We start from the raw sequence: 57,671 nt of genomic DNA on the forward strand, positions 1-57,671 counted from the left end.
CGCGACAACATCGGCCGCCTGCAATAATTGGCGACCACGGCCACGTCCGACCTATCCGTTTGCACACAACCAAGACCCGAAGCGGTCCTGCACGCGGATGGCGCGTCGTCGCGTGCGCCATCCGCTCCTGCAATCTATCGCTTGCTATCTCTTGCGAAGAAAAAGAGCCTCAGGCCTTCAGGTCCGTGATCCGCATGATCGCGACCACATTCCCATCATTGTACGCCTGCTCTTTTGTTTCCTTGTTACAGGTCCAGACAAAATTCTTCTTGCCCGTAAAGGTCTTTCCGTCCTGCTCAAGCCGAAGCTCCCCTTCGGTGATATGGCAGATCATGGCATTCATCATCGGGGGGCCCATGGTCTTCGATCCCGGCTGCATAATGACATCGCGCATTGAGACCGTCTTAAATCCTGGGATCAGGGATGGTGTCTCGCCTTCATATTCACGCACCACGACACCTGGCCAAGGTGCCGCATCCTTGTAGCCCGTGGCTTGAGCCTTGGCGGGCTTGATCATGGCAGTCGAAACCGCTGCCAACGCGATTCCCAGTGCGGACCTTCGATCGACCTTCCTCATCGCTTTTCTCCCGACGTTACCGAACGAGCGGCCGCAAATGCAGCGCGCAAAGTTCGTGGTGAACGGTGGTGTGAAACCGAAAAAAGAACGGCCTCTAGGAGAGCGTGTGCCTGCCGATAGCACCTGTGCTGCTCGTTTGCCCGGACGGTGATTTCGGCACGTCCCGCTTCAAGGGCCACGACATTCTACGTCACCTGACGCATCCGGGGAACAGGTGGCGTTGCACGAAGACACTGCAGCCTGTCGGGAAGGTCCGAAACTGGCCCCTTAGCCGGCATGACCGAGTGCGCCTCGCGAGTGCGCACCCGAGGCTGATGCGGACATTCGTCGGCAGGCGGATTGATGGCTACACGCCCCGGATCGAGGTGCGTGCCGAGCACCACTTTGCAAACAACAAAAAAGCCGGCGTTGCCGCCGGCTTTCGTGTCTGTTGGCTCGCTGCTGCGCGATCAGTGCGCGGCTTCGAGCGCGGCTTCCTGCCGGGCAATCGTGCCCTTCACGGCCGACTGCACCTTCTCGAACGCGCGGACCTCGATCTGCCGCACGCGCTCGCGCGACACGCCGAACTCGGCGGCGAGGTCTTCCAGCGTCATCGGCTCGTCCGCCAGACGCCGCGCCTCGAAGATGCGGCGTTCGCGCGGGTTGAGCACGCCGATCGCACCGTTCAGGGCCTGGCGGCGATGATCGAACTCCTCGCTCTCGGCCATCAGGGCTTCGGCGTTGGGCGAGTTGTCGACCAGCCAGTCCTGCCATTCGCCGGCTTCGCCGTCGTCGCGGATCGGGGCGTTGAGCGACGCGTCACCGCCGAGGCGGCGGTTCATGTCGATCACGTCCTGATCGGTCACGCCGAGGCGCTTGGCAATCAGCTTGACCTGGTCGGGGTGGAGATCACCCTCTTCCAGGGCGGAGATCTTGCTCTTCGCCTTGCGCAGGTTGAAGAAGAGCTTCTTCTGGTTCGCGGTGGTGCCCATCTTCACGAGCGACCAGGAACGCAGAATGTACTCTTGTATTGACGCCTTGATCCACCACATGGCGTAAGTGGCGAGACGGAAGCCCTTCTCGGGCTCGAATCGCTTCACCGCCTGCATCAGGCCGACATTGCCTTCCGAGACGACCTCGGAAATCGGCAAGCCGTAGCCGCGATAGCCCATGGCGATCTTGGCCACGAGCCTGAGATGGCTGGTGACGAGCTTATGCGCCGCGTCGCGATCGTCATGCTCGCGCCAACGCTTGGCGAGCATGTACTCCTGCTGGGGTTCCAGCATCGGGAACTTGCGGATCTCGGCGAGGTATCGAGAGAGGCCGGATTCTCCATTGAGGACCGGCAACGTAGCTGTACGGGCCATTTGAGCGCCCTCCAGTGGTTCAGGCCCCCGATAGCGGCGGGCCCGGCAGGTGGCCGCTGGGTTAAAGCCGGCCATGCTGCGATGTTCCGCGCTGGATATTCAGCGCAGGTGCAACATACACCAAACTGTCCGTGATAGGGAAGGATTGCTGACGTCACGTCCCCGTGTGGCAGGTATAACCTGTTGTCATAACGCGGCTTTTCCGGGAGAGGTGCGTCATACCGCCGCTTCCAGCGCCCGTTGCAGAAGAAGTAAATCCTCCGGCAAAGGCGCCTCCCAGTGCAAAAGTTCTCCGGTCCGGGGGTGCTCCAATGCCAGCAGATAGGCGTGCAGGGCCTGCCGGCCCAGCGCAGTGAGTGTGTCCTTACCTTCCGCGCCGAGCTGCCCGGCCTTGGTCTTGAAGTGGGCGCCGTAAACGCTGTCGCCGAGCAGCGGATGGCCGAGATGGGCGAGGTGCACGCGGATCTGATGGGTGCGTCCGGTCTCGAGCCGGCACGCCAGCAGCGAGGCGACCGGCTTGCCGTCGCGGCCGGCAAAGCTCGATAGCACCTCGAAATGGGTGATCGCCTCGCGGCCGCCCTGGCGCACCGCCATCTTCTCGCGGGCATGCGGGTGGCGGTCGATCGGCGCGTCGATGGTGCCGCGGGGCCGGTTCGGCACGCCCCAGACGAACGCCATGTAGCCGCGCTCCATCGGCCCGGTGCGGCCATGGTCGGCGAACTGCGCGGTCAGCGACTGGTGGGCGTGGTCGTTTTTGGCGACCACCATCAGCCCCGTGGTGTCCTTGTCGAGGCGGTGCACGATGCCCGGCCGCTTGACCCCGCCGATGCCGGACAGGCTCGAGCCGCAATGCGCGATCAGCGCGTTGACCAGCGTTCCGCTGGCGTGGCCGGCGGCGGGATGCACGACGAGGCCCCTCGGCTTGTCGATGACGATGATGTCGTCGTCCTCGAACACGATATCGAGCGCGATGTCCTCGCCCTGCGGCTCGGCGGGCGCCGCCTCCGGCACGTCGATTATGATCGTATCGCCTTTGGCGACATGATAAGCGGGGTCGCGGACGACGGCGTCCTTGACGGTCACGGAACCGGCGAGGATCAGCGCCTTCAGCCGGGACCGGGACAGCTCGGGACTGCGCTGCGCGAGCACGCGGTCGAGCCGGGCCGAGCCCTCGTCGCCGGCGACGACGACCTCCAGCTTCCGACCGCCATTCGAAGAGACTTGTTGCGAAGACACTTGCAAAGATAGAGCCTTGTGATGACCGACACCGCTGTGACCGAACCGACCCCCGACCAGGCCGCGCTGATCGCGCGGGTGCGGCGCATGATGCTGATCGCGGGCCTGACCTCGGCACTGGCCGTGGCCGTCGTATTGATTGCCATCGGCTACCGCCTTTATCGCAGCGAGGGAAGCCCCGTTTCCGTTTCCGACGTCACTGCTGCGCTGCCGAAAGGCGCGCGCATCGTCGCCACCGGTGTCGCCGGCGAACGATTGGTCCTCACGCTTGACGTGGGCGGTGCAACAGAGATTCGCACATTTGATGCAAAGACGCTGAAACCTGTCGGCAGGCTGAGCTTCGTCAACGAACCCTGATCGCAGCAGTCGCGAAGCCGCGCCGTCGATCAACCGAAAGCTGCAGCGTATTTTTTGCGCATGCGTTCTCGCATCGAGAAGGTGTGTCGCCATCTTTTCGGCCGAGTTGCACGTTCAGCTTGCGCCATGTCGCAAGCCAACTCCAGCGCTTCGATCGAACAGTCCGGTGAATCCGATGCGGCAGGGTCGTGCGCCGACCCGACGCGCCGCGGGGTGTTGACCGCGCTCGCAGGCTGCGCCTGTCTCGCCGCGATCGAGCCCGCCGCCGCCGATGATGAAGAACTGCCCGGTGCCAGCGAGCGGCCGCAAAAAGCCGATCGGCTCGTGCGCGCCGAAGGCGACAAGGCCGGCCAGGTCATCAAGTCGGACGATCTGACCCTGGGCGGCCCGCCCATTCGCGCCTGGCCGCAGGATCCGAAGACCTCCGTCATCCGCAAGGGCTCGCGGCTGAACGAGGTCGTGCTCGTCAAGCTCGATCCCGCCGAACTCGACGATGCCACGCGCGCCCGCGCCCCTGACGGCATCGTCTGCTACTCGGTCATCTGCACGCATGCCGGATGTCCGATCACTGCCTGGTTGAAGGAAGAGCAGGGCGACAAGAACGTCCTGAAATGCCTCTGTCACAACTCCGAATACGATCCGCGGCAGAATGCGCAGGTCGTGTTCGGGCCGGCGCCACGTCGCCTCGCGGCATTGCCGCTGACGGTTGCCGACGGCGCGATCACGGTCGCAGCGCCATTCGTCGGAAAGGTGGGTGCTCAGCAGGGAGGATGAGGCCACATCGGGATTTCTGCATGACCTAAACTGAAAAAATCAAAACAGAGCAGGGAGGTAGCATCTCATGACAAGCAAGCAGTGGTTACTGTCGAGTTGTGTCGCATTCACGTGCCTCATTTCGACCTATGCCGTCGCGGGGCCGATCGAAAACTACAGTTCGGTGACCTCGGCGCGTCTCGAAAATCCCGAACCCGGCAACTGGATGCTGTATCGCCGGACCTATGACGGAAAGTCGGAGGCCAAGCGGTCTTAGGAAGACAACTATAACACTCAACTCCTTGGCTCACAGAACGACATGGCTACGATCCGACTTGCCGATCGTCAACAACGGCGTGATGTTTGCCGCGACCCCGATGGGGCAGGTGATCGCGCTCAACGCCAAGACCGGCGAGGAGTACTGGCGCTACAAGCGGCAGCTTCCCGACGATCTGTTCCAGCTGCACCCGACCAGCCGTGGCGTCGGCCTGTGGCAGGACAAGGTCTACTTCGCCACCACCGACGACCATGTCGTCGCGCTCGATGCCAAGACCGGCAAGGTGGTCTGGGACACCAAGGTCCAGGACTACAAGAAGGGTCAGTATCTGACGCTGATGCCGCTGGTGGTCGACGGCAAGGTGATCGTCGGCGGCTCCGGCGGCGAGTTCGGCGTGCGCGGCTATGTCGTCGCCTACGATGCCGAGAGCGGCAAGGAGCTCTGGCGCACCTTCACCATCCCCGGCGAAGGCGAGCCCGGGCACGAGACCTGGAGTGGCGACGACTGGAAGTCGGGCGGTGGATCGGCCTGGATGACCGGCACCTACGACAAGGACAACAAGACGATCCTCTGGGGCGTCGGCAACGCTGCGCCGTGGCCGGGCTCGGCTCACGCCGGCGACAACCTCTACACCAGCTCGGTGATCGGTCTCGATCCCGAGACCGGCAAGATCAAGAAGCACTTCCAGTATCACCAGAACGATTCCTGGGACTGGGACGAGGTCGATGCGCCGATGCTGGTCGACCTGCAGCGTGACGGACGTTCGTTTAAGAGCTTGATCCACCCGGGACGCGACGCGATCTTCTGGGTGCTCGAGAACAAGCCCGACAAGATCAACTACGTGTCCGGCTGGCCGTTCGTGAAGACCAATGTCTGGAAGGGCATCGAGGCCGAGACCGGTCGGCCGATCGTCGATCCCGAGCACAAGCCGGTGATCGGCAAGCGGGTCGAGTTCTGCCCGTCGCTGTGGGGCGGCAAGGATTGGCCGTCGGCGGCGTACAGCCAGAGCACCAAGCTCGTCTACGTTCCCGCCAACGAGAACTTCTGCGGCGGCTTCACGGGCGAGAAGCAGCCGCTGGTACCCGGCCAGCTCTGGCTCGGCACCAAGCCGGAGGACATCGGACTGACGCCGGCACCGAACGCCGATCATTTCGGCGAGTTGCAGGCGTGGGATCCGGCCACCGGCAAGAAGGTCTGGCAGCACGACTTCAAGACCTCGCAGCTGTTCGGCTCGGTGACGGCGACCGCGGGCGATCTGGTTCTCGCCGGCGGCACCAACGACCGGATGTTCCGAATCTTCAACGCCAAGACCGGCGAGCTGTTGTGGGAGCAGAAGACCAACTCCGGCATCATGGCGATGCCGATGTCCTATGAGGTCGACGGAACGCAATACATCGCGGTCCAGTCAGGTTGGGGCGTCGACGCGCAACGCATCCAGGATGCTCTGGCCGGCAAGGTCAAGGGCTTCGAGAACAACGTCCCGCAAGGCGGCGTGATCTGGGTGTTCGCGCTCGACAAGAAGTAAGCCACGTGATCCGAGCTTCGGTCCTGATTGAATCAGGACCGAAGCGCCGGCTTGTTATGACGCGTTTTCTCCAAGCGAAACGGTGTTCGTTCCGTTCGAAAACGCTTCTCACCTATAGGGGGCGATGCGATCGGGAAGCGGCGGATGGGGAGACCGCCGCTTCCCGGTCCGCGCTTGCTTTATTTGCCCTTGGTATCGACCTTCCGCTTCTCGTCGTCGTTCATCTGCTTGATCGTGGGATCGCGGCTGGCCTCGCCAGTGGTCTGGCCGGTGGTCGCTGGCGGGCCGCTGCTCGGAACCGAGTTCTGGTCGGGCAGCACCTTGGCCGGGCGCGTCGCGGTCGCTTTCGGCGGCGAGTCCGTCTGTGCGAGCGCAGCCTGCGTCGCAAAAAGAAAGACGCCCGCGGACAAGGCTGCCGCGAGCGTCCCGAACGTCTGAGGCGGGGTTCTCATCGATCTGCTTCCTCTATAAAGCGCGATCGATGAGAACTGCCTATCTCGTCCGTCGTTCCATCCTGAAGGATAAGATGAGCACGACTCTGTCTAGGTCATTGCGAGCGAAGCGAAGCAATCCATAGCTCGGCAAAATGGAAGGATGGATTGCTTCGTCGCTGTCGCTCCTCGCAATGACGCAGTTGATAGATTCACGTTCCTCTCACGTTTCCAGCTGCTTGCCGATCGGAAGGGCGCGGATGCGCTTTCCGGTCGCGGCAAAGATCGCGTTGATCAACGCCGGCGCAAACGGCGGCACGCCGGGCTCGCCGACGCCGCTCGGCGGGGTGTCCGCGCCGGGCGGCACGATGTAGACGTTGGTGATCACAGGCGACTCGTCCATCCGGATCACCGGGAAGTCGTCGAAATTGCCCTGCTGCACCTTGCCGTCCTTGAAGCTGATCTCGCCGTATTTGGCCAGACTCAGCCCCATGATCGCGGCACCCTCGATCTGCGAGTGGATCCGTTCCGGATTGACATAGGTGCCGCAATCGATCGCGGTGTCGACCCGCGGCACCGAGAACTTGCCCTTGTCGTCGATCGCCACCTCGACGATGGTCGCGATGTAGCTGACGAAGGAGCGGTGCACCGCGATGCCGAGGCCGTGGCCCTTCGGCACCTTTCGGCCCCACTCGCCCTTCTCGGCGACCAGCTCGACCACCTTGCGCAAGCGCGCGGTGTCGATCGGGTAGCTGTCATAGGGCTCGCCGTAGTTCCAGGGATCCTTCACCGAGGACAGGTTGACGATCCGCGGGCTTCCGATCAGCTCCAGCAGCATCTTCTTCTGGTCGCGGCCCGTCGCATGCGCGATTTCCCCGACCATGGATTGCACCGCGAAGGCGCGCGGGATGTTGGAGACCGAGCGGAACCAGCCGATCCGCGTGAACGCGGCCGCTTCCGGATTCTCGCACTGCAGGTTGGCGATCTCGAACGGGTTGTCGATCAGGCCCATGCCGAGCTCGAACGGCGCCTCGTGATTGGCGCCGGCGGCGAAGGTCGAGGCGATCGTTGGCGCCACGCTGCGGTGCCGCCACGCAATCACCTTGCCGCTCTTGTCGAGACCGGCCTCGATCCGTTCCACCGAGACGGTGTGCAGGAAGTCGTGATGCACGTCGTCCTCACGGGTCCACTGCACCTTGACCGGCGCGCCGAGCTCCTTCGACAGCAATGCCGCCTCGAGCGCGAAGTCGCATTTCGACTTGCGGCCGAAGCCGCCGCCGAGCAGCGTCACGTTGACGGTGACATTGTCCTCGGGAATGCCGAGCGTCTTGGCGACGTCCTCGCGGGTGCCGCCGGGGCTCTGCACCGGCGCCCAGATCGTGGCCTTGTCACCCTTGACGTCGGCCACCGCGACCGGCGGCTCCATGCTGACATGGGCGAGATGCGGCAAATAGTACTCGCCCGTGATCACCTTGTCGGCGCCCTTCAGCGCCGCATCGACATCGCCTTCCTTGCGCACCACGAGGCCGGGCTTGCGCGCGGCTTCCTCGAGCGAGGCACGATAGGTGATGGAGTCGTATTTGGCGTTGGCGCCGTCGTCCCAGACGATCTTCAGCGCGTCGCGGCCCTTGATCGCGGCGCCCGTGTTGCGCGCGATCACGGCCACGCCGCCGAGCGGCTGGAACTTGGACGGCCAGGGCCAGCCCTTGACCTCCATCACCTTCTCGACGCCCGGCACCTTCTTGGCCGCGCTGTCGTCGAACGACTTGAGCTTGCCGCCGGTGACCGGCGGACGCGCGATGACGGCGTATTTCAGGCCGGGCAGCCGGACATCGGCGCCGTAATGCGCCTTGCCGGTGGTGATGTCGTGCAGGTCGACGATCGAGACCTGGCCCTTGCCGAGATAGCGGAAGTCCTTGGGGTCCTTCAGCTTGAGGCCCTCGACGCTCGGCACCGACTCCTTTGCGGCGTCGGCCGCGAGTTCGCCGAAGCCTGCCTTGCGGCCGCTCGCGCTGTGCACCACCTCGTGGTTCTGCGCCTTCACCTCGGTGACCGGCACGCCCCATTTCTTGGCGGCGGCGGCTTCCAGCATCGAGCGCGCCGAGGCGCCGATCTGGCGCATCGGGATCAGATAGTGCCGCGTGCTGCGCGAGCCGTCGGTGTCCTGGTTGCCGAACTTGACCTCGTCGCCATGCGCCTGTTGGACATGGACGCGCGACCAGTCGGCCTCCATTTCCTCGGCGACGATCAAGGGCAGGCTGGTGCGCACGCCGGTGCCCATCTCGGAGCGGTGCGCCAGGATGGTGACGATGCCGTCGGGGGCGATCGCGACGAACACGCGCGGGTCGACCACGACGCCGTGCGGCATCTTGCCGGCGCCGGTTTCATAGGCGAACGCCTGGCGCGTCATCACGGGCGCGGCGAGCACGAAAGAGCCGGCGATGCCGAGCCCCTTGAGGATGCTGCGGCGCGAAACGTTCTCGACCTTCACGTGCTTCTCGAAGCCGCGAAGCTTACTGGGATTGGTGCGGATATTCATGTCACACCCCCGTCGATGCGAGATGGACGGCATTCTCGATCCGCTGGTAGCAGCCGCAGCGGCAGATATTGCCCGCCATGGCTTCGCGGATCTGGTCGTGGCTGGGCTTCGGGTTCTGGTCCAGCAGCGCCGCGGCCTGCATGATCTGGCCGGCCTGGCAGTAGCCGCACTGCGGCACGTTGACCTGGCGCCAGGCCTTCTGCACCGGATGGTCGCCGGTCGGATGCAGCCCCTCGATGGTGGTGACCTCGCGGCCGACGACGTCGGACACCGAGGTGATGCAGGCGCGAACCGCCTCCTTGTCGACGATCACGGTGCAGGCGCCGCACAGCGCCTGGCCGCAGCCGAACTTGGTGCCCGTGAGGCCTGCTTCGTCACGGAGATACCAGAGCAGCGAAAGATCCGGGTCGCCGTCCCAATTCTGTTCCTGGCCGTTGATTTTTAGTTTGATCATGGTCTGTCCTCGCTCTGCTTAAGCTATTGACCTGTGCGGCGCGAGGTGCGGAACGTCTTCCATGGCCTGCGACCGCGCTGATGTTTGTTGTGCCAAGATATTCGTGAGCCAAATCTGCCGTGCGCCAAGGCCGTCAAGCGCTTGCGCTTTGTTCCAAGCACTCCTCTCGCTTGTCCGGCGCCGTGCGGGGCGCAGCATGGTGAAGGGCTGCGATGTTAGCAGAGACGGACGCCGGGTGACTTCACAGCCAAGTGTTTTGCATTGCCATTTGGCGAAAGCAGGGCCGTGCACGACGACGACATGACATCTCAGGGTGGCCATCATGCAATCGCGCGGGCGGTGCCACTGTAGCGTGCAGGTGCGACGCGCTCGGGCAAAGGCACGCGCGGCATCTCGCCCGGCACCGCCGTCCCCGGTGCGCGATTGCGCACCTGGGGGCATCGCGCGGCGATGAACCCGGAATCCAGCGCTATGGCGCCGGATGCCCCCGGCGGCGTTCGTAAAGCATGCGTGACAAAATCCCCGCCGCAATGCACAAGGCATCTTGCGGCGGCCGGATTTCAAGGCTATTGCCTTGCCTCTCAACGCTCCCTTCGTCTAGCGGTTAGGACGCGGCCCTCTCAAGGCTGAAACAGGGGTTCGATTCCCCTAGGGAGCGCCAGCCTGAGACCTTTCGACTTGATTTCCCTTTGGTTTTCGGCGTTTTCCCCAAACCTGCGGAAGCGGTTTGGGGAATCCTGTTCGCGTTGTGTCCTTCAAGCTTGATCACCGCGTCTTCCGCGAGGGCCGCCTGATCAGCCTCCTCCGTATAGCGCTCGGCTTCAGCTAGCGTCGTGTGTCCGAGGACAGACATGATCATCTTCGCCGTTGCGCCGGCTTCGGCGAGCAAACGTCCGGCGGCTTTCCGTAGACCATGCGGCTTGCAATCGAGAGGCAGTCCGGCCTTCGAGATAGCGTCACGCATCCATCCACTGAAACCATCAACGGTGAAGGACTTGCCATAAGCAGTCGTAATGATCACGACGCGTTGCATGTCATATGCGTTGAGCGCTTCGACGGTGTCCCGATGCAACGGGATGAGGAGCTCGCGCCCAGTCTTCTGTTGCTTTATCCTGATCTTGCGTTCTGGCGTGATGTGCGTCTGCGCCATCCTGACTACGTCGGAGCGACGCTGACCCAGATTGAGGAACAGGTGAAACGCAGTGCGCTGCTTGGTCCCGAGCGGCCAGCATTTTTTGAATTGCTCAATTTCGTCGTCGGTCCACGACCGAATTTTCTTGATCTTCGGCCGCTTGATACCCAATGACGGATCATGCTTCAGCCATCCGATGTTGATCGCGTGACGGATCAGTATCCGAAGCTTCTTCAGTGTATCGAGTGCCGCACCTGGGCGATTCGCATAGGGTTGAAGAATGCCAGTGATGATGCGCTCGCGCGAGAGCCCGGCGACTGTGCGATGACCGTGTTCGATCCGGAGCGTCTCAAGACGGCCAATGTAGCCCGTCTTGCTCGTGTCACGGAGGCCAACGTATTCGGCGCTCTTCATGTAGGAGGCGATGAGCGCCGCGATAGTGCCAGGCGCGGCCGGCACAAACCGATCTCGGACCGGTACGAATTGGCCGAGCAACGCGGCTTGGTATGCCACCATAAATTCTTCGCTCGTGGGGTCATTCGGCAGACGAGAGCGAGGTCCTTTCCCACGTCGAAAGGATAGATACGTATGGCCCTTGACGTGATTACGCTCGACGTGAAGCGGCAGCTTGCGGGGCATCGATATCCTTCCACGTGTCGTCAACGCGGGTATTATTGCCATCGGAAGGCAGTTCATCAATGGCGATGTCAAGTTGACGGACATCCCAAGCCCGACGCCGCTCCCCGAGCAATCGTGCTCGGGGCATTTGGCCGTTCTTCACCATCTCATCAAAGGTGTTGGGTGACACGCAGACGTACGCGGCGGCGGCCTCGCGACTGATGAGCCGTGGTGCCAGTGATGGCGGTAGCGCTGTTTGCCGTGGCATCGCGATGCCCTATGACAGGCGATCCATTCCGCCGATCTGTGCATCGCAACATGAAGGTGCTTGGCTCGTCCAAGCAAGGGCGCGCGGTCCGATTCGGAAGCCCATGCGTGCAGTGGCGCACAAATCGGATGGTAGCACGGGACAATGCGTGTTCAGCCTCAAAATTCTCGTCGATGAATGTCGGGCCGCTGTCAAGGAACAGAAGAGGCTCCCGCGAGCAGGTCGGTCAGGAAGGCATGGGTCGCAAGAGCTGATGTGACAATCAGGACCGAACGCTGCTGGTTGGTAGGGATGAATAACACGTACACACCAGATCGCCGATGAGGTCATCGACGGCAACACAAGACGGCAGGCGCTATGGCGCGGTCACCAATATTGAGCCTTTCGTTCCGCTCCGCCGACGGCGGCTTGCGTCAAAGCCCGCAGCACACATGTAGGAGATCAGCCCGATTCTAGATCCTGACCACTTTCCAAAGTCTTGCCGGCCTAACGCCTGAACTTGATGCCGCCCGGCTCTAGGTGCGGGGCTGCTGATTGCGCTTCGTACTTCGCGTAGGCTCGACGGATTTCCATCTGGCTCCCTCCTTGGACGACACGGACCTTGCGGGATCCATCTACCAACTGGGACGCGACATCTTGCGCGTGCACTGACCAACGACTGGTCACTAGACCAGGCATTGCAGAGCCTAGTGAAAATTGGAGGCCGCTCGAGGGTCGGCGCCGAAAAGCCGGCTACTTGGCCCAAGAAATGCTTCTTTGAAAGTCACCGCTTCTCCGAGGATCAATGAGATAAATTCGTTGGGATCGGCGAGAGCAATTGATCTTTGCGTAGTCAAAGGAATGACGCGATGGAAGAAACGGTTGATGATCGCCTATTGGCGGCAATTGATAGGCTAGCAAGATCCTCCAGCGAGGTTGCCGAAGCTTTGTCGACAATGCTTAGCAAGCAGGACATTGCAAATGAACACCTGCGCAAACTTGTAACTGCTGCGGAAATGTACGGGCTACCCAGAACAAACCATAGCTTGTTTCGTACTTTGTCTGTGATTACGCAGGAACAAGCCATTGAGATAATCCGTACAGAAATGGCCGATGCTGTTTTTTTGCCGATCATGATGAGTTCAGGTTTGATGCCTTGTCAAAGGCGGGTGCGGGTGTTGTCCTCGAGTTCGGCGTCTATAGCGGTTATACCATCAGCACCATGGCCGAGCGATTTCGAGAGCGGAAGTTTTATGGCTTTGATAGCTTTATTGGCCTCCCGGAGCGCTGGAACGGATACCTTCCAGTGGACTTCGATCGCGGAGGTAAGGCGCCTGACGTTCCGGAGAACGTAGAGCTTATTGTTGGTCTGTTTGATGAGACGATTCCGGCGTTTGCTCAGCGCGAGCTGGCCATTGCGTTCATCCACGTCGATTGCGACATATATTCAAGCACAAGAAGTATTTTTACGGGTCTCAAGTCTCAGATTCGTCCGGGATGCGTTATCGTGTTTGACGAATACTTCAACTACGTAGGGTTCGAGAAGCATGAAAGATTAGCGTTCGACGAATTCATCCGTGAGACCAACTATGGTGTTAATTGGATATCGTATTCGGGGCAACAGGCCGCTTGTGTACTGACGACGGGTCCGTAGTGGCTGCAAGCCGAATACGACCGCCTGACGCGACGCCTGCGCCATGCATGTCGACAAGCTCGACGGCCGGATCGACAATACAATCTATAACGTGATGTCAGAGGAATGGCGCAAAGAGCAAGATCGCTGCTCGCGGTAGATCGTCGGCACCAGGTGTCTCCGCGCGCGTGCGTGTGTCGTCTGGTGGGCCTGGCAGGACTCGAACCTGCAACCAGACCGTTATGAGCGGACGGCTCTAACCATTGAGCTACAGGCCCCGCTGCTGAGGCGACGGCGCAGCATCGTTTACAATTTGTCTGGCGCTCCGGCAAGATTGAGCCACGCTTCCGCGCCCGCGCTTCGGACTTTTCCGCAGGTTTTCCTTTCCGTTCTCTGAAGCTTGAATTCGACCTTCAAGCCTGCTTTGGCGCAGTTGTCATGCGTCATCCTGTAAGCGCGCGACGTGCGTAGAATTAGCAGGCCGCTCATTCTGCGGCAAAGTCACCGACTCACTTCAGTCAGCTAAAACGGACCGCGAGCTTTCTGTCTGGCAACGCCACAAGTCTCGCGCGGCAGCGATCAGAGTTCGTTTTGACAAACCTTAGTATAGGGTTTGCAGCCCATTCGATATCACTCGCTTACCTTTGTAGAGTTGTGCATCCGTCACATTGTTTCTAGTTTCGATGTTGAAGCTGGGCATTCGATTGAACGGGCGAAGCCTTTAAGCTGACTTGAGTCGCTGCCGGAAGCAGTTGAGTCCCATTCAGACCTAAGGACAAGATTAAATGGAAACACGTGAGCGCTCGTCCACATCTTGATGTGGACCTCAGGTGATTGTGCGCAAAAAGACATGGGTCTTAATCTTGCGAAGGTGCTTCTTGTTCGAGATCGCGATCTGCGATCCGAACGGCGGGGCTGAGTTAATCCAAGCAACCAGGATGCAAGAAGCGGAGGATTGAGCTCTCTGCTTGGGAAGCATGTGAGCCTTTTAGAGCACCCGTTTCCGCTTCCCTCATAATAGTGGCTTCGCCGCGGTCGCCTTTGATGACGATGGCCTAGCGCGACTTGGCCGCGAATTTGCGTCACCCTCTTTGAATGCGAGTCGAGATGGCATTTACCGAGCTTTTCATCAAACGTCCGGTGTTGTCTATCGTCGTCAGTCTCATGATCCTGCTGATCGGCCTTCGCGCTGCCGCCGTTTTACCGATCCGCCAGTATCCCAAGCTATCCAATACAGTCGTCAATATCACGACATCCTATCCTGGCGCATCCGCCGACATGATCCAGGGGTTCATCACCACTCCCCTGGAGCAGGCCGTCGCTTCGGCAGAGGGCGTCGACTACGTCACTTCCTCGTCGGTGCTCGGTACCTCAACGATCCAAGCCTACATCAAGCTCAATTTTGATCCCAATGAGGCACTCACCGAGGTGCTGTCTAAGGTCAACTCAGTCAAATATTTGATCCCGAAGGAATCAAACGATCCGGTTGTCACTAAATCAACCGGTCAGGCAACCGCTGTCATGTACATCGCCTTCTCCAGCGAGGAGCTGACGGCCAGCGCGATCTCCGATTATCTCTCGCGCGTCGTGCAACCGGTTATGTCTACGGTAGACGGCGTCGCGGCGGCAGACATCCTGGGCGGCCAAAGTTTTGCGATGCGGCTATGGCTCGATGCTGCGAAAATGGCGGGGCACGGCGTGTCGCCTGCTGATGTTTCGGCTGCAATCGCCGCCAACAACTTCCAGACCGCGGCCGGCCAGACCAAGGGCTATTTCACTGTCTCCGATGTCACGACAAACACCGACCTGCGGAGTGTCGATGACTTCAGGCGCATGATTGTCAAAGCTCAAGACCGCGGCTTCGTGCGCATGGAGGATATTGCGACAATCGAGCTTGCCGCGCAGACCGCAGACGTCAGCGTCTCCATGAACGGCGAGCACGCGGTCTTCATCGGCGTGCGGGCGAGCCCGCAAGGCAATCCGCTAAACATAGCGCGAGGCGTTCGGGCGATGTTTCCGGAAATGGAGCGTAACCTGCCGCCATCACTGAAGATGAAAGTGGCCTACGACTCGACCAAATTCATTCAATCGTCGATCGATGAAGTCGAGAAGACGCTCATTGAGGCGGTCGTGATAGTAGTGGTAGTGATCTTCCTTTTCCTGGCCTCGCTGCGGTCGGTCATCATTCCTGTCGTCACTATTCCGTTGTCGCTCGTCGGTGTCTGCAGCATGATGCTGGCGCTCGGGTTTTCGTTCAATCTGCTTACCCTCCTTGCGATGGTGCTCGCGATCGGTCTCGTGGTCGACGACGCGATCGTCGTGGTAGAGAACATTCATCGCCATCTAGAAGAAGGTGCGCCGCCCCCGCAGGCTGCTGCGAGAGGCGCGCGCGAGATCGTCGGCCCCGTAGTCTCCATGACGATTACGTTGGCCGCCGTATACGCCCCCATCGGCTTTCTTAGTGGCCTCACCGGTGCGCTGTTCCGCGAGTTCGCGTTTACACTGGCGGGGGCGGTGATCGTGTCGGGCGTGATCGCTTTGACGCTATCGCCCATGATGTGCTCGGTCTTCCTGAGGGGCGCTGAGGAGGGACGGTTTGCTAGATTTGTGAACCGTGTGTTCGGCGCCATGACACGCTGGTATGGCCGCAAGCTCGACCGCTCGCTCGACTATCGCCCAATTACCGGGCTGTTTGCCGTGACCATGCTGGGCCTCGTCGGCTTTCTCTGCGTGAACACTTCCAAGGAACTCGCGCCGGAGGAGGATCAAGGGATTGTATTCGCACTAACCAAGGCGCCGAAATACGCCAATATTGACTATCTCGACTATTACGGCGCCAAGCTCGAAAAGGCGATTCGGAAGTTTTCCGAGACCGATTTGAGCTTCGTGCTCAACGGTAGTGGCGGTTCGCAGGCGGGTATGGCCGGCATGTTGCTCAAGCCATGGGACGAGCGCAAGCGATCGTCGATAGTTCTTAAGTCCCTGCTCCAAGCCGAGCTGTCCAAAATCGAAGGTATCAACGCATTTGCTTTTAGCTTGCCGGCACTTCCGGGCGGATCGGACGGCCTGCCAGTGCAGATGGTGATCAATTCGACGCTCGGCTTCCAATCTGTCTACGAGCAGATGTCGAAACTGAAGGACGCCGCGCGCAAGAGCGGCCTGTTCATGATCAGCGACTCTGATCTCGAGTTCAACCAGCCGGTGGTACGAATCAAGGTCGATCGATCCAAGGCCAACGATCTTGGCATCACCATGCAGAATGTCGGTAACGCGCTCGCCATCCTACTTGGCGGAAACTATATCAATCGCTTCAATCTGCAGGGTCGCTCCTACGAGGTGATTCCGCAGGTGCCGCGTGAGAAACGCCTGGCCCCGGAAGCGATCGGGAACTATTATTTGAAGACTGCGACGGGCTCGATGCTTCCGCTGTCTACCGTCGTCTCGGTCGAGACTGCGACTGATCCGAACGCGCTCACCCACTACAACCAGCTCAACTGCGCGACCTTTCAGGCCGTGCCGATGCCTGGCGTCACGATCGGTCAAGCCGTGGACTTCCTGGAGGCGGAGGCACAGAAGCTGCCTGCAGGCTTCAGCCACGACTTCCTTGCGGACGCCCGACAATATGTGCACGAGGGTAACCAGCTGGCCATCACGTTCGCATTTGCACTGATCGTCATATTCTTGGTGCTTGCGGCGCAGTTCGAAAGTCTGCGCGATCCCATCATCATTATGATCAGTGTGCCGATGGCAATCGTCGGCGCCTTGATACCGCTATTCTTTGGCTGGGCGACGATGAACATCTACACCCAGGTCGGATTGCTGACGCTTGTTGGCTTGATTTCCAAGCACGGCATCCTGATGGTTGAGTTCGCAAATGAGCTGCAACTCAGGCAGAGACTTGACCGTCGCTCGGCGATAGAGATGGCGGCGCGCGTCCGACTTCGTCCAATCTTGATGACTACGGCGGCGATGGTCACGGGCCTGATACCCTTGTTGACCGCAACGGGAGCCGGAGCCGCGAGCCGCTTCTCGATCGGGCTCGTGATCGTCGCCGGTATGTCTGTCGGCACGCTGTTCACGCTCTTCGTGTTGCCGGCCGTCTATGTCGCGATCGCATCCGATCACCGTGCCGACGCGAGTTCCGGCTACGACAAGGGCGGCCTCGCGGGAGCCGTTAATGCCCAGCTGGCCAAGCATTGATGTCAAACCACTCCGGGTTGACGAGATTGCTGGCCTAGATTGGCGCGTTGTCCGCCGGCCGTGGTGATTTGGTGGGCCCGAATTTCGGGAAGGGGCTCGAAGGATGATCCCTGGTTGCTGCGCCCGTTTCGATCCATCGTTCGCCAGCGGGTAAGACTAAACCAATAAGAAATGCGATCGTTCATGACGCCGGTGTGGTGAGCGAAGGAGCCTGGGGCGGCTTCATGTCGAGATCTTCATGCCTGTTCTGCCGAGCTTGGCGAGCATCAGATGCTCGGCAAAAAACACGTCAGCGATCTGTTGCTGCTCCGCCTCGGCGAATTGCTGGGCGTTCACGGCCGCAGAACGCTCAATTTCGCACTCGCCGCGGCGCGGAGAGAATTCGTGCTCGCTTGATGAAAAGGTAGCGTTGTCATTACTCAAATGCCGCTAGAAATAGAATTACTTACTCCTCGTCGCCGTCGTATTGGCTGAGTGATCGCATTCAGGTAGTGGGAAAGTACAGCACGGCTTCTCAACCGAAGTCTATAAGGAGCAGACGTTGAAGCGATGCACATGACCACGTTCGTTGCCGCGATGGAGGCAGCGTGAGCTGCCAAGCGGGAGGCCAGAATCTGCCTCAGTCCTGATGGCCAATGTTCAGGCCTGATTCCCTGACACATGCTCCGACGCCCTCCGAAGTGCGAAAGTTATCGAAATGCCTGAGTTTGATGCAGCTATGTTTTTTCTGGCCGCAACGACGTGCTTTGCGGCCTTTGTAAATGGAGCCATCGGCTACGGGTTTTCGTCGCTCACTGTACCTCTTGCGCTGGTTTCCTACACCAATCGCGTTCTCAACCCCGCCATTGTTATCATCGAGGTCTTCGTCAACGTATACGTCGTCCTCATCAATCTGAAGGGCGTGCCGGCAATTTGGAGACGAGTGTTTCCCATCTTGCTTGGACTCTTGCCGGGCATTGCGCTTGGCGGCTATGCGTTGGCCTCGCTGCAGCCGGGCTGGATCAAATTCGCCACCTACACGATCATACTGCCCCTGATCCTGCTACAAGCCGCAGGTTGGCGCCGCCCTATCGAAGCTAGCTGGCTGATCGGTCTACCATTCGGTTCGATGCTGGGCATTCTCTATTCGGTGACGACCATCTCCGGTCCGCCTTTGGCGATGTTGTTTAACAACCAGGGCCTGGTCAGAAGTGAATTTCGCGCCGGTCTAGCCCTGGTTCGCGTGGTTGAATCGAGCGTGACCGCCTTCGTCTATTACAAGCTAGGCCTGTTCATCTCCGAAAGCGGCAGCCTGCTCTATGCCTTTATACCCAGTGTTGTGCTCGGCATCCCGCTGGGATCCTAACCGGCTGGAAGTAGACCGTCATGCCGGGTGCCATGCGCCGGCTTGATCCTGAGATATTCCGACGCATCTGCATGAGCTTTGATGCCTGGATCGTCGGATTCGGTCTGTCACGAGTGCTGATCGAGCTCGATCTAGTGCGGAGCTCCTGGGCTTATAGCGTGATGTCGGCGACGATACTGATCGATGTTTGCCTGCTATATTCGTTCTTTACCACGCACGGTCCGACCTGGTCAGAGCGACGGTCTCGGCGCGCCGCGGATATAAGCGCTTGAACGATGTCGGCGGGCGCCCCAGTATCGAACGCGCGCGCGTCCTGGACCTAATGGCCCGAAAGCAAAGCCAATCGATGACTGCGCGCGATGCCGTTGTGGCCCTGTCGGCGCCAAGGATAAGGGCTGACAACTGGCTGATTGTTCCACGACAATCCGGTGTTTCGAGGCGGGAGAATTTGAAATCTCAGTTCTGAAGCGTCGGAGGCAGATGTTGCCGACTCGCTATTCGAAATACTTGTGATCGTTTGCCCGCGGACGCTGATCGAGAAAAAGGAAACACTCGAGACACAAGCACATCGAGTCGCCGTCTCGTCGGTCATCGATATCAACACCGCTCATTGTGCGGCGATCATCGAATCTCCTGCCAAAGAGCAGCCGGGCGCATTCCTACTTTACATAGGTTGTCCGGTAGCTTCGGGTAGGTACGTGAAACGCTCCGATTCTGCTGATCTGGAGTGTACAAGGAGCGATGTAAAGTCGGCATTAAGCTGCTAGCTGACGATCCGAACACCCGCCTTGTGATCCGCGCCTCTTCATGGTCGGAACTGGCTCGAGCGTTCATAAAGATGCTAGCGTCAGCGGCAATGCTCGGTGGAGTCGACAAGCGCTGTCGTGGAACTGCGGCCGTGTTCGCGCCGGCCGTAGCCTTCTCCTCGAAATACACACAAGGACGCGTGCCCGACGACTTTTGTACGCTTTGTGACAAAGGGATATTGAGCTGTTACGCCTCTGACTGTCGGAAAAAGGCAAAGGCTGACGTCCTCGTTGCCGTTGCTCATCCGCGAAAGATAGGCCGTAACACGCATCCGGGTTGCTTGACGATCACTCCTATTTGACGCTCGCACCTTCTGAGGTGGCCCGAGCTTTTGCGATGGCATCGCATTTGCAGAGATGAAAATGTCAACATGAGGTCATCATCGTCGAGTTGCGGCCGCTTTTAGGCCACGCACGCAGGATGAGGGGCGCCGCGCTTACGAGCCCGTTCTCTCAGGAGTGCCAGTGATACCATCTGCCAATTGGGCTGCCAGCCTGCTTGGGACGCGGCTTGCGTTTTTTGTTGCCGGATTTGGCCTCGCGGCGTGGGCGCCGTTGGTGCCGCTTGCCAAGGAGCGGCTCGCGGTAGACGACCGCACGCTTGGTCTTCTGCTGCTCTGTCTCGGAACAGGATCCGTTCTCGCTATGCTTCTGACCAGCGTGTCGAACGCGCGGTACGGCAGCAAGCCCATTATCCTCGTGGGTGGACTCGGCCTCGCGCTTATCCTGCCGTGGTTGGCTATCGCCGGAACACCTCTTGCGCTGGGTGCCACGCTGTTCGCTTTCGGCGTTTCACTCGGTTCGATCGATGTAGCCATGAACATCTATGCGATCGAACTGGAGCGAGCCACCGGCCGTCCGTTGATGTCCGGCTTCCATGCCCATTACAGCATTGGAGAATTCACCGGCTCTGCTGCCGTGACCCTGTTTCTCTCGCTTCAGCTTAGTTCACTTTTTTCGACGTTGGTCTGTTCGACGTTTATGATGATCGCGATAGTGTCGGCCTGGCCGCGGTTGACTGCAACGAGCTTGAGACAGCAGGGGCCATTGTTTGTCTTGCCCCATCGCAGTGTGCTGCTAATAGCCGCGCTCGCGGCTATCACTTTTCTTGTCGAAGGTGCAATGCTTGATTGGAGCGCTTTGCTTCTCGTTGGGGAAGATCTTCTCACGGAGGCGCACGGAGGTCTTGGGTGTATGCTTTTCGCCATCGCAATGACCGCAGGGCGTCTCGGCGGAGATGCCGTTGTGGAGCGAATCGGCGACCGTGCCACATTGATGCTCGGAACTCTGCCGATCATGATAGGTTTCTTGGCGGTGGTCGCCGCGCCGGTTGCGCTGATTGCCATGGCGGGGTTCCTGCTTATTGGATTGGGCATTTCAAATGTTGTACCCGTACTGTGTCGACGCGCCGGCAAACAGAAGGTGATGCCGGTAGGCGTTGCGATCGCGGTCATCACGACAGCTGGCTACGCGGGTATACTGGTGGGTCCCGCTGGCATCGGGCTCGTCGCACACATGACTGGCTTGCCTTTTGCGTTCGCGATGTTGGGTGCGCTCATGTGTGTCGTCACGTTGTCGGCACGGATGGTGATGACAGAGGGTCGGTAAGGCTCGTTAGTCGGGAGAGACGGGGGACGGCGTTAGAGGCTGAGCGTCGATCAGGTCTAAACTTTAGCAGCAGAACGGTACGCCTCGATCACGGCCATTCTTCTTTTCCTGCAAGTTGGTTGGCTGAGTCGTAGGATATGCGAGTCACTCCAACTGAGCGCTGTTGTTGATGAATGCCGTTGGGCAACGCGCGGCAAGGTTAATCTTTCCGCGGTGACCGGGGTCAGCCAGGCTGGATTATCCAATGTCCGCTGATGCTCGGATGGGTCTGCTTGCACCCGCTGTCGGGACTACCAGTTCACTAAGATACCGTCCATTTGCTGTCGGCGAGATACGCCCGGTACGCTAGCTGAATGCCGTCCTCCAGCGAGGTGGTGGCGCGCCAGCCGAGCCTGGCCAGCCGGCCGACGTCGAGCAGCTTGCGCGGCGTGCCGTCCGGGCGCGACGTGTCGAAGCTGATCTCACCACGAAAACCGACGGCGGCCGCGACCATGAGTGCGAACTCGGCGATGGTGATGTCCTCGCCGGTGCCGATATTGACCAGTTCGGGCGATGAATAGGTCTTCATCAGATGGATGCAGGCGTCGGCGAGATCGTCGACATAGAGGAATTCGCGGCGCGGCGTGCCGGTGCCCCACACCGCGACGTTGCCGGCGCCCGAAACCTTGGCCTCGTGGAACCGGCGGATCAGCGCGGCGACGACGTGGCTGTATTCGGGGTGATAATTGTCGCCGGGGCCGTAGAGATTGGTCGGCATCACGCTGATGAAATCGGCGCCGTACTGGCTGCGATAGGCCTCGGCCATCTTGATGCCGGCGATCTTGGCGATGGCATAAGGCTCGTTGGTCGGCTCCAGCGGGCCGGTCAACATCGAATCCTCGCGCAGCGGCTGTGGCGCCAGGCGCGGATAGATGCAGGACGAGCCGAAGAACATCAGCTTCTCGCAGCCATTGGCGTGCGCTGCCTGGATCACGTTGCTCGAGATCGCCAGATTGTCGTAGAGGAATTCGGCCCGCAGCATGTTGTTGGCAACGATGCCGCCGACCTTGGCGGCGGCGAGGAACACGGCCTGCGGCCGCTTCGCGGCAAACCAGGCGTTGACCGCGGCTTGGTCGCGCAAATCGACCTCGCTGCGCGACACCGTCAGGAGATCGGCCTCCTCGCGCGCCAGCCGGCGCATCAGCGCCGAGCCGACCATGCCGCGGTGGCCGGCGACGAAGACCGACTTGCCCTTCAGCTCAAACACCGTGCTTGCCATTGGCCGCGTCCTGCCTGGCCTCGACGAGATCGCTGGCAACCATTTCCTTCACCAGTTGCGCGAACGGCGTCTTCGGCGCCCAGCCGAGCTTGGCGCGCGCCTTGCTGGCGTCGCCAATCAGAAGATCGACCTCGGTCGGGCGGAAATAGGTCGGATCGATCTGCACCAGGGTGTTGCCGGACGCCGTGTCGACACCGACCTCCTCGACGCCCTTGCCGCGCCATTCGATGCTGCGACCGACCTCGGCAAACGCCAGTTCGACGAACTCGCGGACCGACCGCGTTTCGCCGGTCGCGAGCACGAAGTCGCCGGGCTCGTCGACCTGCAGGATCCTGTGCATGCCCTCGACATAGTCGCGGGCGTGGCCCCAGTCGCGCTTGGCGTCGAGATTGCCGAGATAGAGCTTGTTCTCGAGGCCGACCTCGATGCGGGCGACGGCGCGGGTGATCTTGCGCGTCACGAAGGTCTCGCCGCGGATCGGGCTCTCATGGTTGAACAGGATGCCGTTGCTGGCGAACATGCCATAGGCCTCGCGGTAGTTCACCGTGATCCAGTAGCCGTAGAGCTTGGCGACGCCATAGGGCGAGCGCGGATAGAACGGCGTGGTCTCCTTTTGCGGCACCTCCTGCACGAGCCCGTAAAGCTCCGAGGTCGAGGCCTGGTAGAACCGCGTTTCCTTTTCCATGCCGAGGATGCGAATTGCCTCCAAGAGGCGCAGCACGCCGATCGCATCGGCGTTGGCGGTGTATTCCGGGCTCTCGAAACTGACCTGGACGTGGCTCTGGGCGGCGAGGTTGTAGATCTCGGTCGGCCGGATCTGCTGCACCAGGCGGATCAGATTGGTCGAATCCGTCATGTCGCCGTAGTGCATCAGGAACGGCACGTTGCCGGCATGCGGATCCTGGTAGAGATGGTCGACGCGCGCGGTGTTGAGCGAGGACGACCGGCGCTTGATCCCGTGCACGGTGTAGCCGAGACCGAGCAGATATTCGGCGAGATACGCGCCGTCCTGCCCGGTGACGCCGGTGATCAACGCAATGCGCCGTTGTGAGTCCTGAGCCGCCATGGTCTCTCTTAGTTGCGCTGGAAAGAAAGCGCCCCTTGAAACGCGCGTTGCGGAGCGCTTTCTCGCGATATCTAGATGCGCAAGCGCGCACCACCCGCAATTAGAGGAGAACGATCATTAGCTCTAGTCATACACATCATATAGAAATGCGCACTATATACGTTGATTTACTCGACTGGAGAGCGGGTACCATTGAGTTGAATGTCCACAATCCTAACCGAACAAGCCAGACGACAAACGCCATCACGCGCAGCCGGATACTGCTCGGGCGATGTTTCCAACGAGATGATGCCGATGTTCCATGTTTCCTTGTCTATCTTGCGCACGTTATATTCGCGTAGTCTCGCCATAGCCGGCGGAGTGGTTTGCTGAGGTGCAGTTGCCGACGCCCTTACCGGAATTACGCCATGCAAGCACACAATGAGCTTGGGCCTCGATATCGTATTCTACAAAGCTCCCGTACCGTTGACTTCCGAACAGAGCACGCAATCTGGCCAATAGGGTCGTCGGCCCTAGCGCTTCTTTCAATAAGTGTAAGCCGACGCAAGACCGAATAAGAAAGAATGGCAAACGTTGGTATAGTTCTTCGAACGTTTCGATATCGATAGCTTACGTTCGTACAATAGAGAGTTCGATGCAATCGTTTAGTCTCATATCCCGACGAGTAACGACAAAGACGATCCACACGAGAGCGGCAGCGTAATACACCGATAGCAGACATGTGGAAAGCACGGTGAGGCTGCATCTTTCTAGCAGCCCGAAGGAGCAAGGCTCTCGAGGAGATCCTCAGTGAGGCGTCGGGACCATTGACCCCGCGTCGGCTGCTAACCGGATCGGCCGCATCGCCGCTCGCTTTGTTGGGATTTGAGCTGAAGAGTCGTGAATGGCTCATCAGAGATGATGAGCCAAATAGGACATGACGCTTCACTCTGGAATGAATGGTCTGCCGATCTGGCCCAAAGTTCCCCCATCCATGAAGCCTAGCCGCTTGCGCGATCTATCCTCGCAGCGGGCATACCACGCGATGGTGACAGTTGCCGTCGCCTTCGAGCGAAGAGTCTGTTTGTGTCGGGATTGGATACCGAACTCAGCCACGCAACCCTGCCCGCATATCGGGCTCACCTCTAAGGAGGCACGCCATTCGCAGTCATCGCTGTTTGTATTCGATGGAGGCAACCAAAAGCAGAGCGTGGCCGGAGAAAGCGATGATGGTTGAAATGGACTGAGCCCGCACTTGCGAATGCGGCGATACATGAAGCCGCAATAAATTGAGAGCTTGGTACCTATGACCGTCGGGTAGGCAGATTCCATGGGTCCCTCTGTGGGAACGCCTGACTCTTTGAACCTGGGCTGTATCGATCAATATGTGTGGAATAGTCGGCATCTTGGCGCGTGGTCCGGTCGCTGGGCAATTGGTCGCTTCGCTGAAGCGATTGGAATATCGTGGCTATGACTCCGCTGGCGTAGCAACGCTCGAGGGTCTCCGTATCGAGCGCCGGCGCGCTAAAGGTAAGTTGAGAAACCTTGAGGAACGGCTACGCCATTGTCCGCCGTCGGGTCATAGCGGCATTGGTCACACCCGCTGGGCAACTCATGGAAAGCCGACCGAGAGTAATGCTCATCCGCATGCGACGGAAAATGTCGCGGTCGTTCACAACGGTATCATTGAAAATTTCCACGCGCTGCGAGCCGAACTGGAGCGGAATGGAGCTCATTTTAGCTCAGAGACGGATACCGAGGTGGTGGCGCATCTCGTCGAATCCTACCTCAAGAATGGCTACTCGCCGCAGGATGCGGTACAAGCCTCGCTGCCACGGCTGCGCGGAGCTTTCGCTCTGGCATTTCTGTTCAAAGGCCATGAGGATCTTTTGATCGGTGCGCGCAAGGGATCGCCCCTTGCGATTGGGCATGGTCCTGGCGAAGTGTATTTAGGATCGGACGCGATCGCACTCGCGCCCTTGACCGATGCCATTACTTACCTTGAGGACGGCGACTGGGCCGTGCTTACCCGCGCGGTCTGCGTGATCTATGGCGCAGACGGGACTGTCGTCCATCGGGAAACATCCAAGTCTAGCGCGTCGTCACTCCTGGTGGACAAGGCGAACTATCGTCACTTCATGGCAAAGGAAATCCACGAGCAGCCGACTATGGTCGGACAGACATTGGCGCATTATCTCGATATGGCAGCCGAGCGCGTAGTCCTGCCGCTCACACTACCGTTCGACTTCAATTCTATTCAGCGCATCTCAATTACAGCGTGCGGCACGGCGAGCTATGCTGGCTACATTGCCAAATACTGGTTTGAACGGCTGGCCCGCCTGCCTGTCGAAGTCGACGTGGCGTCCGAGTTCCGCTACAGGGAGGCGCCTTTGCGCCGGGGCGATCTCGCGATCGTCATCTCGCAGTCCGGGGAAACGGCCGACACACTGGCCGCGTTGCGCTATGCCAAGAGCCAGGGCCTACACACGATATCCGTGGTCAATGTCCCGACGTCGACCATCGCGCGCGAGAGTGAATCCGTGCTGCCGACGCTAGCGGGTCCAGAAATCGGCGTGGCCTCCACCAAGGCATTCGTCTGCCAGCTGGCGGTGATGGCGACCCTTGCCGTCGCAGCAGCCAAAGAGCGCGGTAAGCTATCCGAGATCGATGAATCGAGGCTTGTACGCGAACTTATCGAAGTGCCGCGGCTGATTGCTGCAGCGCTGTTGGTCGAGCCGCAGATCGAGAAACTCGCGCGTGATGTTGCCAAGTCGAGCGACGTGCTCTATCTCGGCCGAGGTACATCGGCGCCCCTGGCCTTGGAGGGCGCGCTCAAGCTGAAAGAAATCTCCTATATCCACTCAGAAGGCTACGCCGCCGGCGAACTCAAGCATGGACCGATTGCATTGATCGATGAGACAGTGCCCGTGGTGGTGATCGCGCCCTACGACGGGGTCTTCGAGAAAACCGTTTCGAACATGCAAGAAGTCGCCGCTCGAGGCGGCAACATCATCTTGATCACCGACGCAAGGGGCGCCTCGGAAGCGACGGTGGATACGCTCATGACCATTGTTTTACCAGATATGGCTGCAAGCTTTACGCCCATGGTTTATGCCGTCGCGGTACAATTGTTAGCCTATCATACCGCCGTCGTTATGGGGACGGACGTGGATCAGCCGCGCAATCTTGCCAAATCGGTCACAGTTGAATAGATGCCCGCGGCAGCGTCGATATGCTGTCCTGCGGGCAGTTCCGCGGATGCAATAACATGTCGTCGTGACTCCTATTGATGACTGCTCGCCGCGCCCGCCGAACTTATCGAGACTGCGATCTGGAAGCCACTCTGGTTGACCCTAACCGCTATCGGAAGGAAGCGATCGGATCGCTTGAGTAGGCGAACTTAGACCGATTCCATTGGTGATTGACGCATGGGCGCCCTCGTCCCTTTCCGCAACGTCAATGCCGCGTGCGTTAGCTTCGGGTAGCCCAGCTCACGCTGCAAGCTGGGCACCTATCAGTTCCACAGGCCCTAACCAGCCCGAACGAAATACGGATATGCCTGATGGATCACCAATAGCCTCGTCCTACCTCCAATCCTCGCGCCTGCCGAACTGACGAACTAAAGTGATACAGAATGCAGATAGCTTCGCGGGGGCGTATCGTGCCTCGCGGAGCGCCAAAACGTCCCCCTACATAAAGTCATCATCCTCCCAATCCGGCGCGGTATTTCCTGCACGCTCGGAACGTTCCGTGCCTCTGCCTTCGCTCTCCGCCGCTTTGGAAAGGTAAAATCGAGGTTTGTTCTCTCGCTGCCATTCTCCTTGGCTATTCTTACCCCACTTGTCGGGATGCTGGGTAGGATCAAGGACCATCAGCGAGTCACCTATCTCAACAAAACCCAACGCTGCCGCACGGGCTTTTGCTTCCGGATTCACAGGGTGAGAAAGGACCAAGGGCTCATCGCCATCAAGCCGAAGTTGATACTCCAGCAAGATATCGCCTGCATTGTCGACCAGGGGATGCGTAACCCGAAAGTCTATTGTCGATGTTATGTCCGATCGTCCGGGAAACTGTTCCTGCCAGCGGGCGCGTGCGGTCTCCTCCTTGAACACATCATCGACGGTAGCTCCTCCTTCCGTTCGGAGAAGTCCAACGCTTTTGTTTCCTAATTGATAGCTGAAATGTCGTGCGTCGTCCGAACCGACCTTCCTGCCATGATTATAGGCGACGTCCGCAGCTCGTTCGGCCTTCAATGCCACCGACCGCGAGTATTGCTGGGGATTGGCCGCGATATGCTGGACTTCATCCCCATAGAAATCTTCCAACAGTTCCTGAAATGAGGTGCTTGAGATCTCCACGACAGGTGGTTTGGCAGCTAGTGAGTACGGCCGCGCTGCTGCCGAAGTTGAACGGGCATAAGCTGTTTGCGGCGCTATCTGCAAACTGGAAAAGACGTCCTCGAAGCGTCGGTCTTGATCTGTCTGCGTACCGCCGGTTTCAATTTGTGTCATTCCATCAAAGTCAGAACTACCCATCCATGGAAAGCTGGGTGAGCCATCTAGTCGATTGTACATGGACGTTCGCGCTCCCATCCAAGAAAGTTGTCTTGAGTGTCAGGGCCACCAAGGCCGAGCGGGACTTGATAGTCAGACTGTCTGACGAGAAGCTGACTACAAGTTTTCGAACAGTTGTACCGTGTGCCTACGTGATCGGATCTCTTTGCCGTGGCCGCCCAGACCGGACAAAAGTCGGCGGTCGGCTGATTGTTTCAAGCGTCTGCGCCGTCGCCATTCTCACTCAGTGCGGCATCGAGGTACTCGATCAGCGTATGTCCGGCGAAGGGCTTGGCCAAGAAACCAGTCGCTCCCGCGCTCAGGGCTGAGGCGCGCACGCGGTCATTGGGGAAGGCTGTAATAAAAATGAATGGCACGCCATAGCCACGGGTCCGCATTTCCGCCAGCAGGTCCAACCCACTCATAACCGGCATCTGCACATCGGTAATTACACAGGAGGTCTCGTTCAACCGCGGCGATCTCAAGAACTCCTCGGCCGACGCAAACGTTTGAACGACGTAGCCACGCGATTTCAGAAGATTTTCTGTCGCCGCACGGACCGATGCGTCGTCATCAACGACAGAAATCAAAGGCGTGGACAAGACAAGCTCTCCTGGCGCGGGACTAGCGGCTGCCGAGGCACTAGCCACCATTGAGCGAAAAGTGGGCTTGAGTGGCTAAATTGTAAAATCATACTTAGGTTTGTTCGGGGCGGTTACCGCGGATTCCCAGCGTCTCAGTCATTCTGATCAAATCCGCCAGCGACCTGGCGCGCATCTTTTTCATCACGTGTCCACGGTAGATCTTGACCGTAATCTCGGCGAGCCCCAGCTCGGCGGCTATCTGCTTGTTCATTAATCCGGTAGCGACCAGTTTCATCACCGCCTGCTCGCGCGGGCTCAAGGTCTCAAATAGGGACTTCAGCTTCGCGATGGTCTGTTCGTCCTCGCGCCTTTTGCGATCGCGTTCGGTCGCTGCGACTACGGCGTCCAGCAGTTCCTGATCGCGAAACGGTTTGGTGAGAAAATCGACCGCTCCGCCCTTCATAGCCCTGACGCTCATGGGAATGTCGCCATGGCCGGTAATGAAGATGATGGGAATATGAACGTTCGCCTTGGCTAGCTCAGTCTGAAACTCAAGGCCGCTCAAGCCTGGCAGCCGGACATCAAGAACCAGGCAGCTAACAACGTCGGGAAGTTTGCTCTGCAGCATTTCTCGGGCCGATCCGAATGCAACGACGTCCAGGCCCACGGATTGGAAAAGGTTCGTAAGCGACCGACGCATCGAGACGTCATCTTCAACAACGAAGACGATCGCATGCGCCGACGCCTCGGCCTTGCTGCCTTCGCGCTGGGAGTTGGAGCGTTCATTCATGACACGATCTCCTTGTGCAGCGGCAGGTCAAACCGAAAGGTGGCCCCCGGCCCTTGCTTGCAGACGATCGAAAGACGCCCCCCGTGAGCCTCCACAATCGAGCGGCAGATCGAAAGCCCCATTCCAAGGCCGCTCGATTTTGTCGTGAAAAATGGGTCTAACACTCGGTCGACGTCATTCTCGGCGATGCCGATGCCACTGTCAGTCACGGCAAGCCGCACGTGCCCCATATCGTCGCTAGATGACTGAATCACTAGTTCACGCGGCCGGTCCGTAACTGCGTCCATCGCTTCGATTCCGTTCATCACCAGATTGATAATCACCTGTTGCAGCTGAATCCGGTCTCCGAGGATTGCGGGTAGCGCTACCGTCAAATCGGTTTTTAACGTCACCTGGTGGCTAATCAGCTCACGTGTCACAAGCGCAATGACGTCCTTAACGACGTCATTGATGTCGAGCGGCAGCATCTCGATCTCGCCTTTCTTCGCAAGTGCGCGAATGCGACGGATCACCTCGCTTGCTCGGATTGCGTCTTCGATTATCCACTCAACCGATGAGCGCGCGGCGGAAAGATCAGGGGTTTCGCGGTTCATCCAACCGAGGCATGCGTCGGCGTTGCTGATAATAGCGGCGAGTGGCTGGTTGATTTCGTGGGCGATGGACGTTGTCAACTCTCCCAGGGTGGTCACGCGCGTCACGTGTGCGAGCTCTGCCTGTGCCTTTCGCAACTCTTGTTCGGCTTGATTTGCGCGAATGATAGCCGTCATGTCAGTGCTGACGCCCCGGTACCCGAGAAAATTACCGTCGATATCAAAAAAAGGCTTGCCACTCGTTCGAACGTAGATCGGAGATCCCATCCGGTTGACGGTGCGGTAGAGCAGATCCCGAAACGGCAGATGCGCCTCCAGCCTCGCCCGATGCTGCCGCCACTTCTCAGGTTCTTCTTCGACGTCGCACGCAATGTCCCAGCGAAGCATACCCATCAATCCTGTCGCCAGGATTCCCGCAGCGCTGGTGTGCTCGGACAAGCGAGTGACCTGATGATCTGGCCCGGTCTCCCAGAGCCAGTCGGAGGCTGTTTCGGCGTAGTCGCGAAAGCGTTGCTCGCTTTCGCGCAGCGCGGCAAGTGTGCTTTCCAGACGTTCCCTGGCTGCATATTGCTCAGTGACATCCATATGTGTTCCGATGAGTTCGCTGACATTGCCGTCGCTGCCAACCACCACATGGGCCACGGAATGTATATGCCTCATCGAGCCATCTGGCATAAGGATTCGAAAATCGTACTCGAAGCGTCCTTCCTTGTCTTCTCTAGCCAGTCGCTGTACTTCCTGAAGTCGCGGCAGATCGTCTGGATGGATACGCGACCGAATGGTCTCTATCGACACCGTCTCTTGCGGATCAAAGCCAAACAGGCGATCGACCTCGGCGGAGCGATAGATAAAATCGAGACGGTAGACGTCCCAGGACCAACTACCCGTGTGACTGAGATGCTGGGCTTCGGCCAGATAGGCTTCGCTGCGGCGCAACTGCTGTTCTGCTAGTCTTGCGGCCGTGATATCCGTCGCTGCCCCGACAAACTCGATGTCACCAGTCGCGGTTCTCGTGGTGCGTGCCCGCGCATGGATGTGCTTCACCGATCCATCCGGCAGCAGTAACCGGTATTCATGCTCGAAGCTCTTTGGATCTCGCATCGCTTGATCGATGGTCTCTTGGACTGAGGCCCTATCGTCTGGATGCGTGCGCGCGACGATCAGTTCCGGCGCGGGAGCCGTCTGCGGATCCAACTGTAGAATACGAAACAGCTCCTTTGACCAAAAGGCCTCGCCGGTGGCGACGTTCCAGCTGAAGCTGCCTGTATTGCTCAACTCCTGCGCCTGAGCCAAATGTGCTTCGCTTCGCTGCAGGGCAAGTTCGGTCCGCTTTCGCTCCGTGATATCTTCGCAGGCTATGAGGACAACGGGCCGCTCATCGGCCCAGAGCATTGCTTTGGCGTTTTCACGTACCCACAACACCGAGCCGTCTTTCCGAACTTTCTGGGCCTCCCAGGTTTGCGATTGACCGATATCTTCAAGGCAGGCCCGAATGCATTTGCGGGCGAACGCGCGATCCTCGTCCAGAAAGACTCCCAGGACAGATTGACCGATCAGTTCGGAGCGCGCATAGCCGAGCTGTGTCGCGCCGAGCGTATTGACGTTGAGGACGGTACCGGCTTCGTCGACCATGACGTACATGGACGGATTGTGCTCAAAGATTGCGCGCCACCGCTTTTCACGGTCTTTCAAATCGGCAGTGCTGCGCCGGAGTTCGGCCGCAGTCTCACGCGCGGCCTCTCTTTCCTGGCGGATCTTTCCAATCAGGTGCGTTCCGACAATCGAGACAGTAAAGAAAGCGACAACCACCAGAAGAACTTGGGGGTCGTCGATCCCAAGACTGAACGCGGGCGGCGCGAAGTAGTACGCCAAAGCAGCGATGGCCAAGATGGAAAGGGCAGATGATGCAATAAAGCTGCCGATCAATGAAAACAGCAATATTACCAGCAGATAGCCGAACGCCGTCGCAGCGAAATGTGTTTGAAGGTACAAGGAGGCCAACGTCACTACCGCCAGCGTTATGCTGCCGAATGTGAACTGTGTGGCTGAACGTTTGAAATTATTGACTTGGTTATACATTCTTTGACCGTCCGGCCTTTCTCCGGCGGGAGAGTTATAACATTTAGGCAAAAATGGGGCAATCTTTCGGCCCCAAGGGACGCTCGCCAATGTTCTGGGTCAATTGCTTGCAGCTGAACTCAGCACGTGCCGGAGAAAGGCGCATTACAACGTAGGTATAGTTGTTCTAAACCTTTCAATATGGCGCGCTAACCCGCGTACAACCGGGTCGGAGATGTCCGTTTTCCTTCGTTGCCCATAATCGCTTGGCGGGGGACCGAGGCTGTGGACATCGCGTGCCGAACACAGCTGCGTGGCGCCAAGGCACGTTCCAATGACGCGCACAACAGCTACATCAATTCCACAAAGACGCTAACGCTGAACAACGAGGCACGTCGTCGCAAAGAACCGCGATGAGCCGTGGAGCGCCGTGACGTTAGTTCGATAGGATCCATCTTAGCCTGGTGGTACCAAGCCGGTCGACGGTGATCATACCCGCCCCGACGTGATGCCGTAACGCGCGCCGGAATAAACGGATGGCTGAGTTGGAAATTGCCGCTACCCGCGGGCGCGGAAGAGGCCGGTTCAGTGGCCACGCACCAAGCTATTTTGTGGGCTAGACCCAGTCCCTTGGCCAGTCAGGCCGGGTAGGCTCTGTCGGAATCGTGTTGTGTTGCCCCACGCCAACCTTGCGCCAGCATTTGGATGGCTGGGAGCTTTCAACTCCACGGCGCGCCAAAAATATTCGTGGAAAAACGACTTCATCTTCCGCGTTTGCGTGGAATTCTCAGACGTGGTTTGGAGCGCGACACGGAGCAATGGTGTGAACGGCTGCTCCTGCAAAAAAAGCATCAACTCGCAGTTCAAGTCGGCTGTGCCGATTTGAACTGCGAACGAACCACGGAGCTGGCTGCGCTCAGTTGAGCGCGCCTTGAAATCACGAACAAGACCCGGGGCCTACCTCCTTAATGTTCGTGTATCGATGCCATTGGAAACGGTGGGCTGCTTGAGCCGAGCGTGCAGCGTAGCGTCGTCGAGCTCGCCTTCCCACCACGACACGAACACAGCGGCGATGCCATTGCCGGTGATATTGGTAAGGGCTCGCACCTCGCTCATAAACTTGTCGATCGAGAATACGATTGCCATGCCGGGCACCAGTGCCGGGTTGACCACCGACAATGTCGCGGCAAGTGTGATGAAGCCTGCGCCAGTCACGCCGCTTGCCCCCTTCGAGGTCAGCATTGCCACGAGCAAGATCGTGAGCTGCTGGCCAAAGGTCAGATCGACCCCAAGTGCCTGGGCAATAAACAATGTCGCAAGCGTCATATAAATGTTGGTGCCGTCGAGGTTGAAGGAGTAGCCGGTTGGCACCACGAGGCCAACTACGGGTTTTGAGCAGCCCAGCCGCTCGAGCTTCTCCATCAATTGCGGCAGCGCGCTTTCCGAGGATGAGGTGCCGAGCACGATCAGAAGCTCGTCCTTGATATAGATAATGAATTTGAAGATCGAAAAGCCGACGATCCGCGCGATCAGGCCGAGCACGACGATCACGAATATCGCCGCAGTCGCATAGAATAGTACGACGAGCCCGATCAGATTACCGAGCGCCGCCGGCCCGAACTTGCCGACCGTGAAAGCCATCGCGCCGAACGCACCGATCGGGGCCGCTTTCATGATGATGGCGATCACGCCGAACACCGCGTGCGCGACGTCGTCAATCATGCCGCGCAGCCGTTCTCCACGCTCCCCAAGTGCCATCAGCGAAAAGCCAAACAGGATCGCGAACAGGAGCACTTGCAGAACATCGCCGCGAGCGAGGGCGCCGACCACGGTATCGGGAATGATATTGAGAAAAAAGTCGACGGTCTTCGAGGCTTCCGCCTGCTTGACGTAATTGGCGACCGCCGCAGCGTCCGGTTTGACCGCAAGACCATGGCCGATTTGGACCAGATTGCCCATGACAAGGCCCAACACCAAGGCAAAGCTCGATGCGATCTCGAAATAGACCAGCGCTTTGATGCCGACGCGTCCGACTTTCTTTGCATCCTGGATATGCGCGATGCCGGATGCGACGGTGCAGAAGATGATCGGCGCGATCACCATCTTGATCAGCTTGATGAAGCCGTCACCGAGTGCCTTGACCCAGTCGTTAGTCGCGACCGACGGCCACAGCCAGCCGACGATGGCGCCAAGCACGATCGCGATCAACACTTGAACGTAGAGAATTTTATACCAAGTCTGCGGCGCGCGCGCGGGCACCGCAGTTGCCATGGTGGTCATGACGCTTCCTTCCCGAATACACTCGCATGCGAGCCGCTGCGTCGTTGAGAGGCGGCGGCATCATACGAGGCTGTCATTTTAGCCGTGTCCAATAGAAGACGGTTCCGAGAGCCGGCGCGTCATTCCAAAGGCAGGCGTTCAGTTACGTTATCGTGCTTCGTCAAGCAAGATCTGCACCAGAGGCCCAACCAGACGATCGAGTCGCTATCAGATAAGCCGCCTTTCTTCTGACGAGGTCTGTTTGAATCTTCGAATGGCATTTGTGAGGTCGATCGCGAAGGTTGCTCAGCATCGCCGCGTCTTGCTGGCAAATTGCCCGAGGCACGTCTCAGCATAGAATTCCTAATGTTATCGGTACGCTTCGCCCGCTGGTGTTGATGCGACAGTACGCTCCATTGATAAAATTGATTGTTTGGATCGGAGGCATCCATGCGATGGAAGCGTGCGACATCTAGCGGGTTGCTCGACGTGAGGCGTATCCGCATCGGGCGGTCGCTGAGCCGTTTGGGCGCCTCGGCGTCACGATGGAGCTGCGATCACTCCGCTTTGGCGTTTTGAGCGTTCTTTTTCTAAACGCATTGCTAGGTAGGACGAGACCAATCTGACTTGTTCCGGCTGCGAATGCGAGTTCGAATGAATTGCGGCAATCGGACGACGGTGAGCGTACTCAAGTACAGAAGTGGTGATCTGGTGAAACCGGATGGTTCGGCAGAATTTCTGCGCAGGGCGTTTGTGCGTCGCCTTGCGAAGGCGCCTGATTACCTGGTGGATAACCATCCGTGCAAGTGCGTCTTCGCAACCGCGAGTCGTGATTGACCAATGTCGTAGGCTGGAGCGGGCGCTAAATAGAAGAAGGCTTGACGGCAGGCGCAGGGGACGGGGTGCCGAAAGTTGCTTCCTCGATATTCGGTATCCCTCCAGAGAGCGCGCTTCTCCATGATGGTGGCACGACAAAGTGCCGCTGTTCGCGGCCAGCCTCTCACCTGGAGTTCTCAAATGCCCGATCCGATGTCAGATCTATCCACGCGCTTCCTGCGTACGCCGGAGGCTGCGCGTTATCTTAGCCTATCCGGCCGCACGCTCGAGAGGCACCGCACATATGGCACGGGCCAGCGTATCGAAAAATCGGCGGTCGCGTCATCTACGCACTGGATGACTTGAGAGCATGGGCCGATCTAGGCACCAAGTCGTCGACGTCCGATCCCGGCAAAGGGACTGTGTTGCGATGTTGCGCCCCTATGCAGGCCAGGAACCTCGCCGATAGCCGTACGAGGCCGCGACGGTACAAGGCTAGATCCAGCTGGGATGTGCGCGATGGCGAGTCCGAATTCAGACGGCAGCTGTTTTGGTGCGCGCGCCGCATGCTTCGTTATGGCCGCGCGGAATCGATAAGTCGCCGTTTCCGTATACAATCATTCCACTGTGAGCCCGCATATCCGTCATTTTTTCGGCCTGTTTCGAATTAATGTATACAGATGGTGTCCCCAAAGTGAGGAATCGGCGCATGAGCCATTGCTTTCCGACCAATGTCTGGTACGCGGCCGCTTGGGATACTGAGGTGAGGCAGGCACTATTGCCGCGCACAATCTGCGGCAGGCACGTCGTGATGTATCGGCGCGCCAACGGCGAGGTGGCAGCACTGGAGGACGCCTGTTGGCATCGGTTGGTGCCGCTCTCAAAAGGGCGCCTTGAGGGCGACAGCGTCGTCTGCGGCTATCATGGGCTGAAATACAACGCGCAGGGCCGCTGCACCTTCATGCCCTCGCAGGAGACGATCAACCCCTCTGCGTGTGTACGTGCCTATCCTGTCGTCGAGCGCGATCGCTTCGTCTGGCTGTGGATGGGTGATCCGGCGCTAGCCGACCCGGGCCTGGTGCCGGATATGCACTGGAACGATGATCCCGCTTGGGCCGGCGACGGTGACACCATTCACCTGAAATGCGACTATCGTCTGGTGGTCGACAACCTCATGGACCTGACGCATGAGACTTTTGTGCATGGCGCCAGCATTGGCAATGACGCAATCACGGAAGCGCCGTTTGACGTCACCCATGGTGAGAAGACCGCTACCGTAACGCGCTGGATGAAGGGAATTGCCGCGCCCCCGTTTTGGGCCAAGCAATTGCAAAAACCTGGTCCGGTGGACCGCTGGCAGATTATCCGTTTCGAGGCGCCGTGCACGATCAATATCGACGTCGGAGTGGCGCCCGCAGGAACCGGCGCGCCCGAAGGCGATCGATCGGCTGGCGTCAATGGTATTGTCCTCAACACCATCACGCCCGAAACGGAAACGAGCTGCCATTATTTCTGGGCCTTCGTGCGCAATTATCGCCTAAACGAACAGCGCCTGACCACCGAACTTCGCCAAGGCGTTTCCGGCATCTTCCGTGAGGACGAGGTCATTCTCGAGGCGCAGCAGCGCGCGATCGACGAAAATCCCGACCGGGTCTTCTATAACCTCAACATCGATGCCGGCGCGATGTGGGCCCGCCGCTTGATAGATCGCATGATCGAGGCCGAGAATCCGCAGCACGGTCGTCAGGCCGCGGAGTAGGGCATGGTCGAGCGCGACAATGACCGTTCCGTCTCACAGACGGTACGCGCCCAGCTCAGCTTGCGCGATCTGATCCTGTCGGGCGACTTGCGGCCGGGCGAACGGATCTCCGAGTTGCAGGCCGTGGAGACGACCGGTGCATCGCGTACTCCGGTGCGAATGGCATTGGTTCGGCTGGAGGAGGAAGGACTTCTGGAAGCGATCCCTTCTGGCGGCTTCATGGTGAAGGCATTCTCCGAACGAGATGTGCTGGATTCGATCGAAGTGCGCGGCACCGTGGAAGGTCTGGCCGCGCGTTTTGCTGCCGAGCGCGGTGTTTCGTCGCGCGATCTTGAGCCTCTAAAAGGATGTCTTGACGAGATCGACAGCCTGGTGCGGCAGGACCCAATTTCCGTCGAGGCTTTCTCCTCCTACGTCGCGCTCAATGCGCGTTTTCATGCGCTGTTGACCGAATTGTCGCGCAGTCCGCCTTTGATCCGGCAGGTTGATCGCGCGTCGGCGCTACCATTCGCCTCGCCCAGCGGCTTTGTGATGACCCAATCGACACTACCGGATGCGCGCCACACACTGTTGATTGCGCAAGATCAACACCGCGTCGTGGTCGATGCAATCGAAAACCGCGAAGGCGCGCGCGCCGAGGCAATCATGCGCGAGCACGCTCGAGTGGCGGCGCGCAATCTGCGCTTGGTGCTCAGGAATAAGACGCATTCTGACCTGCTGCCTGGACTGGCGCTTATCAGGATGGCAGGCGATTAAGGGAAATCTCCATGCGCTTCATTGAAAGCTGGACATCGGCAACGCTCGTCGCGACGCGCGATCTGACACCTTCGATCCGCGAGTTTCTGATCAAACCAGAAAATTTTGATGGCACGGCCTATCCGGTCGGCAGCCATATCAATATTGCCGTCACTATCGATGGGCGCCCGGAGACGAGATCCTATTCCTTGGTCGGCGAAGCCGACCCGGCCGGCTATCGCATCGCCGTGCGGCGCGCGGAGGACTCCCGCGGCGGCTCGCAGTACATGTGGTCGCTCGCGCCGGGCGCGCGGCTGACAATTACGTCGCCCGCCTCGCTGCTGCCGATTGACTGGGCGCGCCGGCACTACTGCCTGATCGCGGGCGGCATTGGTATTACGCCGCTGATCGGGGCGGCTCAGGCGCTGGCACGCTGCAATGCCGACTTCACTCTGCATTATGCTGTGTCTTCCCGTGAGCAGGCCGTCTATTTGGACGTTCTCGCCCCTTTGCTGAACGAGCGGCTTATTGTCCATGCAGGCAGCGAAGGGCGCAGGCTCGATTTCGATGGCTTGTTCGCCTCGCTGTCGCCCGATGCCTTGACCCTCTTGTGCGGTCCGATCCGGATGCTCGATGCCGCCCGCCGGGCCTGGACCGGTGCAGGTCGCGGACTATCCGACCTACGCTACGAGACCTTTGGCTCGAGCGGCTCACTGCCGACCGAAGGTTTCCGGGTGCGCCTTGCAGATCGGTCTCTTGAGATCGAGATTCCGCGCGATCGCTCGTTGCTGGACGTGCTCAATGAGGCTGGGTACGAGGTGATTTCGGATTGCCGGCGCGGCGAGTGCGGCGTCTGCGCCATCGATCTCGTCGAAATCGACGGTGATCTCGACCACCGCGACGTTTTCTTCAGCGAGCAGCAAAAGCACGGGAACGAAAAGATCTGTGCATGTGTCTCTCGCGCTCGCGGCACCATTACAGTCGATATACTGCACCGCCCGGACGGGCCATAGATTCGCTGCAGCACGTTTTTTGGGCAGCAGGTTCTGGCCGAGAACTCGGCAACTAACGCATGTTCCACGGTAGGCTCCGTTATCATGGAACAGTGCGTGCATATTACCGGGTGAAGACGGTCGGCAGCTCCTGTCTTTGTCCTCGGCAACACGCAGTCCGAATACGAAATGGACCCCGAAACCTTTGTTTTTCGGTGGCGTCCATTCTCGCAGTAGGACTTTGGCGGGCTTCGGCGCTTATACACGGTCGCTCTTGAAAGACGCCAAAGAAACCAATTACTACTTCGATGCGGAATCACGTGAGGATTTGCATCGATTTTATTTCAGAGCGCGATATCTGTCGGGCGGCCAGCTCTCCTGTTCATTCTGCCGCCGCTGTCTGTTTGAGAACAAAGATGCCCGAAACCTGACAGCGGGTTAGGTCCACTGCACAGTGACGCTGGCGTCCATGTGGGTTTTTCTCGCGTTAGGCACAAAGCGCACCACATTTCGCAAGCGGCACGGGGATTGCTGAATGGCGCGCGAGGAGCTGCCGCCGTCAGACCGGTCGGAGCGGCCCTGTCACAGGAGTTTCCGATGAGGTTTGCGATGCCGCTGTTGCTCGCAGAAACGACGCGAATCAATGTGGTGGCCCTCACGAGATTGCGCATGCCGGACGATATGCGTGCCATCTTGCCGAGGCCGTTGAGACGGTCCGAGAACGCGTTGAGCGTTAACGCAAGCACCAGGTTCGATAGCCAAGGCACGCAAACTGAAACATTCCAGGCGTTCCGCTCGAGCGTCAGCATTCGCCCGATTGACCTTCTTGAGAATGCTCCTGTGGCTCCAGAAATCCATCTTACGACTGCGGCGAATTGGGTTTCAGGCGTCGTGAATGGCGCGGAGACCCGCAAGCCGTCGTCGTTCACGATGTTGTCGATCCCCAGGCGCATCGTGGCGCGAAAAGGTGAAGCAAACACAACCAATGCGGTCGCCATCCTGCAAGCGATGCCGAAGCTAGGCACGGCGCCCAGTTCTTGGGGCCTGGATCCGATCAAAACGCGATGCGCGCGAGATTCCTCGGCGGGCCGGGCGTGCAAGCGACCGCCGCGCGGGCATGGCGACGTGCTCTCACTGGTGGGCTGACGCACATGGATGTCCTTTCGCCGGACTTCTGGCAATCCGTTGCGCTCACGGTCGAGCTTGCCTGCGTGACGACAATGATCCTGCTGGTGATTGGCGCGCCGCTCGCGTGGTGGCTTGCACGGTCAAAGACGGTTTTGAGCGAGGCGGTCGCGACAATGATCGCGCTGCCGCTTGTGCTGCCGCCGACGGCGCTCGGTTTCTGCGTCCTCGTCCTGCTCGGCCCGAACGGACCCGGCGGGCTTCTCGCCTCTTTCTGGGGCCAGCACACTCTCGCATTTACCTTTGCGGGAATCGTCGTGGGATCGGTTCTCTCGGCGCTCCCTTTGGTGGTGCAGCCGATCCGTAGCGCCTTTGTTGCAATGGGCGACCGCCCGCAGCAAGTGGCGGCAAGTCAGCGCGCTTTTCCGTTGTACGCCTTCATTACCGTCGGCCTGCCGCTGGCACGGCTGGAGTTCCTCAAGGCTGGCATCCTTGGCTTTGCTCACACGATCGGCACGTTTGGTGTCGTCATGATGATCGGCGGCAACATTCCTGGGCGCACCAAGGTGCTGTCAGCCTACGTCATTGACTACGTCCAGGCATCGCGCTGGCGCGAGGCAGGTTGGGTTGCGGGGGGGATGGTGATGTTCGCCTTTGCGGTCATGTTCACCCTAACCCTCATCGACAAACGGTCTGCCAGGAGGGGGGCATGAGGGGCGGCAAGCCGGATCGAAGCACCTTCGGTGTGCTGGCCAGGCATGTCCGCTCCTAACCGAGCGGCAGTATCGCAAGTCAGATCGGCCCTTTTCTTGGCGAGGATACCATGAACAAACTCGTTGCGGCCGCGGCGGCTGCCGGTATCAGCTTCAATTCAGCGTACTGCGCGCCTTTGCCCGAGGCGAGGGCCGATGACGTCGGAGTTTCCAGCCAGCGCCTTGCCAGACTGGACGAGTTCTTCGCTCGGGAAATCGCAACCAAACGCGTGCCGGGCGCAGTGGTTGCAATCGCCAGAGACGGCAAGCTGATTCACTACAAGGCGTATGGACAGCTCGATCCTGAAAAAGGAACGTCGATGCGGCTCGATGCGATATTCGCGCTCGCATCTATGACCAAACCGATGGTGGCGGTTGCCGGCCTCACCCTCACGGAACAAGGTCGCCTGCCTCTGCGGGCCAAACTGACGGATTACTATCCCGAATTTGCAAAGATGAAGGTGGGAGTGCCGCAGCCTGACGGCTCATTGAAATACGAAGCGCAGAGTTCTCCGATTTACGTCCACGATCTGTATCGCCACACATCAGGGCTCACCTATGGTGCGCCACCGGATAGCGCAGATCAGGTGGCGCGTCTCTATCCGAATTTCGCAGCTCCGCCGGTCAAGGGCGATAAGCGGGCTTTCATCGAAGCCATTACCAAGCTGCCGCTGGCGCACCAACCGGGCACGGAGTTCGAATACGGCTTCTCGACTGACGTGCTTGGAGCTGTCGTGGAGCAGGTTAGCGAGCAGCCGTTGGGCGAGTATCTTTCCAGCAACGTGTGGAAGCCGATCGGAATGCTGGATGCCACTTTTCATTTGTCGGCATCGCAACGCAAGCGGTTGGCGCGTCCATTTAGAGACGACCCGCTGACCGGAAAGCCACAAAGCATCGAGCTCCTCGAAAGTCAGACGAGGTTTGACTGCGGGGGAGCCTGTGCATTCGCGACAGTTGGTGACTACGTGCGCTTTGGGCAAATGCTGCTAAACGGCGGGGAGCTCGATGGGCGGCGGATCCTCGGTCCGAAGACTGTGCATCACATGATCTCCAACCACCTTGGGCCAGAGATCAAAAATAAGGTCGCTCTTGTGGAGCCGCACCGCGCCGGCTTTGGGTTCGGGCTCGGAGTGGCTGTGCGCATAAGCGAGGGTCTCTCGGCCGTTCCAGGCAGTCCAGGTGAGTTCACCTGGACCGGCGCTTACGGAACACAATTTTTCTGTGATCCAAAGGAGCGCTTGGTCGTGGTGGTCGGGACGGCTGCGCCCGGAGAGATCCGCAAGTATTACCGCGAACAGGTCCAAAATATCGTCTATGCCGGAATAGTTCGATAGTTTGCTGCCGTCGGAAATGCTCGATGAACAGCTTGGATGACTGGCAAATTATGCTTGCTGCTGCGGATCGACATCAAACCTGAAAGGACAGCAAGGTCGTTTGCTGACCCGCGTCGGACGATCGGGCCCAGTGCTTGGAACGAGCCATTCTGATCGAAATCGGTGATCAGTACGGTGCCGCGAACTGCGACAATTATCGTGCCGGCCGGTGTGGCGGCCGTACTTGAAGAGCGAGTATGACGCCGTCGCCGCCAGGAGAGAGCCATTGTGATGCATTGTTGGAGTTCTCACGTCGACGGTCCAAACCGGACACCATAAGCACGACAAGTGGTCAATTGCGCAGCTTGCGCGTAGCTCGCCAATCCTGCTGCAGATCCACAAGCGACGGCTTGGTTCAGTTGCTGTGCAGTGGCCTATTTCTTGCTGCTGAACGTCAGCATCGTTACGGCTGACGCGTCACTTGGAAGGGCTCATGGGCAGGATAGAGGAAACCTTCTACAGCGTGATCAGACGTCAGGGTATCACGCGTCGCAGTTTCCACAAGTTCTGCAGTTTGACGGCCGCGAGCTTCGGACTCGGTCCGCTCGCAGCAAGCAGTATCGCCAATGCCCTCGAGACCAAACCGCGTATACCCGTCATTTGGCTGCACGGGCTCGAGTGTACCTGCTGCTCCGAAAGCTTCATCCGCTCAGCGCATCCGTTGATCAAAGACGTGCTGTTGTCGATGATTTCGCTCGATTACGACGATATGGTCATGGCCGCGGCTGGGCACCAGGCCGAAGCCGTCCTGCAGGAAAGCCGTGCCAGGTACAATGGCAAGTATGTGCTTGCCGTAGAAGGCAACGCGCCGCTGAACGAGGGAGGCATGTTCTGCATTGACGGCGGCAAGCCGTTCGTTGAGAGACTCAGGTGGATGGCGGAAGCGTCCATGGCGGTCATTGCTTGGGGGACCTGCGCATCCTGGGGCTGCGTTCAAGCGGCCAGGCCCAATCCGACCGGTACTGTGCCTATCGACAAGGTGATCTCCAACAAGCCGATCGTCAAGGTTCCCGGGTGTCCCCCCATCGCAGAGGTCATGACCGGCCTCGTGACCTTCATAACCACGTTCGGAAGGCTTCCTGAACTCGATCGCCAAGGGCGCCCAAGGATGTTTTATTCCCAGCGCATCCACGACAAGTGCTATCGGCGTTCGCATTTCGACGCCGGCCAATTTGTCGAGGAGTGGGACGATGAGTGCAAGTCGGATCGTAGCCATGTCGTTCTGTGAGCCAAGGAGTTGAGTGTTATAGTTGTCTTCCTAAGACCGCTTGGCCTCCGACTTGTGAGCCAAGGAGTTGAGTGTTATAGTTGTCTTCCTAAGACCGCTTGGCCTCCCGACTTAGACGGCTTTTGGGACAAAGGTTCATTCTACGACCGGCTCACGGCCATCCAGCAGTTCGGCATCGAGAAGAACGCCGATCAGATCGGCATGGCCGCTGCCGGCGCGGTTGGGTTGACCGTCGCCGCACATGCGGCGGTCACGGCCGTGAAGCGATTGACCCGGAAGCCGGATCGCGCAGCTGATAAGAATAAGCCAACTTGAGGGGAGGACGACGGTGGCCGTCCAGACACCGAATGGGTTCAACCTCGATCGTTCCGGCAAGCGAATTGTGATCGACCCGCTGACTCGGATCGAGGGCCACCTGCGCGTCGAAGCCAACCTCGATTCGAACAACGTGATCCGCAACGCGGTCTCGAGCGGGACGATGTGGCGTGGCATCGAAGTCATCCTGCGCGGGCGGGATCCGCGCGACGCCTGGGCGTTCACCGAGCGGATTTGCGGTGTCTGCACCGGCACCCATGCGCTCGCCTCCGTGCGCGCCGTTGAAAATGCACTTGGGATCGCCATTCCGGAGAATGCCAACTCGATCCGCAACATCATGCAGCTGTGCCTGCTTGTGCATGATCATCTCGTGCATTTCTATCACCTGCACGCGCTGGATTGGGTCGACGTGGTCTCCGCGCTCAAGGCTGATCCCAGATCCGCCTCGGCGCTGGCGCAGTCCATCTCGCCCTGGCCGCTGTCGTCTCCTGGCTATTTCAAGGATTTGCAGATCAGGCTCACCAAATTCTTCGGGTCAGGGCAACTCGGTCCGTTCAAGAACGGCTATTGGGGGCATCCGGCTTACAAGCTGCCGCCGGAAATGAACCTGATGGCCGTGGCGCATTATCTGGAAGCGCTCGACTTCCAGAAGGAGATCGTCAAGATCCAAGCCATCTATGGGGGCAAGAATCCGCATCCGAACTGGCTGGTCGGCGGCGTGGCCTGCGCGATCAACATCGACGGAAATGGTGCGGTTGGCGCGATCAATATGGAGCGGCTTAACCTGGTGTCCTCGGTCATCGACCGTTCGATCGAGTTTGTCGAGCAGGTCTATCTGCCCGACATCGCAGCGATCGGCTCGTTCTATAAGGACTGGCTGCATGGCGGCGGGCTTTCTAGCAAAAGCGTGATGTCCTATGGCGACATCCCCGAAAACGCTAACGACTGTTCCGCGAAAAGTCTCAAGCTGCCGCGCGGCGTCATTCTTGGCGGCAAGCTTGAGGAGATTTTGCCGATCGACCATGGCGATCCCGAGCAGATCCAAGAATTCGTCGCGCATTCATGGTATAAATACCCTAGCGAGTTCAGCGGCCTGCATCCCTGGGATGGCGTCACCGAACCGAATTTTGAGCTAGGGGCAAAGGTCAAAGGCAGCAGAACAGATATCAAGGAACTCGACGAAGGCGGCAGGTATTCCTGGATCAAAGCGCCGCGCTGGCGCGGCCACGCCGTCGAGGTCGGGCCATTGGCGCGATACATCATCGGTTATGCGCAAGGCAAAGCCGAATTCAAGGAGCCGGCCGAGAGACTGCTCAAGGGGCTCAATCTTCCCTTGACCGCGCTGTTTTCGACGCTTGGCCGTACCGCGACGCGGGCACTCGAATGCCAGTGGGCGGCGCATCAGATGCGCTATTTCCAGGACAAGCTGGTCGTCCATATCAAGCAAGGCAATAGCGCAACTGCCGACGTCAGCAACTGGAAGCCGGAAGGCTGGCCTAATGAGGCCAGGGGCTACGGTTTCACTGAAGCGCCGCGCGGTGCGCTTGGCCACTGGATCAAGATCAAGAACACCAAGATCGACAATTACCAATGTGTCGTGCCGACGACGTGGAACGGGTCTCCTCGCGACCCCAAGGGCAATATTGGCGCTTTTGAAGCCTCCCTTATCGGTACCCCGGTCGTCGATCCGAAGCGGCCCTTGGAGATCTTGCGCACGATCCATTCCTTTGATCCGTGCTTGGCGTGCTCGACCCACGTGATCAGTCCCTACGGCCAAGAAATCGCTTCAATCAATGTTCGTTAGGTCCATACTGGACAAGGCTCCGAAAGCCGTTGCGGTCGTCGATGCAGCGCCGACTGTTCACGGGGCCGCCTACGTTTATGAAGCGCCGGTGCGACTGTGGCACGCGGGCAATGCGGTGGCCATTCTGGTGCTGGGCATAACCGGTTATCTCATTGGAACTGGGACACCGGCAATGCCGGGGGAGGCTAGCGACAATTTCCTGTTCGGCTATATCCGCTTTGCGCATTTCTTGGCGGGATATGTGCTCGGCGTCGGATTTATGCTGCGCCTCTACTGGGCCTTGATGGGAAACCCGCATGCCATGCAGATCTTTTGCGTGCCGCTCTGGCGCAGATGCTTTTGGCGCGAAGTGTACGACGAAATGCGCTGGTACGCCTTCCTTGCAGTTGAGCCCGAAAGGCACGTCGGGCACAGTCGGTTGGCTCAGCTCGCGATGTTCTTCATGTTCACGCAGACCACCACGTTCATGATCGTCACGGGCTTTGCACTTTACGGGCAGGGCGTCGGTCGTGACAGCTGGCAGTACAAGTCGTTCGGCTGGGTATTTGCAATCTGCCCGAACGGTCAAGACGTCCGTACCTGGCATCATCTCGGCCTGTGGATGATCGTGACCTTTGCGCTGGTCCACATTTACGCGGTGATCCGGGAAGACATCATGTCGGGCCGGAGCATCTCCTCGATGATTTCGGGGCAGCGTCAGTTTCGCGATTGACCGGGAGGCGGATGCTGAGTCCGGAGAACAAGAAAAGGATCCTGGTGCTCGGCGTCGGCAATATCCTATGGGCCGATGAGGGATTCGGCGTGCGGGTGGTAGAGGAGTTTTATCGTCGCTACACCATCGATGACAACGTCTCCATCCTCGATGGTGGCACGCAGGGGCTCTATCTCGTCAGTTTTCTTGAGCAGGCCGATTGCCTGATCGTGTTCGATGCCGTCGATTATGGACTTTCTCCCGGACAGTTGAAGCTCGTGCGAGATGACGAGGTGCCGAAATTTACCGCTGCCAAGAAGCTGAGCCTGCATCAGACCGGCTTTCAGGAGGTCTTGAGTGCGGCCGACCTGCTTGGTCGCTGCCCGCGAGAGCTCGCTCTGATCGGCTGTCAGCCGCTGGACCTGGAGCATTGGGGCGGTCCGTTGACTGCACCGGTGCGTGTTCAGATCACGCCTGCGATCGAACTGGCCTGCAACCTGCTGGCCCAGTGGGACGCACCGGCAAGACCGCGGGCCGCCCCGCTGCCTGCATCAGAACGGCTGTTGGGGAACAATATCGACCATGTCAATTATGAAAGGGCGCAGCCGATCTAGCGGCCGCGGTTATCCATGTGCCTTGGCTTACCAATGACGATTGTTGAGACCGACGGCGTCACGGCGCTATGCGAGTATGGCGGTGAAAAGCGGCGTGTCTCGGTCATGCTGCTCTCCGGCGCGATGGTCGGCGCCAAGGTGCTCGTCCATATCGACACAGCGGTGCGGCCCTTGGAGGAGGATGAAGCAAGGCGAATTTCGGAAGCACTCGACGGGCTCGAGGCTGGTCTCAACGGCGAGGACTGCGATCGCTTCTTTGCGGACTTGATTGGTCATGAGCCGCAATTGCCCGACCATCTACGCTAGTGGGGTGCCGAGCGCGGACATCGTGTTGCCGGCCCCTGCTCACGAACCGATTTGCAATCGTAGGCAACTTTTACAGAGAAAATGTAAAGCGCTTACAGCCACTGCTCCGGCCGGGAATGCGATCGCAGCGAGACGATCATTGGCATGTGCCTTGCTAAGACCTCGCCGAGAAGAACCCGAAGACTATCGGAAAGGCGTCTGATGAAGTTCCAGCCGGCTCAGCATGATCTGGCGCGGCCTGGTCTGTCCGAGGTGGAGAGAGGGGGCGGCGATGCTCATCTGGCCGGGCAGGATCCCGGGACGGGAGGCGTGGAGCTGCCGTCGGCAGCGGGCCCCTTATATTCACGCTGGGCGATCCACGTCGCAACCGCGCTTTCTGAACAGACCAAGGCGCTCCGGCGGCCCGTGCAACGGGTCGTAACCGCACGCGGCGCTGGTGACGAACCGGGCGGGCGGCTCGGCCTGCGTGACCCGCCGAGGCCGATCGAATGCCCTCAGCGCGCTACACTGCGCCTGGTCGGCAAGAGTCAGGTCCGGTTGGACAAGATCGCCCCCATGTCGGCATCGATCGTAAGACCACAAGCGGGTACCGCCTGGATCGCCAATAGCATTGCCATTCGGCACGTTCACCGGAACGTCGGATCATGAAAACGGCGGCCCGCAACGGAGACGAAAGCCCTGCGTCGCCGATGAGCGCGCTTCCTGTGGATGCGGATAGTCTCGACGTCATCCATAGCGGGCCCGCGGCTGTGGGGGCGCTCGCCGAGCGCGTTTGGCGCGATGGCGGCGAGCTTGCAAGAAACTGTCCAAATGCCATCGCCCTGTTATCGAACGCCGCTGCTGCCGCTCGCGGCCAGAAGAGCAGCGCACGCACGCAACTGTATGGGCTCGCGGATCTCAGTGATCCCGAGCGCAAGCTGATTGCCGAAGTGCTTGGGGAAGGCGAGGTCGCCGGCTTCGTTGCGCTACCAGATGGCTCTCTGGCCGAAATCCAGGAGTCCGTGCTTGCGGGAATCTGGCGCGTGCGCATCGGGACGGAACCGGCGCACGAATACCTTGAGATCGGGGCGATCCCGCAGATCGTGCGACGCGCCGCAACAGACCTGACGTCGACCAATCTGGTGATCGGTGCGGCGCCGGACGGCGCAATGAACGTGTTGCCGGTGCTCGCCGAAATACGCGAGCGGGCGCGCGCCTGGCGGCATGGCATGCGCGCGCATGTCATCAATCTGACACTGCTGCCGATGAACGCCGTTGATCTGGCGTTTCTGCAGCAGAGCCTGGGAAATGGTCCGGTCCAACTCATCTTCCGCGGCTACGGCACATGCCGAGTGCAGGCGACCGGGATCCGGAACGTCTGGTCGGTGCAGTTTTTCAACTCTATGGATACCATCATCCTCGACACGCTGGAGATCGGCGGCACGCCGATTGTTGCGTTGGCTGCCGACGAGGATTTCGAGGATTCTGCCGAACGTCTGCAGGAAATCATGAAGGCTTACGTCTCATGAAGAGCTTGGAGACTGTTTGGCGTCCGGTCGGTTCTCACAGCCGGCGCGCGCGCAATGTGGCCTTGGCTGAATCGTGCGCAACCACCGGAGAACGATGGCGACGCAGACTGCTGCGCGAGCGCGTTGCGCGCGAAAAACTAAAAGCTGCTTCGGCTTTCGTGCGTCCAAGGCCGGCTTTGCGTCGGCTGAAGGTGATGCTTGAGCGTGGACAGGACTTTCGCAGGCGCAAGCACGCCGAGGTGTCGGCGTCTGACGAGATGCTCGTAGCAGCCTGTTGGGATATCGCCGGTCGAGCCATGCGCCCGCGATCGGTCTTGAACGATCCATGTCCAGGGTCGACGCGATCGGGTTTCGCACGCGCGGAAGGCAGGGGCGATAGCGTAATGGGCGCGCCTTGGGCCATGAAGGTGGCCGTCTGCCTGGGCAACGGCACCTGCTCACGGCATGCTGGGCAGAGCTCGAACCTGCGCTCAGTTCGATCCGGCGACGTTGAACTTGTTTTCAGCGAAATCGCGCCATTGAGCTCGAGCACCTGTTGCTTCCTGCTCTCGGCGAGTTCCGCAGGCGAAGACATGGGTGGCGCCATTGCCGAAGTAGCGGTCCCTGCCATGGTGTGGCCGGACGACCGCCGAACGCAACGTCATTTCCAAGCATCACATCTTCGTTTGATCAATCGCCGGCATTTCTTGCGCGAGATGATGGCGGACCGGTGCGCATGAGCCTTATCGCCCGCAACAAAATCGATGTCACCATATCGCTTGCTGCCGACGTCATCGCCGCGGTCGAGATCCTGCCGCGAGCCAGGCCGCCGCTGGCGCGGCTGTTTGCCGGCAAACCGCCATCGTCGTTGCTCAATGCGCTGCCGCAGCTCTTCACCTTATGTGCTGCTGCGCAGCAGGCCGCATTGCTGTCCGCGATCGAAGCGGCGCGTGACGAAGAGATCATCCTCGCGACAAAGCAGCGTCGTATGATCATGGTCGTTGCCGAACGCATCTCAGAATTGCTGCGGGCTCTCTTTGTCGCGCATCCTACGCCGAACGCCAGTGCGGCGGCGATCCGGTCCCTAATACGGGCATTGTCCATGCTTGTCGGCAGCGCCCGGCCAGCTCGCGGCTCTGCTCGACGCGAAGCGATAGCTCAGATTGTTGCTGCGCTCACTGCACTTGGCATGCCGAATGAAGATGGCGTGCCAAGGCCCGGTAGCCCGTCCGCGCTTTGCATTGCAGCGCTTGATGAGGTCGACTTGAAGTCCATCCGGATCGCGCACTCGTTCCTGTCCGTCGCCGACGACCGCAACATCGTTGAACGGCTGCTCGGCGATGACCCGACATTTTGCCATTGTCCCGACCTTGGGGGCCGTGCGCCCGAGACAGGTCCATGGGCGCGCCAAATGACGCGTGAGCGGCTCTGGCTGGGGCGGTCCGGTCCGGTTGAGCGGCTGAAGGCCAGAATTGCAGAGATCGTTCGGCTATGCGATTGGCTCAAGTCAGGTGCTCATATCGACGCAGCGGAGCCTGGGATCGTCGAAAGCTACAGGTTAGGTCCTCGACGTGCAGCGGCCGCGGTGGAATGCGCCAGGGGGCGCCTCTATCACGCGGTTGAGCTTGATCCTCAGGGCCAAATATACCGCTTCGAATTTCTTGCTCCGACGGAATGGAATTTCCATAGGCGCGGACCGCTTGTCCGTAACCTGCAGGGCGCGGTGCTGACGGCGAGACGGCATCAGAAAGCGGTTCGTGCGGTGATCGAATCGCTTGATCCCTGCGTCGGATTCACACTCAAGTTTCGCAAAAGTTGACGATGCATGAAATGGCGCTTTGTCAGAGCATCATCGAAATCGTCGAGGAAGAAGCGCATCGCCGATCGTTTTCGCTGGTGCGAAGCATCTGTCTGGAGATCGGGGCCTTGAGCCATGTCGCGCCGCAAGCGCTCAGGTTCTGCTTTGGTGTCGTCGCAACGCGGACCATTGCCGAGGGCGCGGCTCTTAGAATCATCGAACGCCCCGGCGAGGCCTGGTGCATGACCTGTTCGAAGAGCGTCGAGATTGCACGGCGCGGTGAAAGCTGTCCTAGTTGCGGCAGCTACCAGTTGCAGGTCACCGCGGGCGAAGAGATGCGGGTGAAAGAACTGGAGATCGATTGATGTGTGGCGTATGCGGCTGCAGCGAAGGGACTCCTTCGACCGAGCCCTCCGAAGCGCATAATGCGCAAGGCCGCGCTCGCGACTATCCTCATGTGCAGGACGATTGCGATCGCCATGAGGCGCATCTGCATGACGACCAGGACCTGCAGCGTTCAAACCATGCTCGCCACAGCCATGATCACGATCATCATCCTGGCCGTCGGAGGGCGGATGGTGGGCAAGCGATTCTGGACTGCAGCGCCGGCCCGGCTGGCTTGAAGGTCGCGGACATGCGCCGCGAGCGGGTTGTTCAGATCGAGCGCGACATCCTTAGCAAGAATAGCAGGATCGCGGCGGATAACCGCGCGCTATTCGTGGCCGATGAACTCCTCGTGTTCAATCTCGTGTCCAGTCCCGGTGCAGGCAAAACTTCGCTATTGGTCCGCGCCGTGTCCGAGCTCAAGCGCAGCCGTCCGATCGGGGTGATCGAAGGCGACCAGCAGACCTCGAACGATGCCGAACGCATTCGCGCGACCGGCGTGCCAGCCATTCAAGTCAATACCGGAAAGGGTTGTCATCTTGATGCTGCCATGATTGGCGAGGCTTATCGCCGCCTACCGCCGCTCATTGGCGGTATCCTCTTCATCGAGAACGTCGGTAACCTGGTCTGTCCCGCGGCCTTCGATCTTGGCGAGGCCTGCAAGATCGTGGTGTTGTCGACCACTGAAGGTGAAGACAAGCCGCTCAAATATCCGGATACATTTGGCGCTTCTTCACTCATGCTGATCAACAAGGTTGATCTGGCGCCGCTGCTTGAATTCGATTTGGGCAAGACCGTCGAATATGCAAGACGCGTCAATCCAAAGATCGAAGTACTCACGGTTTCGGCGCGGACCGGCGAGGGTTTTGGCGGGCTCTACGCCTGGATCGATAAGCAGGCAGCGCATCACAGGCGCGCCTTGGAGGACACGAGGCGATGAGCGCCACCACCTGCGACCGAACACGGCTGCGCGTGCGCGTGAGCGGGGCCGTGCAAGGGGTCGGCTTTCGCCCCTACGTTTATGGCCTCGCCACGCGGTACGGATTAGCGGGGTTTGTCGTCAACAGCTCCGAGGGCGTCACCATCGAAGTCGAGGGTCGCCGCGCGCCCGAGTTTGTCGCCGCATTGCCGCTCGAACTGCCCCCACTGGCACACATCGACCACATCTGCGTTCAGCAGACTGCGGCGCTCGCGGCAAAAGGCTTTTCGATCGGCACGAGCGAGGGTGGCAAGTTATCAGCGCGGATCGTCGCCGATGCCGCGACGTGCCAGCAATGCCTCAGCGAGCTGTTCGATCCCGAAAATCGCCATTACCTTTATCCGTTCGTCAGCTGTTCCCATTGCGGCCCGCGCTATACGATCGCCGAACAGCTTCCGTATGATCGCCACAACACGGTCATGAAAGCTTTCAGGCTGTGCGCTGCCTGCGCGGCCGAATATGCCGATCCAGCGAGCCGCAGGTTTCATGCGGAGGCGATCGCGTGTCCGATATGCGGTCCTCGGCTCAGCCATGGGATCAATGCCATTGTCGCGGCGATCGCCGGCGGCCAAATCGTAGCCATAAAGGGGCTCGGCGGATATCAACTGCTCTGCGATGCACGCAACCAGGACGTCGTGCAGCGATTGCGCAGCAGAAAGCACCGCCTTCAGAAGCCGTTCGCGGTCATGGTCGGTTCCACAGAGCTGGTCAACGAAATCGCAGAAGCGAATGAGGCCGAGCTTGCGCTGCTTGAATCCGTAGCACGTCCCGTTGTCCTTCTGCCTTCGCGCAATAATCTGGCGCCCGCCATAGCTCCTGGCTTATCGCGCGTTGGTGTCATGCTGCCGGTCGTGCCACTGCATCACCTCATCTTTCACGCGCTTCGCTCGACGGGAGCGTGGCTTGAGGGGGCGTGCCCTGTCATCGTCGCAACCAGCGCCAATTCTTGCGGCGAACCGCTCCTGATCGACAATGCGCAGGCGCTGTGGCGGCTCGAAGGGATTGCAGACCTAGTCGTAACCCATGATCGCGATATCCTGACACGTGCCGATGACTCCTTGCTGTCGGTGGTGGCCGGCCGGACCCAATTCGTACGCCGCGCACGTGGCTACGTCCCCGAACCGATCCGGCTTGCGAGGTCTGTGCCGGTCGTGCTCGCCGTCGGTGGCGCGCTGAAATCGACCGTCACCATCACGCGGGACAACGAAGCCTTCGTCTCCCAGCATATAGGCGATCTCGATACCGCCGAAGGTATCCGTGTGTTCGAGGAGACGATCCGCCACCTCGCATCGACCCTTGATGTGGAGCCTGTCGTCATTGCCCATGATCTGCATCCCAATATGGCATCGACCCGCTTTGCGGAAGCAAGCGGCCGGGCCCTTGTCGCCGTCCAGCATCACCACGCCCACGCTGGCGCCGTCATTGCTGAGCACGGCCATGCCGGACCGGCGCTTGCCCTGGTGCTCGACGGCCATGGCTTCGGTTCCGACGGCGGTAACTGGGGTGGCGAGCTGTTGCTGTGCGAAGGAACAAGGTGTCGACGCATCGGGCATCTCGCGCCTTTGCAAATGCCTGGTGGAGAGCGGGCGGCGCGCGAGCCGTGGCGTATGGCAAGCGCAATATTGCAGGCGCTCGGCCGGGGTAACGAAATCGGGCCTCGCTTTGCTGCGCAGCGGCAGGCTGAGCGCATGTCGGTATTGCTCGATCAGCCGGGCGGGGCCACCACGACCAGCGCGGGCCGGTTGTTCGATGCCGCGGCAGCGCTGCTGGGAATCGCATGTGTGCAGAGCTATGAGGGCGAAGCCGCGATGAAGCTCGAGGCGCTGGTGCGGCGGACTGCGATTTTCGATGCCGGCTGGACCATCGACGGCGGCGTGCTATCGCTTCGACCGTTATTTGCGCGGTTGATTGCAGACGACATCGACGCGGCGGACGGAGCCGGGCTGTTTCATGGCACCTTTGCCGCCGCTTGCATTGACTGGGTCAGCCGCTCTGCACGGAAAACAGGCGTCAATACCATCGTTCTAAGCGGCGGCTGCTTTCTGAACGCGGTGCTGGCGGATGAAATTGAGCGCGGTTGCCGCAGCGCAGGCCTCACCCCGCTGGTGCCACGGCAGCTGCCGCCCAACGATGGAGGTTTGAGCCTCGGCCAGGCGTGGATTGCCGCTCTGCAGATTATTGAACGGTCTTCAGCCCTGGAAGGAGTAGCCTGATATGTGTCTTTCGGTCCCGGCAAAGGTATCAAAAATTCTTCCCGACGATATGGCGATCGTGTCCATCGATGGGGTCAGCTTGGAAATATCGATTGCTCTCATCGAAGAGCTCGACGTCGGCGACAGCGTTCTGGTCCATGTCGGTTATGCGCTCTCCAAGATCGACCCGGCAGAAGCCACGCGCACGTTGGAGCTCTTGCAGGAGCTCGGCAGTGCAGGGCAGGAACCCCGACCATGAAGTATGTCGACGAATTTCGTGACTGGACCATCGCACAGGGACTCGCGCGGGCAATTGGCGCCGAAGCCGGTGCGCGACGGGCTTATAGGTTCATGGAATTCTGCGGCGGACACACTCATGCGATCTCCCGCTACGGCCTCGAGGATTTGCTGCCCGCGAACATTCGTATGATCCACGGGCCCGGTTGTCCCGTCTGCGTTCTGCCCGCCAGCCGGATTGACATGGCGATCCGGCTCGTCGAGCGGCCGGAGGTCACTCTGTGCGTTTATGGCGACCTGATGCGCGTGCCCGGGTCGCAGGGGCAGTCCCTGATGCGAGCCAAAGCGCTCGGCGCAGACATTCGGATGGTCTATTCGACGCTCGACGCTATCCGGCTCGCCGAACAGGTGCCAAGCCGGGAGGTGGTCTTCTTTGCCATCGGATTTGAGACCACGACGCCGCCGACCGCGGTGATGATCCGGATTGCCGAAAAGAAGCGGCTGAGGGGCCTTAGCGTGTTCTGCAACCATGTGCTTACGCCCTCAGCGATGCACAGCATTCTCGAGAACCCGAAGATGCGCAATATCGGCGGGGTCGCAATCGACGGCTTCGTTGGTCCTGCACATGTCAGCACGATCATCGGTACGCAGCCCTACGAGCCCCTGGCGGAGCAATTCGGCAAGCCGATCGTGATCGCGGGATTTGAGCCACTCGACGTGATGCAGGCGATCCTGATGCTGGTACGCCAGGTAAACGAAGGCCGCTACGAGGTAGAGAACCAATACAGCCGTGCGGTGACTCGCCAAGGCAACCGACGCGCCAAGGACGAGGTTTCGCAGGTATTCGAATTGCGTGAGCAGTTCGAATGGCGTGGGCTTGGGCTCGTCCCCAACAGTGGGCTGAAGTTGAAGCGGGCTTACGCGGGATTTGACGCCGAGGCGCGTTTTGCGATGCACGAGCTGCGTGTCGCCGACAATCCGGCATGCGAGTGCTGCGCGATCCTGCGCGGCGCCAAGCGGCCGGTCGATTGCAAGCTGTTTGGAACCGTCTGCACGCCAGAAACACCCGTCGGGTCCTGCATGGTTTCCTCGGAAGGCGCTTGTGCCGCGTATTGGACCTATGGCCGAGTTCGCGATGACCAGGTGAGGCGGATGTCATGAGCGTAAAGGCCTATCAAGGCAAGCTCGACGTCGACAACGGACGCGTTGATCTTTCCCACGGATCCGGGGGCCGTGCCATGGCGCAACTGATCTCCTGCGTTTTTCACCAAGCGTTCGGTAATGAATGGCTTGCCCGCTGCAATGATCAGGCGGCGTTTGATGTTGCGGCAGGCAGGATGGTAATGACGACCGACGGCTATGTTGTTTCGCCGCTGTTCTTTCCCGGAGGCAATATCGGGTCACTGGCTGTGCACGGCACGATCAATGATGTCGTGATGGCCGGCGCACGTCCACTCTATCTATCGGCCAGCTTCATCATTGAAGAGGGGTTCCGGTTTTCGGATCTCAGGACGATTGCACAGTCGATGAGCGAGGCGGCGCGCGCTGCCGGCGTTTACATCATCACTGGAGACACCAAGGTCGTCGAGCGCGGCAAGGCGGACGGCCTGTTCATCTCTACGACGGGCATCGGGTTTCTGGCCGATGGCCTCGATCTCTCAGCCGACAAGGCAAGGATCGGGGACCGCGTGCTGATGTCCGGCAGCCTCGGCGACCATGGAGTGGCGATCATGTCAGCGCGCCAGAACGCTGCTCTTCAAGTTGAGATCATCTCGGATTCCGCATCGCTGCATGACTTGGTGGCTGTCATGATGACGGCCGGTGGGCGCGGCATCCGGGTGATGCGTGACCCCACGCGGGGCGGACTTGCCGCCGCTCTCAACGAGATTGCTCATCAATCGGGCCTCGGGTTTCGTCTGCAGGAAGCGGCCATTCCCATAAAGCCCGCCGTTGCGGCCGCCTGCGAGCTTCTTGGGCTTGATCCGATCCATGTCGCCAATGAGGGCAAGCTCGTTGCGATCGTCGCGCCTGATGTGGCCGACGCCGTGCTTGCAGCCATGAAGGCGCATCCACTTGGGTGCGATGCAGCCGATATTGGCGAGGCGGTCGCTGACGAACACGAATTTGTGCAAATGGCGACCAGTTTCGGCGGCGGACGAATTGTCGACTGGTTGTCGGGCGAACAATTGCCTCGGATCTGTTGAACACACCGCACCCGTTTGCGGCGAGCATGCGGGAATGGCGGTTAAGCTCAAAGAGCAGGTCATTCAATCCACTTCGCATCTGTGGGTTTGAAATCCTGCGTAGCTGGCGAAAGATCGCTGAATTTCTGCGCCATATACGCGCATGGATCGCAATATCGCTGCGCTCTTCCGATTAAAAAGCCCCTCCAGGCAGGGAGTTTTCAAATGAAGGTCGGGGTCCCCAAGGAAATCAAGGCGCACGAATATCGCGTGGGCCTTACCCCTGGAGCCGTCCGCGAATACGTGGCAGCGGGCCACCGCGTGATGATCGAGACCAATGCCGGTGCTGGCATTGGTGCAACCGATGACGATTATCGCGCCGTCGGCGCAACGATCCTGGCTTCTGCAGGCGAGGTATTCGCATCGAGCGAGATGATCGTAAAGGTTAAGGAGCCTCAGCCGTCCGAATGGAGCCAGCTGCGGGAGGGCCAGATCCTCTTCACTTACCTGCATCTGGCGCCAGACCCGGAGCAGGCCAAGGGACTCCTCAAATCTGGGTGCACCGCGATCGCCTATGAGACCGTAACCGATGCTCATGGGGGCCTTCCACTGTTGGCGCCGATGAGCGAGGTCGCGGGTCGGCTTGCGATCGAAGCGGCGGGTAGCGCGCTGAAGCGCAGTGCAGGCGGACGAGGGCTGCTAATCGGTGGAGTGCCCGGTGTTCAGCCGGCTCGGATCGTGGTGATCGGGGGTGGCGTCGTTGGCACGCACGCGGCACGCATGGCGGTCGGTTTGGGCGCGGAGGTCACCATCATCGACCGTTCGATACCCCGGCTCCGCGAGTTGGACGAGCTATTCGAAGGTCGCGTTCGTACCAGGTTTTCCACCATCGAATCCGTAGAGGAGGAAGTATTTGCGGCCGATGTGGTAATTGGTGCGGTGCTCGTTCCAGGAGCGAGCGCACCGAAGCTGGTCCGCCGGAGCATGCTGAGCTCAATGCGCAAGAGCGCGGTCATCGTGGATGTCGCTATCGATCAGGGCGGCTGCTTTGAGACATCGCATCCAACCACCCACGCCGATCCAACTTACGAGGTGGATGGCATCATCCATTATTGCGTGGCCAATATGCCCGGCGCTGTGCCGTTGACCTCGAGCCAGGCACTGAACAACGCCACTCTGCCATTTGGTTTGGCTTTGGCCAACAAGGGTTTTTCCGCCGTGCTCGAGAATCCGCACCTGCGCGCGGGCCTCAATGTCCATCGAGGCCGGCTCACTTACAAGGCGGTTGCCGAGAGCCTCGGGCTCCCCTTCTCTCCGATCGAACAGGCTGCGGCCTGATCCCAGAGGCCCCACACGGGCGTTTCCTCCCTGACTTGGGCCACCCTTCGGGGTGGCTTTTTTTGGGCTCTATCAACCTGCAGAGCGCCGCTGGCATGTCCCTGGAGCGCGGAGCGAAGGCCGACGCGTCATGGGAGATAAACTGTTCGTCCAATAGAGGGTATATGAATGCACGTCTGCGGGTAATCCGATAGGATTGAGTATTGCCTGCAACGGCTCGCCCGGTGGGGCCGCGATCATCAAACCGACTTTTATCTGCTATCTGCGCGATCAGTGCGACATTTCTGGTCGTGCTGTGGAGATGCGCATCGGATTGGTGACGACTGCACCGGCTCTTCATCG

General features: G+C 59.7%; 42 protein-coding genes, 2 tRNA genes and 5 pseudogenes. 32 read left to right on the forward strand and 17 right to left on the reverse strand.

Going from position 1 to position 57,671, the window contains the following annotated elements; all coding sequences use genetic code 11:
• Nucleotides 1-169: 169 nt before the first annotated feature.
• The 3 genes from Q2M23_RS20285 to Q2M23_RS20295 all read right to left on the reverse strand — a co-directional run bounded on the left by Q2M23_RS20285 (nt 170) and on the right by Q2M23_RS20295 (nt 3,159).
• Nucleotides 170-577: a hypothetical protein gene (locus tag Q2M23_RS20285; RefSeq protein ID WP_057018049.1), complete on the reverse strand. Its 408-nt coding sequence runs from the start codon at nt 575-577 to the stop codon at nt 170-172.
• A gap of 449 nt (nt 578-1,026) precedes the next feature.
• A complete protein-coding gene (gene rpoH / locus Q2M23_RS20290) occupies nt 1,027-1,923 on the reverse strand; it encodes an RNA polymerase sigma factor RpoH (RefSeq protein ID WP_024581019.1) in 897 nt (298 codons plus the stop codon).
• Between the two features lie 216 nt (nt 1,924-2,139).
• Nucleotides 2,140-3,159: an RluA family pseudouridine synthase gene (locus tag Q2M23_RS20295; RefSeq protein ID WP_316396789.1), complete on the reverse strand. Its 1,020-nt coding sequence runs from the start codon at nt 3,157-3,159 to the stop codon at nt 2,140-2,142.
• Nucleotides 3,160-3,180: 21 nt separating this feature from the next.
• On the opposite strand from Q2M23_RS20295, the gene Q2M23_RS20300 reads away from it, so the two are divergent.
• The 3 genes and pseudogenes from Q2M23_RS20300 to Q2M23_RS20310 all read left to right on the forward strand — a co-directional run.
• Nucleotides 3,181-3,516 carry a hypothetical protein gene (locus Q2M23_RS20300; protein WP_028333161.1) on the forward strand — a complete coding sequence of 112 codons (336 nt, stop codon included), beginning with the start codon at nt 3,181-3,183 and terminating at the stop codon, nt 3,514-3,516.
• A 126-nt stretch (nt 3,517-3,642) separates the two neighbouring features.
• Nucleotides 3,643-4,290, forward strand: coding sequence for a Rieske (2Fe-2S) protein (locus Q2M23_RS20305; RefSeq protein ID WP_316396790.1), 648 nt, complete (start codon nt 3,643-3,645; stop codon nt 4,288-4,290).
• 154 nt (nt 4,291-4,444) lie between these two features.
• A pseudogene (locus Q2M23_RS20310) lies at nt 4,445-6,068 on the forward strand (hypothetical protein); the annotation flags it as partial.
• Nucleotides 6,069-6,250: 182 nt separating this feature from the next.
• Here the strand turns inward: Q2M23_RS20310 and Q2M23_RS20315 are convergent.
• From Q2M23_RS20315 to Q2M23_RS20325, 3 genes are all read right to left on the reverse strand, one after another.
• Entirely contained in the window at nt 6,251-6,523 is a 273-nt protein-coding gene (locus Q2M23_RS20315; protein ID WP_316396791.1) for a hypothetical protein, read from the reverse strand.
• A 202-nt stretch (nt 6,524-6,725) separates the two neighbouring features.
• Nucleotides 6,726-9,041 (reverse strand): xanthine dehydrogenase family protein molybdopterin-binding subunit, encoded by a 2,316-nt coding sequence (locus Q2M23_RS20320; RefSeq protein WP_316396792.1) that lies wholly within the window; start codon nt 9,039-9,041, stop codon nt 6,726-6,728.
• A 1-nt stretch (nt 9,042) separates the two neighbouring features.
• Nucleotides 9,043-9,495, reverse strand: a complete 453-nt coding sequence (locus Q2M23_RS20325; RefSeq protein ID WP_028333166.1) for a (2Fe-2S)-binding protein — start codon at nt 9,493-9,495, stop codon at nt 9,043-9,045.
• A gap of 586 nt (nt 9,496-10,081) precedes the next feature.
• Here Q2M23_RS20325 and Q2M23_RS20330 point away from each other — a divergent pair.
• Nucleotides 10,082-10,156 (forward strand) — tRNA-Glu (locus Q2M23_RS20330).
• Between the two features lie 189 nt (nt 10,157-10,345).
• Here the strand turns inward: Q2M23_RS20330 and Q2M23_RS20335 are convergent.
• A pseudogene (locus Q2M23_RS20335) lies at nt 10,346-11,350 on the reverse strand (tyrosine-type recombinase/integrase); the annotation flags it as partial.
• Nucleotides 11,351-12,648: 1,298 nt separating this feature from the next.
• Between Q2M23_RS20335 and Q2M23_RS20340 the strand changes: the two are divergent.
• Nucleotides 12,649-13,146, forward strand: a complete 498-nt coding sequence (locus tag Q2M23_RS20340; RefSeq protein WP_316396793.1) for a class I SAM-dependent methyltransferase — start codon at nt 12,649-12,651, stop codon at nt 13,144-13,146.
• Nucleotides 13,147-13,327: 181 nt separating this feature from the next.
• Here the strand turns inward: Q2M23_RS20340 and Q2M23_RS20345 are convergent.
• A tRNA-Ile gene (locus Q2M23_RS20345) sits at nt 13,328-13,403 on the reverse strand.
• An 829-nt stretch (nt 13,404-14,232) separates the two neighbouring features.
• Between Q2M23_RS20345 and Q2M23_RS20350 the strand changes: the two genes are divergently transcribed.
• Nucleotides 14,233-17,325 carry an efflux RND transporter permease subunit gene (locus tag Q2M23_RS20350; protein WP_316396794.1) on the forward strand — a complete coding sequence of 1,031 codons (3,093 nt, stop codon included), beginning with the start codon at nt 14,233-14,235 and terminating at the stop codon, nt 17,323-17,325.
• Nucleotides 17,326-17,547: 222 nt separating this feature from the next.
• Here Q2M23_RS20350 and Q2M23_RS20355 read toward each other — a convergent pair whose 3' ends face one another.
• Complete coding sequence (locus Q2M23_RS20355) at nt 17,548-17,748, reverse strand: hypothetical protein (RefSeq protein ID WP_316396795.1); 201 nt, start codon at nt 17,746-17,748, stop codon at nt 17,548-17,550.
• Between the two features lie 274 nt (nt 17,749-18,022).
• Between Q2M23_RS20355 and Q2M23_RS20360 the strand changes: the two genes are divergently transcribed.
• Nucleotides 18,023-18,670, forward strand: coding sequence for a sulfite exporter TauE/SafE family protein (locus Q2M23_RS20360; RefSeq protein ID WP_316396796.1), 648 nt, complete (start codon nt 18,023-18,025; stop codon nt 18,668-18,670).
• A 1,274-nt stretch (nt 18,671-19,944) separates the two neighbouring features.
• A complete protein-coding gene (locus tag Q2M23_RS20365) occupies nt 19,945-21,084 on the forward strand; it encodes an MFS transporter (RefSeq protein WP_316396848.1) in 1,140 nt (379 codons plus the stop codon).
• 301 nt (nt 21,085-21,385) lie between these two features.
• Here Q2M23_RS20365 and Q2M23_RS20370 read toward each other — a convergent pair whose 3' ends face one another.
• Together Q2M23_RS20370 and gmd are read right to left on the reverse strand one after the other, a co-directional pair.
• Nucleotides 21,386-22,342, reverse strand: a complete 957-nt coding sequence (locus Q2M23_RS20370) for a GDP-L-fucose synthase (RefSeq protein ID WP_316396797.1) — start codon at nt 22,340-22,342, stop codon at nt 21,386-21,388.
• Nucleotides 22,323-23,408, reverse strand: coding sequence for a GDP-mannose 4,6-dehydratase (gene gmd, locus Q2M23_RS20375; protein WP_316396798.1), 1,086 nt, complete (start codon nt 23,406-23,408; stop codon nt 22,323-22,325). The genes Q2M23_RS20370 and gmd overlap by 20 nt, the downstream gene beginning before the upstream one ends.
• 1,364 nt (nt 23,409-24,772) lie before the next feature.
• On the opposite strand from gmd, the gene glmS reads away from it, so the two are divergent.
• Nucleotides 24,773-26,599, forward strand: coding sequence for a glutamine--fructose-6-phosphate transaminase (isomerizing) (gene glmS, locus Q2M23_RS20380; RefSeq protein ID WP_316396799.1), 1,827 nt, complete (start codon nt 24,773-24,775; stop codon nt 26,597-26,599).
• A gap of 477 nt (nt 26,600-27,076) precedes the next feature.
• On the opposite strand, the gene Q2M23_RS20385 is transcribed toward glmS, so the two are convergent.
• The 5 genes from Q2M23_RS20385 to dctA all read right to left on the reverse strand — a co-directional run bounded on the left by Q2M23_RS20385 (nt 27,077) and on the right by dctA (nt 34,242).
• Nucleotides 27,077-27,961, reverse strand: a complete 885-nt coding sequence (locus Q2M23_RS20385) for an Effector protein NopP (protein WP_316396800.1) — start codon at nt 27,959-27,961, stop codon at nt 27,077-27,079.
• A gap of 194 nt (nt 27,962-28,155) precedes the next feature.
• The gene (locus tag Q2M23_RS20390; protein WP_176937262.1) at nt 28,156-28,542 is read right to left on the reverse strand and encodes a response regulator transcription factor; all 387 of its coding nucleotides are present in this window, start codon (nt 28,540-28,542) and stop codon (nt 28,156-28,158) included.
• Between the two features lie 94 nt (nt 28,543-28,636).
• A complete protein-coding gene (locus tag Q2M23_RS20395; RefSeq protein WP_092090218.1) occupies nt 28,637-29,314 on the reverse strand; it encodes a response regulator transcription factor in 678 nt (225 codons plus the stop codon).
• Nucleotides 29,311-31,983, reverse strand: a complete 2,673-nt coding sequence (locus tag Q2M23_RS20400) for a PAS domain S-box protein (RefSeq protein ID WP_092090217.1) — start codon at nt 31,981-31,983, stop codon at nt 29,311-29,313. Before Q2M23_RS20400 ends, Q2M23_RS20395 begins: the two co-directional genes overlap by 4 nt.
• 936 nt (nt 31,984-32,919) lie before the next feature.
• On the reverse strand, nt 32,920-34,242 hold the full coding sequence (gene dctA, locus Q2M23_RS20405; protein ID WP_092090216.1) for a C4-dicarboxylate transporter DctA: 1,323 nt from the start codon (nt 34,240-34,242) through the stop codon (nt 32,920-32,922).
• Between the two features lie 996 nt (nt 34,243-35,238).
• On the opposite strand from dctA, the pseudogene Q2M23_RS20410 reads away from it, so the two are divergent.
• The 15 genes and pseudogenes from Q2M23_RS20410 to Q2M23_RS20475 all read left to right on the forward strand — a co-directional run bounded on the left by Q2M23_RS20410 (nt 35,239) and on the right by Q2M23_RS20475 (nt 48,239).
• A pseudogene (locus tag Q2M23_RS20410) lies at nt 35,239-35,506 on the forward strand (helix-turn-helix transcriptional regulator).
• A gap of 240 nt (nt 35,507-35,746) precedes the next feature.
• Nucleotides 35,747-36,796 carry an aromatic ring-hydroxylating dioxygenase subunit alpha gene (locus tag Q2M23_RS20415; protein WP_316396801.1) on the forward strand — a complete coding sequence of 350 codons (1,050 nt, stop codon included), beginning with the start codon at nt 35,747-35,749 and terminating at the stop codon, nt 36,794-36,796.
• A gap of 3 nt (nt 36,797-36,799) precedes the next feature.
• Entirely contained in the window at nt 36,800-37,552 is a 753-nt protein-coding gene (locus tag Q2M23_RS20420; RefSeq protein WP_316396802.1) for a GntR family transcriptional regulator, read from the forward strand.
• A gap of 11 nt (nt 37,553-37,563) precedes the next feature.
• Nucleotides 37,564-38,544: a PDR/VanB family oxidoreductase gene (locus Q2M23_RS20425; protein WP_316396803.1), complete on the forward strand. Its 981-nt coding sequence runs from the start codon at nt 37,564-37,566 to the stop codon at nt 38,542-38,544.
• Nucleotides 38,545-39,120: 576 nt separating this feature from the next.
• On the forward strand, nt 39,121-39,669 hold the full coding sequence (locus Q2M23_RS20430; protein ID WP_316396804.1) for a hypothetical protein: 549 nt from the start codon (nt 39,121-39,123) through the stop codon (nt 39,667-39,669).
• 5 nt (nt 39,670-39,674) lie between these two features.
• Complete coding sequence (locus tag Q2M23_RS20435) at nt 39,675-40,361, forward strand: molybdenum ABC transporter permease (protein WP_316396805.1); 687 nt, start codon at nt 39,675-39,677, stop codon at nt 40,359-40,361.
• A gap of 110 nt (nt 40,362-40,471) precedes the next feature.
• Nucleotides 40,472-41,734 carry a serine hydrolase domain-containing protein gene (locus Q2M23_RS20440; RefSeq protein ID WP_316396806.1) on the forward strand — a complete coding sequence of 421 codons (1,263 nt, stop codon included), beginning with the start codon at nt 40,472-40,474 and terminating at the stop codon, nt 41,732-41,734.
• 472 nt (nt 41,735-42,206) lie between these two features.
• Nucleotides 42,207-42,968: pseudogene (locus tag Q2M23_RS20445) on the forward strand (hydrogenase small subunit); the annotation flags it as partial.
• A gap of 144 nt (nt 42,969-43,112) precedes the next feature.
• Nucleotides 43,113-43,316: pseudogene (locus Q2M23_RS44040) on the forward strand (uptake hydrogenase small subunit); the annotation flags it as partial.
• 13 nt (nt 43,317-43,329) lie between these two features.
• Nucleotides 43,330-45,120 (forward strand): nickel-dependent hydrogenase large subunit, encoded by a 1,791-nt coding sequence (locus Q2M23_RS20450; RefSeq protein ID WP_316396807.1) that lies wholly within the window; start codon nt 43,330-43,332, stop codon nt 45,118-45,120.
• The gene (gene cybH, locus Q2M23_RS20455; RefSeq protein ID WP_410469743.1) at nt 45,110-45,832 is read left to right on the forward strand and encodes a Ni/Fe-hydrogenase, b-type cytochrome subunit; all 723 of its coding nucleotides are present in this window, start codon (nt 45,110-45,112) and stop codon (nt 45,830-45,832) included. Before Q2M23_RS20450 ends, cybH begins: the two co-directional genes overlap by 11 nt.
• A gap of 11 nt (nt 45,833-45,843) precedes the next feature.
• Nucleotides 45,844-46,425 (forward strand): HyaD/HybD family hydrogenase maturation endopeptidase, encoded by a 582-nt coding sequence (locus tag Q2M23_RS20460; RefSeq protein WP_316396808.1) that lies wholly within the window; start codon nt 45,844-45,846, stop codon nt 46,423-46,425.
• Between the two features lie 15 nt (nt 46,426-46,440).
• Complete coding sequence (locus Q2M23_RS20465) at nt 46,441-46,731, forward strand: HypC/HybG/HupF family hydrogenase formation chaperone (RefSeq protein WP_092090206.1); 291 nt, start codon at nt 46,441-46,443, stop codon at nt 46,729-46,731.
• Nucleotides 46,732-46,932: 201 nt separating this feature from the next.
• Nucleotides 46,933-47,379 (forward strand): hypothetical protein, encoded by a 447-nt coding sequence (locus Q2M23_RS20470; RefSeq protein ID WP_316396809.1) that lies wholly within the window; start codon nt 46,933-46,935, stop codon nt 47,377-47,379.
• The gene (locus tag Q2M23_RS20475; RefSeq protein ID WP_316396810.1) at nt 47,376-48,239 is read left to right on the forward strand and encodes a hydrogenase expression/formation protein; all 864 of its coding nucleotides are present in this window, start codon (nt 47,376-47,378) and stop codon (nt 48,237-48,239) included. Before Q2M23_RS20470 ends, Q2M23_RS20475 begins: the two co-directional genes overlap by 4 nt.
• Before the next feature lie 470 nt (nt 48,240-48,709).
• Here the strand turns inward: Q2M23_RS20475 and Q2M23_RS20480 are convergent, their stop codons facing one another.
• Nucleotides 48,710-48,889 carry a hypothetical protein gene (locus tag Q2M23_RS20480; RefSeq protein ID WP_143029819.1) on the reverse strand — a complete coding sequence of 60 codons (180 nt, stop codon included), beginning with the start codon at nt 48,887-48,889 and terminating at the stop codon, nt 48,710-48,712.
• Nucleotides 48,890-48,954: 65 nt separating this feature from the next.
• Between Q2M23_RS20480 and Q2M23_RS20485 the strand changes: the two genes are divergently transcribed.
• From Q2M23_RS20485 to ald, 8 genes are all read left to right on the forward strand, one after another.
• On the forward strand, nt 48,955-50,037 hold the full coding sequence (locus tag Q2M23_RS20485) for a hypothetical protein (protein ID WP_092090204.1): 1,083 nt from the start codon (nt 48,955-48,957) through the stop codon (nt 50,035-50,037).
• A 2-nt stretch (nt 50,038-50,039) separates the two neighbouring features.
• On the forward strand, nt 50,040-50,381 hold the full coding sequence (gene hypA / locus Q2M23_RS20490; protein WP_092090203.1) for a hydrogenase maturation nickel metallochaperone HypA: 342 nt from the start codon (nt 50,040-50,042) through the stop codon (nt 50,379-50,381).
• Nucleotides 50,381-51,340 (forward strand): hydrogenase nickel incorporation protein HypB, encoded by a 960-nt coding sequence (hypB, locus tag Q2M23_RS20495; protein WP_253588077.1) that lies wholly within the window; start codon nt 50,381-50,383, stop codon nt 51,338-51,340. The genes hypA and hypB overlap by 1 nt, the downstream gene beginning before the upstream one ends.
• The gene (gene hypF / locus Q2M23_RS20500; RefSeq protein WP_316396811.1) at nt 51,337-53,592 is read left to right on the forward strand and encodes a carbamoyltransferase HypF; all 2,256 of its coding nucleotides are present in this window, start codon (nt 51,337-51,339) and stop codon (nt 53,590-53,592) included. Before hypB ends, hypF begins: the two co-directional genes overlap by 4 nt.
• Nucleotide 53,593: 1 nt before the next feature.
• Nucleotides 53,594-53,830 (forward strand): HypC/HybG/HupF family hydrogenase formation chaperone, encoded by a 237-nt coding sequence (locus Q2M23_RS20505; protein ID WP_081334788.1) that lies wholly within the window; start codon nt 53,594-53,596, stop codon nt 53,828-53,830.
• Nucleotides 53,827-54,969: a hydrogenase formation protein HypD gene (gene hypD, locus Q2M23_RS20510; RefSeq protein ID WP_092090201.1), complete on the forward strand. Its 1,143-nt coding sequence runs from the start codon at nt 53,827-53,829 to the stop codon at nt 54,967-54,969. Before Q2M23_RS20505 ends, hypD begins: the two co-directional genes overlap by 4 nt.
• Nucleotides 54,966-56,012, forward strand: coding sequence for a hydrogenase expression/formation protein HypE (gene hypE / locus Q2M23_RS20515; RefSeq protein ID WP_316396812.1), 1,047 nt, complete (start codon nt 54,966-54,968; stop codon nt 56,010-56,012). The genes hypD and hypE overlap by 4 nt, the downstream gene beginning before the upstream one ends.
• A gap of 204 nt (nt 56,013-56,216) precedes the next feature.
• Nucleotides 56,217-57,329, forward strand: coding sequence for an alanine dehydrogenase (ald, locus tag Q2M23_RS20520; RefSeq protein WP_069279810.1), 1,113 nt, complete (start codon nt 56,217-56,219; stop codon nt 57,327-57,329).
• Nucleotides 57,330-57,671: the final 342 nt, after the last annotated feature.

Origin of the sequence: Bradyrhizobium sp. 33ap4 (genome assembly GCF_032654765.1) — a bacterium.
Taxonomy (GTDB): domain Bacteria; phylum Pseudomonadota; class Alphaproteobacteria; order Rhizobiales; family Xanthobacteraceae; genus Bradyrhizobium; species Bradyrhizobium australafricanum.

Excerpts from the sequence above, each read along its gene's own strand:
- Q2M23_RS20285 (WP_057018049.1), bottom strand. The coding sequence starts at position 577 with ATGAGGAAGGTCGATCGAAGGTCCGCACTGGGAATCGCGTTGGCAGCG.
- rpoH (WP_024581019.1), bottom strand. The coding sequence starts at position 1,923 with ATGGCCCGTACAGCTACGTTGCCGGTCCTCAATGGAGAATCCGGCCTC.
- Q2M23_RS20300 (WP_028333161.1), top strand. The coding sequence starts at position 3,181 with ATGACCGACACCGCTGTGACCGAACCGACCCCCGACCAGGCCGCGCTG.
- Q2M23_RS20305 (WP_316396790.1), top strand. The coding sequence starts at position 3,643 with ATGTCGCAAGCCAACTCCAGCGCTTCGATCGAACAGTCCGGTGAATCC.
- Q2M23_RS20315 (WP_316396791.1), bottom strand. The coding sequence starts at position 6,523 with ATGAGAACCCCGCCTCAGACGTTCGGGACGCTCGCGGCAGCCTTGTCC.
- Q2M23_RS20320 (WP_316396792.1), bottom strand. The coding sequence starts at position 9,041 with ATGAATATCCGCACCAATCCCAGTAAGCTTCGCGGCTTCGAGAAGCAC.
- Q2M23_RS20325 (WP_028333166.1), bottom strand. The coding sequence starts at position 9,495 with ATGATCAAACTAAAAATCAACGGCCAGGAACAGAATTGGGACGGCGAC.
- Q2M23_RS20350 (WP_316396794.1), top strand. The coding sequence starts at position 14,233 with ATGGCATTTACCGAGCTTTTCATCAAACGTCCGGTGTTGTCTATCGTC.
- Q2M23_RS20360 (WP_316396796.1), top strand. The coding sequence starts at position 18,023 with ATGCCTGAGTTTGATGCAGCTATGTTTTTTCTGGCCGCAACGACGTGC.
- Q2M23_RS20370 (WP_316396797.1), bottom strand. The coding sequence starts at position 22,342 with ATGGCAAGCACGGTGTTTGAGCTGAAGGGCAAGTCGGTCTTCGTCGCC.
- gmd (WP_316396798.1), bottom strand. The coding sequence starts at position 23,408 with ATGGCGGCTCAGGACTCACAACGGCGCATTGCGTTGATCACCGGCGTC.
- glmS (WP_316396799.1), top strand. The coding sequence starts at position 24,773 with ATGTGTGGAATAGTCGGCATCTTGGCGCGTGGTCCGGTCGCTGGGCAA.
- Q2M23_RS20385 (WP_316396800.1), bottom strand. The coding sequence starts at position 27,961 with ATGTACAATCGACTAGATGGCTCACCCAGCTTTCCATGGATGGGTAGT.
- Q2M23_RS20395 (WP_092090218.1), bottom strand. The coding sequence starts at position 29,314 with ATGAATGAACGCTCCAACTCCCAGCGCGAAGGCAGCAAGGCCGAGGCG.
- Q2M23_RS20400 (WP_092090217.1), bottom strand. The coding sequence starts at position 31,983 with ATGTATAACCAAGTCAATAATTTCAAACGTTCAGCCACACAGTTCACA.
- dctA (WP_092090216.1), bottom strand. The coding sequence starts at position 34,242 with ATGACCACCATGGCAACTGCGGTGCCCGCGCGCGCGCCGCAGACTTGG.
- Q2M23_RS20415 (WP_316396801.1), top strand. The coding sequence starts at position 35,747 with ATGAGCCATTGCTTTCCGACCAATGTCTGGTACGCGGCCGCTTGGGAT.
- Q2M23_RS20420 (WP_316396802.1), top strand. The coding sequence starts at position 36,800 with ATGGTCGAGCGCGACAATGACCGTTCCGTCTCACAGACGGTACGCGCC.
- Q2M23_RS20425 (WP_316396803.1), top strand. The coding sequence starts at position 37,564 with ATGCGCTTCATTGAAAGCTGGACATCGGCAACGCTCGTCGCGACGCGC.
- Q2M23_RS20430 (WP_316396804.1), top strand. The coding sequence starts at position 39,121 with ATGAGGTTTGCGATGCCGCTGTTGCTCGCAGAAACGACGCGAATCAAT.
- Q2M23_RS20435 (WP_316396805.1), top strand. The coding sequence starts at position 39,675 with ATGGATGTCCTTTCGCCGGACTTCTGGCAATCCGTTGCGCTCACGGTC.
- Q2M23_RS20440 (WP_316396806.1), top strand. The coding sequence starts at position 40,472 with ATGAACAAACTCGTTGCGGCCGCGGCGGCTGCCGGTATCAGCTTCAAT.
- cybH (WP_410469743.1), top strand. The coding sequence starts at position 45,110 with ATGTTCGTTAGGTCCATACTGGACAAGGCTCCGAAAGCCGTTGCGGTC.
- Q2M23_RS20460 (WP_316396808.1), top strand. The coding sequence starts at position 45,844 with ATGCTGAGTCCGGAGAACAAGAAAAGGATCCTGGTGCTCGGCGTCGGC.
- Q2M23_RS20465 (WP_092090206.1), top strand. The coding sequence starts at position 46,441 with ATGTGCCTTGGCTTACCAATGACGATTGTTGAGACCGACGGCGTCACG.
- Q2M23_RS20470 (WP_316396809.1), top strand. The coding sequence starts at position 46,933 with ATGAAGTTCCAGCCGGCTCAGCATGATCTGGCGCGGCCTGGTCTGTCC.
- Q2M23_RS20475 (WP_316396810.1), top strand. The coding sequence starts at position 47,376 with ATGAAAACGGCGGCCCGCAACGGAGACGAAAGCCCTGCGTCGCCGATG.
- Q2M23_RS20485 (WP_092090204.1), top strand. The coding sequence starts at position 48,955 with ATGAGCCTTATCGCCCGCAACAAAATCGATGTCACCATATCGCTTGCT.
- hypA (WP_092090203.1), top strand. The coding sequence starts at position 50,040 with ATGCATGAAATGGCGCTTTGTCAGAGCATCATCGAAATCGTCGAGGAA.
- hypB (WP_253588077.1), top strand. The coding sequence starts at position 50,381 with ATGTGTGGCGTATGCGGCTGCAGCGAAGGGACTCCTTCGACCGAGCCC.
- hypF (WP_316396811.1), top strand. The coding sequence starts at position 51,337 with ATGAGCGCCACCACCTGCGACCGAACACGGCTGCGCGTGCGCGTGAGC.
- Q2M23_RS20505 (WP_081334788.1), top strand. The coding sequence starts at position 53,594 with ATGTGTCTTTCGGTCCCGGCAAAGGTATCAAAAATTCTTCCCGACGAT.
- hypD (WP_092090201.1), top strand. The coding sequence starts at position 53,827 with ATGAAGTATGTCGACGAATTTCGTGACTGGACCATCGCACAGGGACTC.
- hypE (WP_316396812.1), top strand. The coding sequence starts at position 54,966 with ATGAGCGTAAAGGCCTATCAAGGCAAGCTCGACGTCGACAACGGACGC.
- ald (WP_069279810.1), top strand. The coding sequence starts at position 56,217 with ATGAAGGTCGGGGTCCCCAAGGAAATCAAGGCGCACGAATATCGCGTG.